Raw genomic sequence first — 57,354 nt, 5'->3', positions numbered from 1 at the left:
GGCGCCCATCGCGCGGGCATCAAAACTCGCGCAGCTTGGCATATGGAGATATGGAGCGGTGGCGAGCTTACTCGGGCAAGGGCAGCATTACGGTCACAAGGAACGTTCCGTCCTTGAAATCCTGAACGAGGGCGCCTCCATACTTCTGAGCGATCAGTCGCATTGACTTAGACCCAAAGCCATGGCTCTCCTTGTCAGGCTTGGTCGTAACCGGCAGTCCGTCTTCAAAGCTCGGTCTGCCGTTGCAGTAATTCTCTTCGTGAATGCTGACCATGTGGCTGTGACGCTTCACAACAAGCGAGATGCTCTTTCGGTCGGGGTCTCGAAGCGCGGAGGTTGCCTCCACAGCGTTATCAAGGATGTTGCCAAAGAGCGCGTACAGGTCGCGTGATGCAACAAAATCGAGGGCCTTCCCATCGACAATTGCTGAGAGCGTAATGCCCGCGCGCTCGCATGCCAGCCCTTTCTCGGTCAGAACCGTGTCAATCGTCTCGTTGCCGGTGTCATAAATGGAGTCGTAAATGGCGACCTCGTTTGCCAAGTCGTCTAGAGCGTCGCCGTCTACCGCTGCACGGCCGTTTGCTAAGGTACGGATTTGATGGCGCAGATCGTGACACTTGATGTTGATGGCGTCGATGTTCTCGCGCGAAAGCTCAAGCTGGCGCTCGCGCTCTGAAAGCAGCTGCTCGACGGCAGCGTGCTCAAGGCGTTCGCGCTCTTGGCAGAGCACGTAGTACTCCGTAATCAGCACGAACACGCAAATGAGAATGTGGATGCCGCGTAGGAGGATTGCGTAAAGAGGCTCAACGCCCGTTTCGGAGGCCCCCTTTATCACCAGATCGAACCCAATGATGGCAAGCGACACAAGGATGTAGATGAGAAGGACCCTCCGATTTTCCGTCGCGTCTAGTGCGCGTCGGTCAATCTTTCGAATCAGCAGCAGGTAGCAGGGCACATACACGAGCGCGCAGAAAAAAGCGGTGATGAGCGCGCGCATGAGCATCGACGTTTCGAATGGATCATGGTGCAAAAATCCCGCGATTATCGTCGTCGCAAAAAGTTGGACCGAAGAGCTGAGGTTCTGCATCGCGTAGGCCATGGTGGCGCAGAAAAGTGCGGTCCACACGCCTGTCCTGAAGAGCGTGACGATAAGCAGCGCTAGCATCGCGACAACAAGCGAAAAGCAAATAAATTGTGCAAGCAGTTGGCTCATCCCGTTGAAGGCCATGACCAGCATGCACTCGCTTGAGGTAATTGCAATCATGATGAGAAGATAAGCGGCGACCCCAGCAAGGGCCGTGCTGCCCCAGCGGCTCGAGCGAATTCCCAGCAGCATGGCCAAGGGGATGGCAAGCTGCATCGCAATGCCAACCGGCCATGGGTCCATGAGATAAGCCTGAAGCATCAGCGTCCCCCAATGTAGCGCGTGATTGCCTCGACGACTTCGCGCCTTCGAGTTCTTGAAATAACCAAATGAACGCCCGAGGTCGTTACCAGCTCGGTCCCCAATACGCGGTCAATATGCTCCATGTTTACCAGCACGCTCTTTGATATCCGAAGCAGAGTGCCGCCCTTGGTTGATTCTTCAAGCTCGCGCAGCGTTCCTCGCGCCTCGAGAGTTTGCTGATCATCTAGGTGAAAAAGAAGATTGTGCTTGTTTACCTCGACATATTCCAGCGTTTGGACGGTGACGACGTGCGTGCCCTCGCGCGTTCTAACGGCAATTCGGCCGGCGGTGCATTCGCGGATGCGCCGCATCGCCCGGTCCATTCGAAGCGCGAAATCGTGATAGCTTACCGGCTTGATGATGAAATCAAGGGCGTCGACCTCGTAGCCGCGTACCGCCAGCTGGGCTAGGTTGGTTACAAAGATTATGGGTGTGACGGCGTCTCTGCTCCGTAGCTCCTTTGCCGCCTCCATCCCGTTGATGCCTGGCAGCTGTATGTCGAGAAGCGCGAGGTCATAGGCGTCTAGCGATCGTGGAAGGTCGAATGCCGTTGCAAGACGAGTCGACGTAACCCAGATCTTTCGCTCTTCTCCATAGCGCTGCAAATACTCGACAAGCGTCTGTGCTGCGTCGTCTTCGTCCTCAACGATGAGCACCCTCAGCGTCTCGCTCAATCGTCCTCCCTCAATCTCCCTTCTGCAATTCTAGGGGACTGACGCCCCTTCTGAGCTGGGCGGGCATGAACGTTCTCCGCTCGGTCCGCTTAAAGGCGGTTCCTGCACTTTACGACTGAGAAAGGCGACTTCTTGCCACGATTGGGCTCGATTGAGCCGTCTATGGAACCCTAAAGCAAACGGAAAACGGCGTGGAGGGGAGCGGTTTGCCGCAGAGGCGCGCGAACCCACATCGGAAGGAGAGGCAATGAGCAAGAACGTATCCAGGCGCAACTTTCTTCAGGGGGCGGCCTTGGCGGGAGCGGCAATTTCTCTGGCTGGCTGCTCGTCTGAGGGCTCCTCGACGAGCGATGCCACCGCGGCTCCGGCGGCAGACAAGTACCCTATCGACCCTGATGGCGACGACGTCGAGGCAAAGTGGTCGAGCGAGGAGACCCGCGACGGCTGGACCCGCTACACCCAGGACGGCGGCGCCACGATCGGAGTGATGGACACTTCGAAGATCATTCAGGTGGACGGCTATGCGTTCAAGGACCTTAACGGCAATGGGAAGCTGGACCTGTGGGAGGACTGGCGCCAGAGCGCCGACGACCGCTCCTCTGCGCTTGCCGACGAGCTCAGCGAGGACGAGGCTCTCGCGCTTATGGTGCACGGATCGATCTTCTCGACAGGCGCGCTCACCGACGAGATTACCGGGGGAGGAACGGTTGTCGAGGGCAATCCCAATCCCACGACGCAGGACGTTATCGACGCTGGCATTCGTACCATGCTGAACTTTGGCGCGGTCGCTTCCGCAAGCTCGCTTGCCCGATGGAACAACAGCCTGCAAGAGGCCTGCGAGCAGAAGACCTACGGCATTCCGTTTAACATCTCCAACAACCCCAAGGACTACGGCTTCCCCAGTACGCTCGGCCTGGCGGCAAGCTTTGACCCCGACCTCGTGAAGCGGGTCTCTCAGCAGGAGTCGCGCTGCTACCGCGCCGAGGGTGTCGCCACCTTGCTGGGCACGCAGATGGACCTTGCCACGGAGCCGCGCTGGCGCCGCATCACCGGCACCTTTGGCGAGGATCCTGCCCTCTCTCGCGACCTTACCAACGCCTATGCGTCTGGTCTGCAGTCGACCTACGACGACGATGGCAACGACCAGGGCTGGGGCTCCGAGTCGGTCATCAACATGCTCAAGCACTTCCCGGGCGACGGCGCTGGCGAATCCGGTCGTGAGGCGCACAGCGCCATCGGCAAGTACTGCGTCTATCCTGGCGACAACATGGAGGCGCACCTGATTCCGTTTGTGGACGGTGGGCTGCACCTTGATTCCCAGACTGGCCAGACGGCCTCGTACATGGATTCCTACTCCATTGCTTATTCTGACGACGAGAAGTACGGCGAGCTCGTGGGCACGGCATTCTCCAAGTGGAAGAATGACATCCTGCGCGAGAAGTGCGAGTACGACGGACTGATCTGCTCTGACTGGGGCGTTACAGAGGACCTTGGCACGGCTATGGTCTGCACTCCTTGGGGCATGGAGACGGCTACGAAGCCCGAGCGCTACGAGAAGATTCTGGCTGCCGGAATCGATCAGATTGGTGGCGGCCTTGACCTTGTTGACCTTAAGGCTGGCTATGACCTCTATGCAGCCGAAGTGGGGGAGGACGCTGCGCTTGAGCAGGTTCGCTCCTCCGCGCGACGCGTGATTCGCACTCTGTACTATATCGGTCTCGGCGAGTGCCCGTATGCCGACTCTACGGCTGCAGGCGGCGTTGTCGAGGGCGACGAGGTCACCTCGCTTGTGAGCGAGGCGATCGACAAGTCCATCGTGATGCTCAAGAACGCCGGCAATGTGATTAAAGAAAGCGACGGGAGCAAGCTCAAGGTCTACATCCCGATGTCCTACACGCCGGGTTCGGCATACGCCGCTGCGACCGAGGGGCTTCCCGTGACCGAGGCGGCGGCATCTGAGCTCTTTGACATCGTGACCGACACGCAGGGCGATCCCGCAGGCCCAGCTGGCACAGACGGCAATCCCACCTATGACGGGACCGAGATCACGCGCGCCACCTCCGACGAGACCGCCGACTGCGATTGCGCGTTCGTGTTCATCAAGAACCCTACGCCGGGGCTGGGCTATGACCAGGAGACTTCCGCATATGTGCCCATCTCCCTTCAGTACGGCGAGTACGTTGCTGACGGGGATAACGTGCGCAAGGAGTCTATTGCCGGCGACATCGTGGACGGCGTGAAGGAAAACCGCAGCTACTACGGGCAGTCTGCCGTGGCTAGCAATCTTTCCGACCTTGAGCTCGTCCAGAGCGTTCGCGAGCAGATGGGCGACAAGCCGGTAGTCGTTTGCATCAACGCCGACCGTCCAATGGTGTTCTCCGAGCTTGAGCCGTATTGCGACGCAATTCTCATGGGTTTTGATGCTTCTGGCGATGACTTCCTGAACATTCTTGCAGGAAAGACCGAGCCCACCGGTCTTCTTCCGCTGCAGATGCCTGCCGACATGGATACCGTCGAGGCGAACGACGAGGACGTTCCTCGCGACCTTGAGTGCTACACGGATTCCGAGGGCAACACCTACGACTTCGCGTTCGGCATGAACTGGTCGGGCGTGATTGACGACGACCGCACCTCTACCTACAAGGTCTCGCCGCTGACAAAGTCGGAGTACGTCGATCTCTAGGGGCTTTGCCAGTCGTTCGGGTGCGTCGTTTGGCGTCCGAGCGGCGCTCTTCAGTACTCCGGAGGGGAGCCCGTCGCCTTTCTCTCGGCGGCGGGCTCCCTTTTCCGCGTCGATGCCAGCGTCCCACGCAAAGCCATTTCATCCCCACACGATAGAGCGCCGCCAAGTTGCGCGACTTTTGCAGCATCAGAACTCGCACAACTTGGCGATCGGAGCATCAAAAGTCGTACAACCTGGCAGAAACGGCGTCAAAACTCGCGCAAGTTGGCACGGTCGAGCATCAGAAGTCGCGCAACTTGGCAGCAGGGGCGCGGCGCCCATCGCGCGGGCATCGGAACTCGCGCAACCTGTCGGGCAGGGGCGTGGCGCCCATCGCGCGGGCATCAGAACTCGCGCAACCTGTCGGGCAGGGGGCAGGCGCTCAGCCGGCGCACCGCGCGGGTCGTCCGCTCACGCTCCCACGGAGCCCCCACCTCGCGCGGGTATACTGTCTCTCTACGCAACTATTTGCCGGAGGGACCATGGAATCGCTTTACACAAAGTATCGCCCTAAGACCTTCGATGAGGTCGTCGGACAGCAGCATGTGGTCGAGACCCTCAAGAGAGCCGTTCTTGAAGGAAGGGTTAGCCACGCGTACCTCTTCTGTGGTCCTCGCGGAACCGGCAAGACGACCATGGCGCGGATCTTGGCCAAGGCTCTCATGTGCGACAACGGTCCCAACCAGCTGCCCGATGGCACGTGCGAGGAGTGCCAGCTTATTGCCGCGGGCGAGCACCCCGACGTGCTCGAGCTTGATGCGGCGTCGCGGACCGGCGTCGAGAACGTGCGAGAGGAAATCATCTCGCGCGTAAACTACGCCCCCGTGCGCGGCAACTACAAGGTCTATATCATCGACGAGGTGCACATGCTCTCGCAGGCGGCATTCAATGCCCTGCTCAAGACCCTTGAAGAGCCGCCCGAGCATGTGGTCTTTATCATGTGCACCACCGATCCGCAAAAGATTCTGGCTACGATTCTTTCGCGCGTGCAGCGCTTTGACTTCCACGCCATTGGAAATGACGAAATGCTCGCGCATCTTGCCTATGTCTGCCAGCAAGAGGGGTTCTCGTACGAGAAGGACGCGCTCGAGCTCGTGGTTCGCCACGCTCGCGGAGGCATGCGCGACGCGCTGACCTCTCTCGAGCAGCTCTCCGTTTTCGGCGACGGCAACATCACTCTGTCTGCGGCGCAGGACCTCTTTGGAGAGGCCAATGGCGCCGTGCTAGGAGATTTCTCGCACGCAATTGCAGCGCGCGATGTCCCGACGCTCTTTTCGCAGGTAGACGATTTGTCCAACAACGGGCGAGATTTGCTCCAATTTACTCGGGAGCTTGCGGCCCATGTGCGCGATATGTACGTCTGCTTGATTGGAGGTCCTGCTGCGCTGAGCACGAGAACCGCAGATGAGGTCCAGCAGATCTCGAGCGAGGCGGCAGAGTTCGGATCCCCTGACCGCCTTGCTCGCGTGCTCACCATATTGGGCGATGCGTCTGCTGAAATGCGCACCGCCCCTAACCAGCGCCTCGTTCTTGAGATTGCGCTCACCAGGATGGCGCGCCCGCAGTCTGACCTGACGCTCGAGGCGCTTGCCGAAAGGGTCGACGCCCTCGAGCGCCAGGTTGCGTCGCTTTCGGTGCCCGGTCGCGCGACGGCGCCTGCTTCCGTGTCTGGGGACGTCGTTGCCCCAGCTGCCGCACCGACCGCTGTTGAGAAGCCCGCCCCCAAGGCGTCGCAGAGTCCGATGCCACAGAGTCCGACGCCGAAGCCGGCTCAAGCGCCAAAGGCCCCGGCGGCCCATGTCGAGAAGCCCGCGGCGGAGCCCGCGCCCGCCAGATCAGCCGCCCCCGCGCCACAACCCACTGCTCGCACCGCTTCCCAGCAGGTCTCGCAGCAGCCTGTGCCGGCTCCCATGCAGGCATCAAAGCCTCAGCCATCCCGAGCATCTGCGGCCGTCTCGCCAGAAGACGCGGCCTCTCTCCAGCGCAAGTGGAAGCAAGTTGTTCAGACGCTTACTACCAAGAGTGCCGCCCGAGCTGCGACGCTAAGCTTCTCGAGCATCGTTTCCGATGACGGTCAGACGCTCATCGTCGAGCTTCCGCAGGGGTCGACGTACTCACTTAAGATGCTCCGGCGCAAGGATTTGAAGAGCTTCATTGCGCCCGTTGTAGAGTCGATTTTTGGTCCGCGCGAGGTTGTCTATCGCGAGGCGGGGACTTCTGAGAAGCCCGCCCGCGCTGCCGCGCCTGCTTCGACCTCGGCTCCTGTTTCGGCTCCGGCACCGCAGCCGGCCCCGGCCCCGCAGCCCGCCCCGGCACCGCAGCCCGCTCCTCAACCCGCGTCTGCTCCGGCCCCGCAGCCCGCTCATCAACCTGCCGCAGCTCAAAGCACGTATCAGACGCCGTGGGATGCTCCTGCGGTTGCCGAGCCGCCCGCCCCATCCGAGCAGGTGCCCTATGACGACGCGGCCGCCACGCCCTTCGACGAAGACGAGGAGCCCATCCCGTCGCCCACGCCCGCGACGACGTCTCAGCCGGAGCCTCAAGGCGCGCCCCAACCAGCGCCCGCTTCCGCCCCGCCATCGCAACCGGAAGCGCAACAACCGGTTCAAGCCCAAGCCAAGACGATTGACCCCTCGGAGCTTCCGCCAGAGTTTGCTGACGTCGTCGCCATGTTGACCGAGGCGTTTGGTGAGGTCACGGTGAAGCCTGACGGCTCGAACGATGACCAGTCGCCAAAGTAGGGTACAAAGAAAGCCGTTTGTATGATTTTCGCTCATGCCATACGGCTTGCAGGAACGAATGATCCGCAGCTCAAACCACAGACCAGGAGGATTGAATGTCCAAAGGAAAAGGCGGCTACAACATGGGCGGCATGAACCGCAACCAGATGATGGCTCAGGCGCGAAAGATGCAGGAGCAGCTTGTTGCGGCACAGGAGAAGGCCGCAGCGACAGAGTTCAGCGCATCGGCCGGTGGCGGCATGGTCAAGGTCACTGCCACGGGCGACTTGCGGCTCACGTCGGTCACCATTGACCCTCAGGCGCTTGACCCTGACGACGTCGACATGCTGCAGGACATGATAGTCGCTGCTGTAAATGACGTTCTTGAGCAGGCAGAGTCAAGCTCTGAGCAGGCCATGAGCTCGCTGGCCGGTGGCCTTAACATCCCAGGGCTCTTCTAGTGGATCAGCAAACAAATGACGGACACGCGCTGCAGCGGCTTCTGGACGAGCTGGGGCGTCTTCCGGGAATCGGCCCAAAGTCTGCGCAGCGAATCGCTTATTACCTGCTTGAATCTGACGCCGAGACGGCTCGCCGCCTTGCCCACGCTATCCTCGACCTTAAAGAGCAGGTCCACTTTTGCCCCATCTGCTTTAACTACGCCACTCGGGATACCTGCGATATCTGCTCGGACCCCTCGCGCGACAAGACTACCATTTGCGTCGTCTCAGAGCCGCGCGACGTCTCGGCAATCGAGCGGACGGGCAGCTATCACGGGCTCTATCACGTGCTGGGCGGAGTGATCTCTCCAATGGACAAGATTGGTCCAGAGCAGCTTCACGTGCGCGAGCTTCTTTCGCGCCTCGCTTCTGGCGAGGTGCAAGAAGTGATCCTTGCAACCAACCCGGACGTGGAAGGCGAGACAACTGCTACGTACCTCTCGAGAACTATCCGGCCGCTGGGGGTTCGCGTGTCTCGCCTTGCGAGCGGCTTGCCCGTTGGCGGAGACCTTGAGTATGCAGACGAGGTAACGCTTGGTCGCGCAATTGAGGCGCGGCGTGAGGTCTAAAATTGTCTGCGTTTAGCAACGCAAGGGGGACTTTCCGATGAGAAACGCAAACGACGACAGCAGCGAAAGGCGGAGCCGAGCCCGTATGTCTCGTGCGGCAGGCGGTCGACACGCGGCGTCGCACGCCGCCCCGCAGGGCGGTGCTCAGCAACCTCGTCAGGCGCACGTCAGGGCGGATAGCGCCCGAACTGCCGCGGGCAGCGGCGCTTCGAGTCACTATGTCCCCATGGATATGGAAGAGGAAGCCCCGCGGGCGTCTTCTGCACCCATGGAATCGCTCGGTACGCTCTCCTCTGGGCAAGGCGCCCGTGTGACGACGCGCGAGAACGCTGCCGAGGCTGCCGATATCGCCCGTGACCGCGCGGCAAAGCGCGCCCACGACCGCCGCCTTCGCGGCGACAACCGTCCTCGCTATTCTCGTCAGCATCAGCAGCGCATTTCCAACAGAACCGTCGCCATCGTCATTGGGGCGATAGCTGTGCTGGCCCTTGTGCTCCTGATCGTCTCCTGCGTTTCCTCGAGCGCCGCGGACCAAGCGGCGCAGCAGCAGGCTGAAGAGCAGCAGGCCCAGCAGACTGAGCAGCAGCAGTCGCAGTCCACAAGCTCGACCGACACCTCCGTCAGCTACCAGGACGTGAGCTTCTCAATCCAGCAGCAGGAAGACGGGACCTATGGCGTGGTGGCCAATGACGGGACAAGCTCCGACACGCTGGTCTTCACCGTGTCTGGCACCCCCGTCACGCTGATCATGTACAACTCCGTCATCATCGTTCCCGAAAACTTGAGCGACGGCACTTGGGACGTGATCGCCTACACGCTGGGTGGAGATTCCGACGCGACGCGCGTGGTCGACTCTTCTGGCAATGCCGTTACGGGCACGGGCACCTTAACCGAGGCGACGCTCGACGGATCGGTGGTGCACGTGACAGACTCCGATGGCAATACGACAGACGTCTCTCTGGAGTAGGGGCATTGGCGAGAAGAACGTCACGGAAGTGGCCAAAAAATAATTTCCGTAACTTTGAAATTAGTACTAGACGTGGACCCAATCTTCTGTGTAGAATAGCTCACGCGCTGATGCGCACGGGGTATTAGCTCAGCTGGTTAGAGCGCCGGCCTGTCACGTCGGAGGTCGCGGGTTCAAGTCCCGCATATCCCGCCATTTTGAACGCATGGAAGCCCCGGTGTCATACCGGGGCTTCTTCTTTACCGACGCCTGCCGCCGTGGTTTTCCGCGCCAACCTCAATTAACAGACTGGCTTAATTTGTTCTGCTTCTTGCAAATTGCGATAGTCTTTATAGCCTATTTATCTGTGCTGGGGTACCATGACAGCATAAGCCGTGTGAATCGCTGGAGTTAAAGAGCCGATGCAAGAGAAGACTGCGCAAAAAAAGAAACGTCTTGCTGTCTTCGATTATGACGGCACCTCTATTGACGGCCAGTCCGGGCTGCTCTTCTCCCTCTACCTATGGCACAGGGGACTGGTGAGCGTGCCGCGCGCTGCCGCGCTTGTCTGGTGGGGCGTGCGCTACAAGCTGCACCTTCCTCAGCGTCAGGACGAGGCCCGCGAAATCATTTTTGCCTCGCTCAGCGGCCTGGATGCCGAGGACGTCGACAAGATCATGCACGAGTTCCACAATGAGGTTTTGCTGCCGCGCTACCGCCCTCAAGCCGTGGCAGAGGTAAAGCGCCGCCACGAGGAGGGCTGCGTCACGTTGCTTGTTTCGGCAACGTTTGAGCCGATAACCGCCGATGCCGCTGAAGCGCTTGGCGTTGACGCGCACATTGCGACAGACATGGAGAAGGACGCAAACAACCGCTACACGGGTCGCGTTCGCGGGCCCGTTGTGCAGGGCTATGCAAAGGTGGCCGTTGTTCGTCGTTGGGCGGACGAGCATTTTGGCAGAGGCAATTGGGTTCTTTCCTATGCGTATGGAGATCACCATACCGACGAGGAGCTTCTTGCCTCTGCGGGGCGCGCCTATGCAGTCTGCCCCGGCCCTACGCTTCGGAAAGAGGCGCATGAGAGAGGTTGGGACATATTAGATTGGGAGTAACGAGCGCTGGCTTATAGCATGTTGGTAGGCCGCTGCCGTGAGTTGAGAAGGGATGGCAATGGAGATCTCGAGGAAGACAGACTACGCCCTCCGCATGATCTCGGCACTTGTCCGTAGCGGAGACGGTGTTGTGTCAGTTCGCAGCGCAGCCGAGGAGAATGGCATTCCCTACTCGTTTGCGCGCTCTATACAGCACGACCTTGCGCAGAACGGCATCGTTGAGAGCGTGCGCGGGGCCCACGGCGGCATGCGCTTGGCCGTCGACCCCAAGACGACCTCGCTTTTGCAGATTGTAGAGGCCGTGCAAGGCCCCGTTATCATTGCCACCTGCGATTATGCCGGTCCTGACGGCAGCGCCTGCCCTTTTAAGCCGCAATGTCGCTTCAATCCCGTCTGGTGCAACGCGGAACGGATGCTGCACGAATACTTCTCCTCTGTCACGCTCTACCAGATTGTGGTCGATGGCCTTATGCCGCGAATGACCGGTGGCTTTGAGCTTGTGAACTCGCGCGAAGTGCAGGCACAGGAAGTGGCCTCGGCCAAGGACGACGAGGCGCCGGTCGATGATGCCCAGGCTGTGTGACGGCAGCGTTGGAATCTGACGCCGAGAATGTCTTTGGAAAGCCTCAGCAGGACGAGCGGAACTTGGCTGCGTTTCGAGAGCGGGTCCTTGAGCAGGGGCGTGCCCTCTATCGAGATCTTCCGTGGCGTCGCACGCGCGACCCCTATGCCATTTGGATCTCGGAAGTCATGCTCCAACAGACGCAGGTCTCCCGTGTAGATGGTCGCTGGCAGCGTTGGCTTGACCGCTTTCCGACGGTGGATGCGCTGGCGGCGGCGGATTCCGCCGACGTTCTTGAGGAGTGGCAGGGGCTTGGATACAACAGGCGCGCATTGGCGCTTTCTCGCGCCGCGCGCGCCGTGTCTGCCTCAGGCGGCCAGATGCCCGTTGAGGAGCCGGCGCTTCGCGCGCTTCCGGGCATTGGGGCAGCGACGGCGGCCGGAATCAGGGCGTTCGCCTACGACCTGCCAGGCGTCTATCTGGAGACAAACGTGCGGACCGTCTTTCTACACGAGCTTTATCCCGCCGCCGAGGGCGTTCCCGATGCCGAGCTCGTCCCGCTGGTGCGAAAGACCTGTCCCAAGGACGCCAGTAACCCTCAAGACGATCCGCGCAGCTGGTACTATGCGCTTCTCGATTATGGGGCACATCTCAAGGCAACGGTGCCCAACCCTTCGAGGCGCTCGCGCTCCCACGCGAGGCAGTCTCGTTTCGAGGGCTCTCACAGGCAAAAGCGCGCTGAGCTGGTGCGCGTTCTGCTCGCTCACCGCTCCGAACCAGCCGGTGGGGCTTCGTTCGATGTGCTTCTGGAGGAGCTCTGCAACGAAGAACTCGCAGCGGGTAGAAATCCACTTACGGCGTCAGAAGTTGCCGACTTGCTGGCCGAGCTTTCCGCGGAGGGTTTTTGCTACAAAGCCGGCAACATTTGGCGTGTGTGATGCTAGTATCTTCCTGGGTCGGTTTTTCCGACTGAAGAAGACATGTCCGTCCTGTATTCCCCGCAAGGGGAGGAGAGAGGAGCAGTCATGGCAGTTGATTTTGAGAATTCCCAGACCAAGAAGAATCTCGAGGCGGCTTTTGCTGGCGAGTCCCAGGCTTGCCGCAAGTACGCTTACTATTCCAGCAAGGCCAAGAAGGAGGGCTATGACCAGATCTCCGGCATCTTCGCCGAGACCTCTGGCAACGAGTCCGAGCATGCAAAGCTTTGGTTCAAGTACCTGCATGATGGCGATATCCCTGATACGCTGACCAACCTGAAGGATGCCGCCGCCGGCGAGCACGGTGAGTGGACCGACATGTATCCCACCTTCGCCGCTACGGCAAAGGAGGAGGGCTTTACCGAGATTGCCGCCAAGTTCCAGATGGTCGGCAACATCGAGAAGGCCCACGAGGAGCGCTACAACAAGCTCGCCGAGCGCGTTGAGAAGGGCGAGGTCTTTGCTCGTGAGGGCGTCAAGGTCTGGAAGTGCCGCAACTGCGGTCACCTGCACGTTGGTCCCGAGGCCCCGAAGGTCTGCCCGGTCTGTGGCCACCCGCAGAGCTACTTCGAGGAGCAGGCAATCAACTACTAATTGCGGCTAGCTCGACAGATCGTTTAGCCAAGGCGCCCGTCCCCATGGTGGGGCGGGCGCCTTTTAATTGCCCTGCAGGCCAGGATTACGCTTGGTGCTAACTAAAGTTATCGGTAAAACAGATAACAAGTGTTTGAAACTGTGAATAGCAATTTAGCTGGTAAACAGTGCAATTTGCTGTAGTATGCATTCAGCGACTCCGATAGAAGGAGAGGAAGATATCGGTGAAACAGATGACCTAGCCCGGATCGATGGCCAACCGACCATGCGTTCCGGGCGCCTCCAGATTCGAACCAGCACGCGGTACGTCCGCCCATCCAAAAGGAGAACATCATGGCCTTTGAACTCGACCCCAGCTTTGCCAAAGACACCGAGAAGCACTTTGAGACCCTGCAGGTTCATGCCGGCTGGTCGCCCGACCCCGTCACGGGGTCTTCCTCGCTTCCCATCTACGCCTCTGCGGCATTCCAGTTTGACGACGCCGCTGACGGGGCCGCAAAGTTTGCGCTCTCGAAGCCGGGAAACGTCTACGGTCGATTGACCAACACCACGACTGACGCGGTTGCCGCTCGCGTGGCTGCAATCGAGGGCGGCACTGGCGCCGTTGCTGTCGCATCCGGTCACGCGGCAGAGATTCTCGCCATCACCAACATCGTGGGCGCGGGCGATCACGTCGTCGCGTCTGATTCGCTCTACGGTGGAACGTGGAACATCCTGCTGCACACTCTGGCGGACCTCGGCGTCGAGACCACCTTCGTCGAGAACAACGATATCGACGCGTTCGTGGCCGCAACCAAGCCCAACACCAAGCTCTGGTACGTCGAGACCATCGGAAACCCGCTGGTAGACGTTGCCGACGTTCCTGCCATCGTGGCTGCCGCCAACTCGCTCAAAGAGCCCGTCCCCGTGTTTGTGGACAACACTTTCGCGACGCCGTATCTGTATCGCCCCTCCGAGGACGGGGCAGCCGTGGTGATCGAGTCTCTCACCAAATGGATTGGCGGCCATGGGGCAACGCTCGGCGGTGCTGTGGTTGATACGGGCAAGTTCGATTGGAAGAAAACGTCGGGCAAGTACCCTACGCTGACCGAGCCCGACCCCTCCTACCATGGCATAGTCTTTGCCGACGCAGCGCCTGCCGCGCCCTTCTCGACGCGCGTTCTTGCCAACAAGCTCCGCGACTTTGGCCCTACCCTGTCGCCGTATGCGGCTCAGCTCATAGGGCTTGGCATCGAGGACCTCTCGCTGCGTGTCCAGCGCCACTCAGATAACGCGCTTGCCGTTGCAAAGTTCCTCGAGTCCCACCCGAAGGTTGCGTGGGTGCGCTACTCCGGTCTTGAGAACGACCCCAGTCACGAGGTCGCCTCTCGCATCTTGCGCCACGGCTTTGGCGGCGTTGTCGTATTTGGGGTCAAGGGCGGTCGCGAGGCAGGGCTGTCCGTGGTGAACAACGTGAAGCTCTTCACGCATCTGGCAAACGTCGGCGACGCAAAGTCGCTCATCATCCACCCTGCCTCGACCACGCACTCGCAACTTTCGCCCGAGCAGCTTAAGGCGGCCCACCTCTCCGAAGACCTCATCCGCCTGTCTGTGGGCATTGAGAGCGTCGACGACATCATCGCCGACCTCGACCAGGCGCTCAGCCGCGTCTAGAGCCAGCCGCTCATCGTTTTGTCCTCCGCGCCCCGCGGTCTGCTGCGCCATCACGCGCTCTAGGTCGCGGGGCTCATTTCGTGACCGTTGGGGAGCCGTCGCGTATGCCGTCCTATCAGCGCGAATGCTCTGCTTTGCCGCTCGCATATTACTATTTGAATAGTTAAATTATCTCGATTAGAATATTCCCCATGTGATTCCCGCAAGGGGCGGGAGAAGCTATTCCCGCAGCGGGCAGGACAAGGAAAGGGGAGAGAGGAATGGCAAACTTCGAAATCGGCGTACGGGAAGTAAGCCCGCACAAGGTCCAGAGGCTTGCGGAGTCCTACTACAAGGGCGGATTCTTCTGCGACGAGGCGGTCATGAGTGCCATTCGCGACTCGTTCGGGCTGGACGTTCCCGAGTACGTGATCGCGATGGTCTCCGGCATGTCCGTCGGCGTCGGCAAGTCCGGCTGCATGTGCGGTGCCGCCAATGGAGGAGTAGCCGTCCTGGGGCTGCTCTACGGTCGCACCGAGCAGAACGGGCCCTCTGACCCCAAGGTCCAGCACTGCATGAGTCTGACCCATGAGCTGCACGACTGGTTCAAGGACGCCAACGGCAAGCACGCCCTGTGCTGCCGCGTCCTCACTCGTGAGTTCAACATGGGGCAGGGCGAGCACAAGGAGCAGTGCATCTGGTTCACCGGCCTATGCGCCTGGAAGGTAGCCACGATCATCTGCCGCGAGGAGGGTATCGCCAACCTGGACGCGGGGACCGAGGGCGGAGGCAAGCCCCTGCCTCGTCGTGCCATTCGCGACGTCGAGCCGCTCAGGAGGAAGGAAACCGTTGCTTAAGCGAGTCCCCCTTTCCATCGCCGGGGTCATGCTCGGCTTTGCCGGGCTTGGCAATCTCCTCCAGAGCTATGGGGAGCCCTTGCACGTTGCGTGCGGCGCTATCTCCGCTCTGCTCGGCGTGCTGCTTATTGCTCACCTCATTTCTGATTCCGGCTCTCTGAGGCGCGACATGGCAAATCCCCTGCTCGCGAGCATCTCGGGAACCTTCCCCATGGCGCTCACGCTGCTTGCGGGATACGTTCGACCGCTGTCCGTCGCCTTTGGGGCGGCGCTGTGGTGGATTGGCTTTGCCCTGCACATCTGCCTGATCGTGTGGTTTACTGCCACCTACGTCGCGCGCTTTGATCTGAAGAAGGTCTTCCCCAGCTGGTACATCGTGTACGTGGGAATAGTTGCTGCGTCGCTGTGCGCTCCGTCCTTTGGGCAGCAGCTTATAGGCGCCATTTGCTTCTGGTTCGGTCTTATCTGTTTCGTGCCGCTCACGGTGGTCATCGTGGCGCGCTATACAAAGGTTGGGGAGCCGCCTGCGCCTGCCCGCCCCGTCTTCTGCATCATGACCGCGCCCGCCAGCCTGTGCGTGGCTGGCTACGTGCAGTCGGTCTCGCCGGCATCGGCTGCGCTGCTCGTCGTGCTTGAGGCAGTGGCAACGATCTTCTACGTCGTCGTGCTGGTGAGGCTGCCGAGCCTGCTCTCCAGGAAGGACTTCTCGCCGGCATACGCAGCCTACACCTTCCCGTTTGCGATCACGGCAATCGCGCTGAAGCAGACGATGGGTCTTCTCGCGAAGCTTGGCTACTCCGTGCCTTGGCTTGGCCCTATCGTGGTGATTGAGACCGTCATCGCGACGGTGCTGGCGCTCTACGCGCTTGTGCGCTTTCTCATGCACATCTTTGCTCGCAAGCCAAGGCAGTAATGCTTACGTGTGGGGCTGGGGTCCGGGCGGACACCGGCCCTACTTCGTCTTGCGTTGCTTCGTGTATCGGTCTGGCTGCCCGGCGCTGGGGCAGATGTCCGCCATGGGGCAGCCGGCGCACTTTGGGGCGCGTGCCGTGCAGGTGTCGCGCCCAAAATGAATCCATTGCTCGTTTACAGACCCCCACAGCTCATGCGGCAAGATCTTGAGAAGGTCCTGCTCGGCAGCAAGCGGCGTCGGCGCCTTGGTCAGCCCGAAGCGCGTCGCCAATCGGTAGACGTGCGTGTCGACGGCGATGCCATCTACCACGCCATAGGCCTTGTTGAGCACGATGTTGGCCGTCTTTCTTCCTACGCCAGGAAGCTTTGTGAGCTCTTCCATCGTGCGGGGCACTTCTCCGCCAAAATCGGACACGATTATCTGTGACGCTTCCACGCAGTGCTGTGCCTTGGCGCGCCAGAACCCAATGGTGCGAATTACCTCTCCGACCTCGTCGGGGTCTGTGCCAGCCATCGACTGCGCGTCGGGCCAGCGGCGAAACAGCTCGGGGGTCACGCGATTGACGGCGGCATCGGTTGTCTGGGCCGAGAGCATGACGCATATGACAAGTTCGAACGGATTCGAGAACGAAAGCGCGCTTTGGGCATCGGGATACAGCTCACCCATGCGCCGGCATATCTCAACGGCCCTCTCGCGCTTTGCTCGTTGTGATTCTCGTGCCATCGCACAACCTTTCTGCCTGCAATTCATTCAACAATTTCAACAGAAAAGCCTCAACCTGTACGTGCCTTCCCCGCTCGCCGATTGTTAGGCTCTGTGGAATATAATTGAAGAACGAGTGACGTTGTTGCGTTATTTTAGCTTCGTTACGAGTGGGGAAGCGGATTCGGGTGCGGGTTCGTAAGAAGGAGCGGGCATGCAAACTCAGACTCATGACAGTTCTCTCTATCTGAGCAATGATGATCTCTTCCTTATGGCCAAGGGAGAGTGGCGTCTCAGCTATAACAAGATGGGCGCTCACCGTGCAGTGAACGACAACGGAGAAGATGGCTATCACTTTGCCGTCTGGGCTCCTGACGTGCGCAGCGTTCGCGTTGTGGGCGAGTTCAACAATTGGAACGAAGACGCTAATTACCTGAACCCCACCTCCTCTGGAGGGGTATGGGAAGGCTTCATTCCAAACGTCCCGACGGGCTCGCTCTACAAGTTTGTGATTGAGACGAATGACGGCAAGTTCCTCTACAAGGCCGATCCGTACGGCTTCTACGCCGAGCAGGCTCCGGGAACCGCCTCTCGCACCATCGAGCAGAGCACCTACAAGTGGGATGACGGCGCATGGATGAAGAAGCGCGCCGCCACGGACAAGCTCAAGTGCCCCTTGAACATCTTTGAGGTCCACCTAGGCAGCTGGAAGCGCCATGGCGACGAGCCCCAAGGCGACCCCCGCCCCGATGGCACCTATCCTGGACCGGGCGATCCGTTCCCCGCCCAGCGCGGCACCTTCTACACCTATGACGACCTCGCGGTCGAGCTCGTCGACTATGTCAAGGAGATGGGCTACTCCCATATTGAGGTCATGCCCGTCATGGAGCACCCCTTCGACGGCTCGTGGGGCTACCAGGTTACCGGCTACTATGCCCCCACCTCCCGCTACGGCAACCCTGACCAGTTCAGGCACTTTATTGACGCCTGCCACCAGGCGGGGATTGGCGTGATTCTCGACTGGGTGCCGGGCGGCTTCTGTGCTGACGAGCAGGGGCTTTCCACCTTCAATGGAACCATGCTCTACGAGAAGGAGGTCCACCCCAACTGGGGCACGCACAAGTTTGACTTCTCGCGCGGCGAGGTTCGCAGCTTCTTGGTCTCCAATCTCCTCTACTGGATCGATGAGTTCCATGCCGATGGCATCCGCATGGACGGCGTGACTTCGATGCTCTACCTCAACTTCGGCGTCGACGATCCCAGCCAGAAGAAGTTCAACTCCCGCGGCACCGAGGAGGATGACAGCTCCATCGCGTTCATTCGTGAGTGCAACACCGTCGTCGGCAAGCAGCACCCCGACGTGATGATGATCGCCGAGGAGTCCACGGCATGGCCGCTCGTCACCTATCCGCCCGAGGACGGCGGGCTGGGCTTCAACTTCAAGTGGGATATGGGCTGGATGAACGACACGCTGCACTACATGCAGACCGACTTCCCGTTCCGCCCGGGCAACCATCGCCTGATCACGTTCTCGACGATGTACCAGTTCAACGAGAACTTCGTCCTGCCGCTCTCCCACGACGAGGTCGTCAACGGCAAGTGCTCGCTGATCACGCGCATGCCGGGAGACTGGTGGCGCCAGTTCGCCGGCATGAGGGCGCTCGCCTTCTACCAGATGACACACGCCGGCGGCAAGCTCAACTTCATGGGAAACGAGATCGCCCAGTTCATTGAGTGGCGCTACTACGAGGGCATCCAATACTTCCTCACTGAGGAGTACGAGACGCACCGCAACCAGCAGAAGTTCATCGCCGCGCTCAACAAGTTCTACAACGAGCACCCCGCCCTTTGGCAGCGCTCCTACGAGAGCGACGGCTTCGAGTGGATTGATGCCGACAATGCCGAGCAGTCCATCGTTTCGTTCGTCCGCAAGGGCGACGACCCCGCCGACGACCTGGTCATCCTCATCAACTTTGACGTCAACGCGCACGAGGACTTCCGCCTCGGCATGCCTGAGCCTGGTGTCTACGAGGAGCTCTTCAACTCCGACGCAGAGGTCTATGGCGGGTCCGGAGTGCTCAACACAGGCAAGTACGCGACCGAGAAGGTCGGCTGGAACGGCTGCGCGCAGTCCATCGTGATTCGCGTGCCGCCGCTAGCGGGTGCCGTGTTCAAGAAGACCGCCGAGCTTCCCAAGCCCAAGACCAAGAGCGCCGCTGCTGCGGGAAGGAAGCCTGCCGCCAAGAAGGCGACTACGGCTTCAAAGAAGGCACCCGCATCTGCCAAGAAGACCACCGCTGCGGCAAAGAAGCCCGCGGCAAAGAAGCCTGCGACTAAGGCGGCGGCCAAGTCGACTGCCACCAAAGTCGCTGCGTCAAAGACGACGGCCAAGAAGCCCTCAGTAAGGAGCGCTGCAAAGAAGACATCAAATAAAACCAAGGAATAGGGCGTTGTCCGCCGGGTGTGGGAGATAGAAAAATTACCTTTGGGTGGCCCAATCGCAACCCATCTATCGCCCGCACTCGTTCATACTATATGGCGGGAACGTTCCCACAGGACAACCATTGGAGTCACATGGCAAACAAGAGCATTTTCAAGGACGAGAAGGACTTCGAAGAGCAGTACCGCGAGGCCTGCAACGCAGACCTTGCCAAGACCTTCGAGGAGTGCACCGAGCTCGAGCGCTATCAGGTGCTAGCTACGCTCATCGCTAAGAAGTCCCGCAACGTTGGCATCGACACTCATAAGAACGGGGAGAAGAAGGTTTATTACTTCTCGCTCGAGTTCCTGCTTGGTCCGCTGCTTGACAACTATTTGATGAACCTCGGCGTTCGCGACGTGGTTGCCAAGGGCGTCAAGGACATGGGTGATTCGATCGAAGAGATTTGCCGTCAGGAAGTTGACCCGGGCCTCGGCAACGGCGGCCTTGGTCGTCTTGCAGCGTGCTTCCTTGACTCCATGGCACATGAGGGCATTAATGGCTACGGCAACGGCATGCGTTATCACTACGGGCTGTTCCGCCAGGCCATTGAGGGCGGCCGTCAGGTTGAGAAAACCGACAACTGGCTGGCCAACGGATTCCCCTGGGAGGCTCGCCGCGATGCCGCTGCCGTGACCGTGCAGTTTGGTGGCCATGTCGAGCGCCACGAGGACGAGACCGGTCGCTATTGGTTCACGCAGGAGGGCGGCGAGCTTGTCCGCGCCGTCCCGTACGACGTGCCCATTGTTGGCTACGGCGGAAAGAAGGTCAACCGTCTTCGCCTTTGGAGCGCCGAGCCTTACGAGGAGAACTTTGACCTCGACGCGTTCAACGCTGGCGACTATGCCCGCGCAAACAAGTTCCGCTCTGACGTCGAGGCCATTTCCACGATTCTGTACCCCAACGACTCTGGCGAGCATGGCCGCATCCTGCGCCTGAAGCAGGAGTACCTCTTTGTCTCCGCCGGTCTGCAGACGATTCTGCGCAGCTACGAGCGCGAGTACGGCCCCGACTGGGAGCACCTGGCCGACCACGTGTGCATCCACACCAACGATACGCACCCCGCGATGTGCGGCCCTGAGCTCATGCGCCTGCTGGTCGACGAGCGTGGCGTTGACTTTGACCTCGCATTCAAGATCTGCCGCAACACCATCTCCTACACCAACCACACGGTCATGCCGGAGGCTCTGGAGAAGTGGCCAATCAACACGTTCCGCAGCCTCATGCCGCGACTCTACATGTTCATTGAAGAGATTGACCGCCGCTATCGCGAGAGCTTCCCCCAGAAGGGCGACAACTGGGCAGACGCCCTCTCCCGCACGGCCATCCTCTGGGACGGCCAGGTGCGCATGGCCAACCTTTCCGTGATTTTCTCGCACTCCGTCAATGGCGTCTCCGCCCTTCACACGGGCATCCTCGAGAGGACCACGCTCAAGGACTTCTATGTCCTCTATCCCGAGCGCTTCAACAACAAGACCAACGGCGTGTCGCATCGCCGCTTCCTGTGCGAGGCCAACCCGCCCTATGCCAAGCTCATCACCGGCGCCATCGGCGACGGCTGGATGGACGACGCCTTCGAGCTCGAGAAGCTCGTTCCCTATGAGAAGGACCAGGGCTTTCTCGACGAGATGGAGAAGGCCAAGCGCTGGGACAAGGAGCGCCTTGCCGCCTACGTCAAGCAGACCACGGGCGTCGAGCTTGACACTTCCACGGTCTTCGACGTGCAGGTCAAGCGCTTCCATGCCTACAAGCGCCAGCTGCTGAACGTTCTCAAGATCCTGGACGTCTACAATCGCATCCTCACCGACCCGCACTACGATCCTCGCCCAACCTCCTTCATCTTCTCGGGCAAGGCTGCTCAGAGCTACACCTTCGCCAAGGAGGTCATCCGCCTGATCAACTCTGTGGCCGACGTGATCAACAACGACCCGCGTGCCAACGACAAGATCAAGGTTGCCTTCGTGCCCAATTTTGCAGTCTCCAGCGCACAGCTGATCTACCCTGCGGCCGAAATCTCCGAGCAGATCTCCACGGCAGGCACCGAGGCCTCTGGCACCTCAAACATGAAGCTCATGATGAACGCGGCCATCACGCTTGGCACCTACGATGGCGCCAACGTCGAGATTGCCAAGCTCGTGGGCGATGAGAACATCAAGATCTTCGGCCTGCGCACCGAGGAGGTTGACGAGCTGCACGCAACTGGTCGCTACTATGCTTGGGACCTTTACAACTCCGATCGCGATCGCCTCGGCCGCGTGGTCGACATGCTCTCCGATGGCACGCTCGCTCGCCTGTCGGGCAACTTCGAGAGCATCCATGACTACCTCCTGGTAAACAATGACCCCGACTTGGTTCTGCGCGACTTCCACTCCTATGTGCAGGCGTGGGACGAGCTCACCGCCGCGTATGAGGACCGCACTGCTTGGAACAAGGCGGCGCTTCACAATACCGCCAAGGCCGGATACTTCTCTAGTGACCGAACAATTAGGGAATACGCGCGTGACATCTGGCATATTGATGCGTAGGTAGTACTCCCGCGCCAGCTTTCGGCTGGCGCAGGATTGGCATTAGGTATCAGAAGGTTTGGTCGTATCGATGAAGGGATTGGGGGACCTATGAGCAAGAAGGAATGCATTGCTATGCTTCTTGCAGGCGGGCAGGGTAGCCGACTCGGCGCCCTTACCAGCAACGTTGCTAAACCCGCCGTGTCGTTTGGCGGCAAGTTCCGCATCATCGACTTCGCGCTTTCTAACTGCGCGAATTCGGGCGTCTCGACCGTCGGCGTTCTGACGCAGTACCGTCCGTATCTGCTGCACTCCTACATCGGAACCGGCGAGGCGTGGAACCTCGACGAGCGCGATGGCGGAGTCTCCATTCTGCCGCCTTACGCAACCCAGACGGGAGGCGCTTGGTACGAGGGCACGGCTGACGCCGTCACGCAGAACATCGGCTACATCGAGCAGAACGACCCTGAGTACGTGCTGATCCTCTCGGGCGACCAGCTCTACCGCATGGACTATGGCAAGATGCTCGAGAACCACAAGCGTCACAACGCAGACCTCACGATTGCCGTCATGCCCGTCGCTTGGGAAGAGGCCTCGCGCTTCGGCATCATCACGCAGGACGAGGACGAGCGCATCCTCAAGTTCACCGAGAAGCCCAAGAAGCCCGATTCGAACCTCGCTTCCATGGGCATCTACATCTTCAACGCCGACCTTCTCATCAAGTCGCTGAAGGAAGATGCCGTCGACCAGACGTCCGAGCACGACTTTGGCAAGAACATCATCCCGAAGCTGCTCGCAGAGGGCAAGCGCCTGTACACCTACGAGTTCAACGGATTCTGGCGCGATGTCGGTACCATCTCCAGCTATCACGAGACCAGCATGGACTTGCTGGGACGCGACCCCGAGTTTGACATCTACAGCAAGGACTTCCCGATCATGTCCAACGCCTCCACCCGTCCGCCTGCCTACATCGGTCGCGACGGCGACGTTGATGACTGCCTTGTCGGCAACGGCTGCCGCGTGTTCGGGCGCGCGCGCCACTCGATTCTCTCGACCGACGCCTACGTCGGCGAGCGTGCCACCGTCGAGGACTCCGTCCTGCTGCCTGGCGCTGTCGTCAAGGAGGGCGCGCATGTCGTGCGTGCCATTCTGGGAGAAAACTCAGTCGTCGAGGAGAACGTCAACCTCGGCAGCGTCGACACCACGAAGGACACCGCCGTCATTGGCAACGACGTGGTTGTCGGGAAGGGGGAGTAAGCGATGGAGAAGGTCATCGGCCTTATTACCTGCAACTATTCGGCCAAGTCGCCGAGCCCGCTTGTCGAGAATCGCCCGGTTGCGTCCCTGCCGTACCTCGGTCGTTACCGCCTTGTCGACTTCGCGCTCTCCAACATGGTCAATGCGGGCATTCGCACCGTCGGCATGGTCATGCCGTACAACTACCGTTCGCTGATTGACCACGTTGGCTCCGGCAAGGACTGGGACCTCGACCGCAAGAACGGCGGCCTGTTCATCCTGCCCGGCTCCGCCTTCGGCACCTCTCGTACGGGCGCGCGCTTCCTTCTGCGCGACCTCGTGCACAACAAGGCGTACTTCACCAGAAGCACCGCAAACTACGTGGTCTTCTCGACTGCCAACTTTGTCTACAACATCGACCTCAACGCGCTGATAAACGCGCACGTCGCTTCTGGTGCTGACATTACGGTGCTCACCAAGCAGGCCTCTGACAACGACGAGGACGTCTCCTGCTTCGAGCTGGATAACGGCCGCGTGACGGGCATGCACCACGGCGCCTCGTTTGGCGACACCATGTTCCTCGACTGCTTTGTCATCAGCCGCCAGCTGCTGCTTGACATGTTCGACTGGTACGCCGCCACCGACTACCTCGACATCTTCGAGGCCATGGGTGCCGACTTTGGTCGCGTTAACGTCCAGTCCTACAACTTCAACGGCTACGCGATGCCGATCTTCAATAAGAAGAGCTACTACCGCTCCAACATGGACCTGCTCGACCCGCGCATCAACGACGAGCTGTTCCCCGAGGGCCGCTTCATCAAGACCAAGGCCCACGACACCTCGCCCGCCAAGTACGAGAGCGGCTCCCGCGTCACCAACTCGCTGGTCTCCGCCGGCTGCCGCATCTACGGCTCCGTTGCCGACTCCGTGCTTGGCCGTAACGTCATCGTCGAGAGCGGCGCGACCATCCGTGGCTCCATCATCATGCAGGACTGCGTGATCAAGAGCGGCGCTCGCGTTGAGAACGCGATTGTGGACAGGAACAATACGGTCTCCGCTGGTACCGAGCTCAGGGGCACCCCCGAGGACGTGCTCATCAAGGGCAAGGGCGAGTAGGAGAAACAACATGCCAGAAAGCGCTCACAGAAGAAAGCTGCGTATACTGTTCGCCTCTTCCGAGGCTGTGCCTTTTGCCAAGACCGGCGGCCTTGGCGATGTTGCCGGCTCGCTGCCGCGCGCGCTTAAGCATGCTGGGGCAAAGGTTGCGGTTATCCTGCCCAAGTACGGTACGATTCCCGAGCAGTACCGCAGCCAGATGAAGCATGTCGCAGACTTCTACGTTCCGCTCTCGTGGCGCAACGTCTACTGCGGCATCGAGAAGCTCGAGCTTCAGGGCCTGGACTTCTACTTCGTCGACAACGAGCAGTACTTCAAGCGCGACGGGCTCTATGGCTATGGCGATGACGGAGAGCGCTTCGCGTTCTTCTCGAAGGCAATCCTCGAAGCGATAGTCAAAGTCCCTGAGCTGGCGTGCGACGTCTTGCATTGCAACGACTGGCAGACCGCGCTGTGCCCCGTGTTTCTGAACGAGTTCTACCGCGGCGCTCCGCAGTGCGCGGACATCAAGACGGTCATGACCGTGCATAACATCAAGTTCCAGGGGCAGTTCGGGGACAACATGCTCTCCGACGTCCTGGGTCTTGCCGACATTCCTGCCGCGCGCGACCAGCTTCATGGCGATGGAAACTCCATCAACTTCATGAAGGGCGGCCTGTGCTATGCGGACGCCCTCACCACCGTGAGCCCGAGCTACGCCTACGAGCTGCAGATGCCGTACTACGGCGAGGGCCTCGACGGAATTTTCCGCCGCCGCTCCAACAACCTCACCGGCATCCTCAACGGCATCGACACCACCATCTGGAACCCCAAGACCGATGCGCTGATTGTGGCGAACTACTCCTCTGACGACCTTTCCAATAAGGCTGAGTGCAAGCGAGCCTTGCAGGAGGAGCTGGGGCTTCGCCAGGATCCCACTCGCCCGCTCGTGGTGATGGTTGGCCGTCTGACCAACCAGAAGGGTCTTGGCCTGGTGCGCTATGCCATGGACGGCATCATGAAGCGCGGCGTTCAGGTGGCCATTTTGGGCACCGGCGACGCCGACCAGGAAGAGGCATTCCGCTACTTCGACTCTCGCTATGGCGACATGATGTGCGCGAAGATCATGTTTGATTCCGATCTCTCGCATCGCATGTATGCCGGTGGCGACATCCTGCTGATGCCCTCTGAGTTCGAGCCGTGCGGCCTGTCTCAGATGATTGCCATGCGTTACGGCACGCTTCCGCTGGTTCGTGAGACCGGCGGTCTGCGCGACTCCGTCATCCCCTACAACAAGTTTACGGGCGAGGGTACGGGCTTCCGCTTCTCTAACATGAACGCGGACGAAATGGCCGATACCCTGCTTGGCGCTTGCGAGATCTTCTGGACCGATCCCGATCTGTGGAAGAGCCTTCAAGTTCAGGCCATGGGGACTGACTTCAGCTGGAAGAAGGCCGCCAACCAGTATATGGACGTCTATCACGGTCTTCATCCTGAGGTCATCCGCTATAACAAGCGTCGCGATTAGTCCATCAGCTCTTAGCGTTTTGTCCTCACAAGCGGCGCCGCCATTCTCGGGCGGCGCCGCTTTTTTCTTGGGGTGCGAGCTCCCTGGGAAAGGCGCGGTCTCCCGCCGGAAAAGGGTCACGTGGGATGGTTGCGGCAATAAGAGGTGGCTAGTGCCGATTCAATCTTTCGGGGTGGGACCCTTTGCATATTTATATGCGCCCAGGAGCCTTGCGGGGATATGTTGTTAGGTCGCCAACAGAAAACAGCTACACTTGACCTTTAGTATTTGTCGCCTACCGCTGGCAGCGTTTGTCGCCGGTGAACCTAATAAGAGAAGAGGCCCGCCTCGTGAAGGCCAGACACGTTACCTCAGAGAAGTCATATCGCGATCCGTTCGGTGCCATTGAGCTGGGAAAATCCGTCACCATTGGCATTGACGTGTGGGACGACGACGTCGTTTTCTGCACTTTGCGCGTATGGACCGACGCGCACGGAGAGCGCCTGATTGATATGCGCGGCGTCAAGGAAGACGGTGTGACGCACTACTCTACGACCTTTACTCCCGAGGAGACGGGAGTCGTGTGGTACAGCTTTGACATCGAGGCTTCCGATGGCGCCGTCTGGCGCTATGGGGCGCAGCAGGGATGGACAACCGGCGAGGGCGCCTTTGCCTACGGAGACCCTCCCTCGTTCCAAATCACGGTGTATCGCCAGCGTAAAGTAAAGCCTAACTGGTATCGGAACGGCATTGTCTACCAGGTATTTCCCGATCGCTTTGCCCGTGGCAAAGACTGGAGGGAGCGTTCGGAGAAGGCGCTTTCCAAGCCGCGCGGCGGAGGTCCGGAGCGCATGCTCATTGATGACTGGAACACCCCGCCCACCTATGTCCGCAACGACAAGGGCGAGATTCTGCGCTGGGACTTCTACGGCGGCACGCTCGAAGGCATACGAGAGAAGCTCCCGTACCTGAAGGACCTTGGCATTACGGTCATCTATCTCAACCCAATCTTCGAGGCCGCAAGCAATCACCGCTATGACACCGGAGACTACCAGATGGTCGACCCCATGCTCGGCGACACCGAGAGCCTCAGGAGGCTCTGCGTCGATGCCGCCGAGATGGGTATCTCGGTGATTCTGGACGGCGTTTTCAATCACACCGGGTGCGACTCGCGCTACTTCAACAAGTTTGGGACCTATTCCGATACGGGAGCTTGGCAAAGCCCAGACTCTCCGTATCGCTCCTGGTACTCGATTCATGATGACGGGAGCTACGAGAGCTGGTGGGGCGTGCCAGACCTGCCCGCCGTCAATGAGGACGATCCTTCTTATCACGAGTTCATCTGCGGACACGACGGCGTTGTCCGAACGTGGATGAGAAGCGGAGTGGCCGGCTGGCGCCTTGACGTGGCTGACGAGCTTCCTGACGGCTTCATCGCTGACATCAAGAAGGCGGTTCTCGACGAGCGTCCCGACGGCCTTTTGCTGGGCGAGGTTTGGGAAGACGCAAGCAACAAGACTGCATACGGCAAGCTCCGCCAGTACTTTGAAGGCGACGAGCTCGACGGGACTATGAACTATCCCCTGCGCACTGCGCTGATCGCCTTCATGCGCAACGAGATCAAAGCGCCCGAGCTCGCGCGGCGGCTTGAACAGATTCGCGAGAACTATCCTCGTGACGCGTTCTACTCTGAGCTCAACCTGCTTGGCAGCCATGACCGCGAGCGCCTGTTCACGATGCTGGGCGGAGCGCCCGACCCTAGCACCTTAAGCGGGGACCAAGCTCAGCGCTATCGCCTGGACGAGGGGCAGCGCTCCCTTGCCAAGAGCCGCCTGTGGACCATCGCGCTTCTGCAGATGACGCTTCCAGGCGTTCCGTGTGTCTATTACGGCGACGAGCAGGGCATGGAGGGCTTCCGTGACCCCTACAACCGTGGCGCTTTCCCCTGGGATGGCGGCGACAAGGACTGCTTCACCATCTATCGCAACGCAATCGCCCTTAGAAAAACGCTGCCCGTGCTGACGGACGGGGAGTTTGAGCCTTTCTCTGTGGGGGATGACGTCTTCGGCTTCTGGCGTCGTAGCGATGGCGACAGCGTTTGCGTCCTTGTGAACGGCAGCCTCTCCGACGCCCATACCGTCCAGGTTCCAACCGTGACGGGGGCAGAGGTCTCCGACGTCGTCTCGGGTGCGGAGCCAAAGGTTGAGCATGGTCGCGCCGAGGTCTTCCTTTGGCCGCTCGGGACCTCTGTGCTTCACTTTCATGCGCATGAGCGCCTGCAGAAGCCTCTTGAGCGCGGCATGGGCGTGCTCTGCCACATCACATCGGTTCCCAATGACGGGAAGCCCGGCACGCTCGGAACGCCGGCAAAGCGCTTCGTAGACTGGTTGGCAAAGTGCGGTCAGCACTATTGGCAGGTGCTTCCGGTAAATCCGACTGACGAATTTGGCTCCCCCTATGCCGGTCTTGCTGCATTCGCTGGCAACCCGCTCTTGCTTGAGTACAGCCCCGAGGAAGTTCTGGACAGGCTCCAGGGCATCGAGGAGAACACCGAGTTCATTGAGTTCTGTGAGGTCAATGATTATTGGCTGACTCCATATGCGACGTTCTGCTCCATCAAGTCGATGCTGGGGGACGGTCCCTGGCAGTCGTGGCCGGCTCGCTACCGCAGCTACACTTCGGAGCTCGCGTCTGACCCCGAGCTTGTCTCGGGCGTCGAGGAGACGCGCATCTTGCAGTTCGAGTTTCAGCGCGAGTGGAACGAGCTGCGCCAATACGCAAACTCAAAGGGCGTCAAGATCATCGGCGACATCCCGATGTTTGTCTCTTCAGACTCCGCTGACGTCTGGAGCGAACCTGACATCTTTGTGCTGGACGAGAACGGTCGCGCAGCTCGCCAGGCGGGCGCTCCCGCAGACAACTTCTCTCCCGAGGGACAGCTGTGGGGCAACCCAACGTACAACTGGGATGCGCTGCGCTCTGATGGCTTTGACTGGTGGCTGCGCCGTCTTCAGCGCACCTTCAAGCTTTATGACTACGTGCGCCTTGACCACTTCATTGGCTTCTCGTCGTACTTCACGATTGACGAGGGCAAGCGCGCAACCGAGGGAAGCTACGCCTTTGGTCCGGGCTCCGAGCTCTTTGAGAAGGCATACGAGCTCTTTGGGCCGCTGCCGCTGATTGCAGAGGATTTGGGCGTCATTACTCCGGCTGTCCGCGCCCTGATCGCACAGACTGGCATTCCGAGCATGAGCGTCGTCCAGTTTGCCGACCAGGACGTTCGCAACGAGTACACGCCCGTCTCGAACGCCGTCTGCTATACCGGTACGCACGATACCCAGACGCTCGTCGGCTGGTGCGAAAAGAGCTTTACTGGCGGCAACGAAGCCGAGGCCTGCACCCTAGCAAAGGAAATTGAGCAGCGGGTCGCCGCGGTCAAAAACGACGTAGTGATTATGCCGCTGCAGGACGTGTTGCTTCTGGACGACAAGTCCCGCATGAACGTTCCGGGCGTTGCCGAGGGCAATTGGACGTGGAAGGCAAGCCGAGAGGACGTCGAGGCCGCTACGAGCTACCTCCGCAGGCTCGCGCAGGAGTCCAACCGCGCTTAGCGGCCAGCCGTGCTCAGAAAAACTTCTTGCGGGTTGAAGGGGGCACCTCCGAGAGTCGGGATGCCCCCTTCGCGATGTTAGGCCCGATTGCGATTCTTCCAATCTGCGTGGCGCCACGTCGCTGCGGCTCGGGCATGCGTCGGCTTCGGTCTGCCGACCTCCAACCTCTTGGAAAGCCGCCGCATTTCAAAGGCCGTCTTTCTCGTGGATAATGGGATGGCTTGGAGCGGCTTTGGGATAGTTGGGCTGGGAGAGTACATGGAGCTGTTGGGTGCTTGTTCGGGAGATCTATACGACTATGTTGCGATTCGCGCCCCGCGATCGGCCGGCGTGCTCCGCGCGCATCTCGAGCTCTCTTCCGGAAAGCCCATCCCCACGATCGTGTGCTCTACTGGCGGCTCAGGACGCGAAGATCTGCTCGTCTCGTCAATCGACCGGGATGCCCTTGCCGGGTGGGTCGTAGCTGTTCCACACTTTGACGTCGACGGCGTCGCCGTGATTACTGCGGACAGCCAAATTCGCGTTCCTCTTGTCGAGCGAGACCTTCGGCGCGAGACGCACCGCTACGAGCGCAGGGACCCCACGCTTATCTTGGCCATGCGCCATGCCGAGGATCGTATGGCTAGCGGGAGAACGACGATCGAGGTCACGCAGGTCGTCCCCGCTTCTGGCGCAGATGTGTGGCGCGTGCGCGTTGACTATAGGAGCCTCGACGCAGCCGACTCGCTCGAAGGCACGCCCGCGCTTCGCGTGCTGGGAAGCGATGGCAGCCAAAAGCCTGGGGTGCCTATCGTGCTCGATGACGCGCTTGGGGCAGACGATGACGGCATCCCCGTGCGTCACGTTACCTTCTCGATTCGCGTCCGCCCGGAAGAGGCGGAGAGCGTCGTTATTGCTGCAGACCTTGATCGCGGGGAATCGCCGGCGCGCACAGACCCAACCGCTCTTGGCAGGGCGATCGCCCCCAGTGCCGCGGCCGGCGTCATGGCCCTTGGCCATGCCGCAGCCAAGCTTCGGAGCTCCTTTGCGGTCAGCACGGTCGATGCCGAGAACGACAATGGCTACGAGCTCTGGTTTGACCGCCATCGCTTTACCTGGGCAGACGCTGAACGCCAGCGCTCGCTGTGCGTGGCGCATCCTCAGGAAGTCTTGCCCGTGTCGGTCGTGCTACCGGTGGGGTCCGGCCAGAGCGACGAGGCCGCCAAGGCGGCGGCGACCATCTCTGCCCAGTCCTATCCCGTGCGCGAGCTGCTTGTCGTTGGGGCGGCCTACGATTGCGCGGCGGCAACATCTTCGGGAGGAAGGCGAGCGCGGCACCTCATGGTGACGGGCGATGCTGCCACGCTGGTCAATGCCGCTCTTTCGGCGCTCGACGAAAGCTCGACCCACGTCCTTCTCGTGAGCCCAAAAGACAGGCTCGAGCCAAGCGCGCTCTGGTGCTTGGCGCGGGTGGCCCAAAAGACGGGCTGCGATATTGCCTATTGTGATGGGGACGCCATGTCGAACGGGCATCTTTCCGCTCCTCAGATGCGGCCCTTTGCCAACCTCGGCAAGTTGCGCTCCATGGACTACCTTGGCAGCCCGGTCCTCATTTCGCGCAGTCTTCCTTCCCGCGTGGGCTGGCTTAGCGATGCCTCCTGCGAGCGCTGGCCATTCTCCACCCTGCTCTACGATCTTGAGCTGCGTGCTTTTGAGAGCCATGCGAGCTTTGCACAGACTCCGCACGTTCTCTCGCATCGCTGCGGCGACGAGTCCGGCATCCACGAGGGGTGCCGAGCCGCGCTTCAGGCGCATCTTGCCCGTTGCGGCGTGAGCGCAAGCGTTGAGGATGGTCCTCGCCCACGCAGCTTCCTCATCCGCTACGAGCTGCCGGATCCCGCACCGCGCGTGAGCATCATTCTTCCTAATCGCGATCACGCCAATTCTCTTGAGGCCTGCGTACGCTCTCTGCTTGCAAATACCGACTATAAAAATTTTGAAATCGCGATTATCGACTGCGGGAGCGCTGAGCCTGCTACGCACGAGCTCTGCCGTCGCCTTTCCGCTGATTCTCGTGTGCGCGTGATTGGACGGTCCCCAGAAGGAGGGGAGACGCAAGGCGGCCAGCCAGCATTGAACTATTCCGCCAGCATCAATTATGGGGTCGCCCGAACCACAGGCGAGCTTTTGCTGTTTTTGGATAACGACGTGCGGGCCGTCGATGCGGCCTGGCTTGGCGAGATGGTGGGCCAGCTCAACCGTCCCGAGGTGGCCATCGTGGGTGCAAAGCTGCTTGGCGAGGATGGGCTCGTGCGGCATGCGGGCGTTGTCGCCGACGGCTCTGGCCGCAACATGCTTCTGAACCGCAATATCATGGGGACCGCACCCGGCTACCTGTTGAGCGCGGCGCTTCCGTCGGATTTCAACATGGTGACGGGCGTCTGCCAGCTTGTACGCCGTGAGGTATTTCAGAAGCTTGGGGGCTATGACGAGCGTCTTGCGGTAGGCTACAACGACAGTGACTTTTGTCTCCGTGCTCGCGAGGCGGGCTATAGCGTGACGCTTGCGCCCCGCGCATGCCTTGTGCATCGCGGGCTTTCCTCGTGCGACGAGGGCGAGTGCAACGCCGATGCTCGCGCGCGTCTGTTTGGCGAGCAGGGCTACATCAGAGGTCGCCACGCCTCGTTCTTCGCAAGGGGCGACGACGCCTTTAGCCTCGAGCTTGACCGCTGGAGCGAGCATTGCCGGCTGCCCTGGTAGACAGGCAAAGGTCGCTCTGACTGATTACCCAATCAAGGAGTCTGCCTTTCATGTTCGTCAACCGCGTCTCTCGTAAGCTGCTCTCTGACTCCGAGCTTGCTCCGCTGCTGCGCAAGCTCGATTCTGGGGAGGATGCGTCGCTTGCCGTTGGGCAAAGCGCGCGACCGCTGGTGCTGGCGGCAATCTGGGCACGCGACCCTCGCCCCTGCTTGCTTGTCGTGTCTGGCGAGGAAGCCGCCGACCGTACTTCTCGCGCCCTTGCGGCATGGCTCGGCCAAGACGTTGTGTGCCGCTATCCCGCGCGTAAGGACTATCCCTGGTCTGACAAGGCGCCTGACGACGCGGTGATTGGCGCTCGTTGCCGCGCTGCGGCTCGTCTTTCGGCTGGCGAGAAGTGCGTGGTGGTAGCCTCCGCGCCCGCGCTCCTGCGCCGCGTCCCGCCCGCCGGATCGGGCTACTTCGTATCGAGCACCTTTTCTGTTGGCGACGAGCTGCCCTTCTCGGACGTCCCGGCTCTGCTCGTGGGAATGGGATACACCGATGCCGGGGACGCCGGAGACGTGGACTCTCCCGGAATGTTTCACGTGCATGGCGACACGGTCGACGTCTTCCCAGCTCAGGCCACCTCTCCGGTGCGCATCGAGTTCTTTGGCGACGAGATCGACCGCGTGCGCCGCATGGTTCCCTCCACGGGCCAGACCATCGGCGAGCTTGATTCCGTCGAGGTCGTGCCCTGCCGCGAGATGGCGCTGACAGACGAGACCGTCGCCCATGCCGAGCGCGCGCTGGCAAATCGCGCGCATGACAACGCAAAGGTGGCCGCGGACCTCGAGCTGATTGAGGCCCGCTCTGCCGACCCCACGCTTGAGCGCTACCTTCCTGCGCTCTATGGGTCGACGGGCAGCCTGGTCGATCACGTCTCGAAGGATGCGCTGGTTGTCCTTGCCGAGCCGCGCGCCCTCTTTGACGACTGCCAGCGCGCCTATGACGAGATAGAAGCGTCGGCCAACGGCGCCCATGTGAGGCTGGATGGGCTCTTCTCGAGCCCGCGCGAGCTCGACTTTGGCAAGCAGCAGCGCCTGACGCTTTCCTCCATCCTTCGCGCCGGAGGCATCGTCGACGCCGAGCTCAAAGTGCGCCAGCCCAACATTGCCGGCGCCGACTCTAAGCTTATCGGCGCAATCAGGCAGCTGGTGAACGACGGTGACAGCGTTGTCTTCGCAGCGCCCGACCGCTCTGCTCGCGAGTCTCTTGAGCTGCGTCTTACCGACGAGCACATTCCCTTCTCGGAGTCTTTGGGCTCAGCCGCAGAGAACTCGGTGCCTGTGACGTCGCCTGACGCCAACGAAAAGCCCAAGCCCATCCCGCGCGGCAGCGTGACCTTTATCGACGCGCCTGTTCCAGCCGGCATCGTGGTCCCGTCCGCCGGTCTTGCCGTACTGTCGATTTCCGACCTGACGCCGCGTACGGCCCGCCAGCGCCGGCGCGCCCGTCGCGTTGACCCTACGACGGTCACGTTTCCGTTCAAGCCAGGGGACTACGTAGTTCATGCTACGCACGGCATCGCGCTCTTCTCGCAAATCGTGCGCCAAGAGGTGGCTGGTCGCGAGCGTGATTATTTTCTGCTCGAGTATGCGGCGGGAGACAAGCTCTTTGTGCCGCTCGAGCAGGTTGACCGCATCACGCGCTACGTTGGCCCGGACGGCTCGTCCCCGCGGCTCACGCGCCTGAACACGGCGGATTGGTCGAGGGCAACGGGCAAGGCGCGGAGGTCCGCAAAGAAGCTGGCATTCGACCTCGTGGACCTCTACACGCGCCGCGCTTCAGTGACGGGATTTGCGTTCTCTCCTGACACTCCTGCGCAGCTCGAGATGGAGGCGAGCTTCCCCTACAAGCTGACGGCCGACCAGGAGTCTGCCATCGCCGACATCAAGGCCGACATGGAGTCCCGAAAGCCCATGGACCGGCTGCTCTGCGGCGACGTGGGCTTCGGCAAGACCGAGGTTGCCCTGCGCGCGGCGTTCAAGTGCTGCCAGGACAACAAGCAGGTCATGGTGCTTTGCCCCACCACGATTCTCGCCGAGCAGCACTTTGAGACGTTCTTTGAGCGCTTCTCGCCTTTTGATTTGCGCGTTGCCGTGCTCTCGCGCTTCGTGACGCCCGCTCAGCAGCGCAAGGCCCTCGCTGGCTTTGCTGACGGCAGCGTCAACGTGCTCATTGGCACTCACCGTCTGCTCTCGGCCGACGTCAACCCCCATGACCTGGGCTTGGTGATCATCGACGAGGAGCAGCGCTTTGGCGTGCAGCACAAGGAGCAGCTCAAGAACATGCGCGAGCAGGTGGACGTGCTCACGCTCTCCGCAACGCCCATCCCGCGCACGATGCAGATGGCCGTCTCCGGGGTGCGCGACATGAGCCTGATCATGACGCCGCCGCCGGGCCGCCTTCCGGTGAAGGTGCACGTGGGGGAGTGGGACCCCGACCTGGTGTCCGCCGCCATCAGGCAGGAGCTCGCACGCAAGGGGCAGGTATATTACGTCTCCAACCGCGTGACCACAATCGACGACGCGGTGGCTCGAGTGATGGAGGCCGCGCCGGAGGCCCGCGTGGGCGTGGCGCACGGGAAGATGAGCGCGCGCGAGGTAGAGGACGTAATGCTCGCCTTCCAAGAGCACGAGATAGACGTGCTCGTGGCCACCACAATCATCGAGAGCGGCATCGACAACCCGCACACGAACACGCTGATCATCGAGGACTCGCAGCGCCTAGGCTTGGCGCAGCTCTACCAGCTGAAGGGGCGCGTTGGTCGCGGGCGCATCCAGGCCTATGCATACTTCATGTTCCCGGCCGACCAGCCTCTGACCCCCGAGGCAACCGACCGCCTGACTGCCATCAACGAATACCAAGACCTTGGCAGCGGCATGCGCATCGCCATGCGCGACCTTGAGATTCGCGGCGCGGGCTCGCTGATGGGCGCCGAGCAGCACGGCAACCTCTCCAACGTGGGCTTCGACCTCTTCACGCAGATGCTTGGCGAGGCCGTAGCCGAGGCCCGCGGCGAGACCAAGGAGGTCGAGCAGCCTGAGGTCACCATCAACCTACCGGCCGACTTCTACCTTGCCGAAGAGTACCTGCCTGAGGTCGACCGTCGCGTGCTCGCATACCGGCAGCTTGCGGCAGCGACCGAGCTTTCCGATGTGGACGAGGTGCAGCACGACCTCGAGGAGCGCTACGGGGCCCTGCCGCTTGCCGGCCGCAACCTCTTTGACCGTGCCCGGGTGCGCATCCGCGCCCAGCGCCTGGGCTGCACGTCCGTCTCGCTTTCGAATGGGAGGCTCATCTACCAGGGTCTCGACGTGTCGCGCGCTACTGCGTCCAAGCTCAAGGAGCATGGCGCTCTGGTCTACCCCAAGACGCACAAGGTTGCCTACCCCTTCCACGTCAAGCAAGAGGAGGTCATGCCCGCCGCGCTTGGCGTTCTGGAAGAGATTGGCGGCGACGACGAGAGCGACGAGTAGCCAAGGTCCCGCGGCGTCGAACATCTTTATGACAAGTTTCGCGCAGGGGATTCCCTTAGGCGCAAGCGTGCGTAACATCACAGCAGAGGCGACCTGCGCCCGAGCGTAAAGAGGAGACAGGCAGTATGACCCAGAACGACGACAGCGAGAAGGAAGCCCTCCCCGCGCAAGATCGAGGCCAGGGCAATGCGTCCGCGTTTTATCACCTTGTTGGCACGGTGCGCCGTTTGCGCGAGCCGGGCGGCTGCCCTTGGGACCGCGAGCAAACGCACGCCTCGCTGGTGCGCTACATGATTGAAGAGGCCTACGAGGCCGCCGACGCCATGGCCGCCACGGCAAGCGCGGACGCGTCGAGCTCCTCCGCCGCTGAGGCGCACGTGCAGGAGGAGCTGGGAGACGTGCTCTATCAGGTTGTCCTTAATGCCCAGATAGCCTCCGAAGAGGGGAGCTTCGCCATCGACGACGTGTGCCGCGGCATCGACGAGAAGCTCGTCCGCCGCCATCCCCACGTCTTTTCTGACGTGAGCGCCGACACTCCCGAGCAGGTCGAGGACATCTGGGCAAGGGTGAAGCGCGAGGAGCGTGAGGCTTCCGCGGGGCCTGCGGAGGAGGCCGAGCCACCCGAGCAGCCTGGCCTTCTCGACTCTGTGCCAAGGTCGATGCCGGCGCTTATGCAGTGCCAAAAGATTTCTTCTCGTGCGGCGCGCGCGGGATTTGACTGGGATGACGTATCGGGCGTGTGGGACAAGGTCGCCGAGGAGCGCGCGGAGTTTGAAGCCGAGAAGCCCGGCACGCCCGAGCGCGAGATGGAGTTTGGAGACCTGCTCTTCTCGCTGGTGAACGTCGCTCGCATGGAGGGCATCGACGCTGAGCGCGCCCTAGATCGAAGCAACAAGAAGTTCCGCGCGCGATGGTTGCGCATGGAGCGCCAGGCACGCGAGCAGGGCGTCTCTCTCGAGAGCCTTTCGACAGCCGAGCTCAACGAATGGTGGGTCCGTGCTAAGCAAGAGGAGAAGCTCCGCCCAGAGAAAATCGACGGGTGGCGTCTGGTATAACTAATCCTAACCCGCGGCGCAGTCCGATCGCGCCGATAGGCAAACGAGCAAGAATCGAAGCAGCATGGGCACTCTCTCATCCACAACATCGTTCGGAACGAGGCGCACTCGTGCGACGCAGGCTAGCGTCGCAAGCGATGCCGCGGGCAACGGCGCAATCGCCATGCGTCGCAGCTCAACGCTTCGACCGACCTCGCGAACGTCGCTCGCTACGTCGCGTGCGAGCGGGTCTGGTCGCTCTGAGAGGGCGTCCCGGAGAGCGTCAACAAGTCGCAGCTCTTCGACGGCGACTGACCGCGCGTCGGCGCGCTCAAGGCGTGACAGCTCGTCCAATGCAAGAAAGGGCAAGAAGGACGACGTGACGAAGGCGGGCAGCGCTGGCCGCGCTGGCGTCAGCTGGGCGAGCAACTTTTTTAGCGCCCATCGCAAGCTCGTCATTACGCTCGTCGTCATCTTTGCCTCCTTTGTGATGCTGTACGGTCCTGCGTGCGACTACTATGAAGCATGGCGCGAGGGTCTTGACCTGCAGGCCACCTATGACGCGTCTGTCCAGAGCAACGAGCAGCTCACGGAAGATGTCAACACGCTCACAACCACCGAGGGCATCGAGGACCTTGCTCGCAAGCGCGGCTATGTGGAGGATGGCGAGACGGGCGTGGTTGTCGAAGGCCTTGAGGAAGACGACCAGACTACCGAGGTCGTAGGCTCGGGCGATGTCGTCTCCGCCGAAGTCCCCTGGTACATTTCGGCGCTTGACTTCATCTTTGGATATGAGGGGCAGAGCTAATGCATCGCGTTGCGGTCATTGATATCGGAACAGTCACTTGTCGCCTTGCCATCGCCGATGTCGAGGGCACGCAGGTCATCCGCCTGGGCAAGCAGTCGACCATCTGCAACCTTGGACAAGACGTTGACAAGACGGGGCGCCTTGCGCAGGAGGCCATGGAGCGCGTGTTTGCCTGCGTGAAGGGCTATGTGGACGAAGCAAAAAAGTCCGGTGCCCAGGCTGCTTGCTGCACGCTCACCAGCGCCGCTCGTGATGCGGAGAACTCTCCAGAGCTGGGTGCCGCGCTGGCCTCGCTGGGCCTTGACCCCATCGTGATCCCGGGGGAGATTGAGGGGTCGCTCACGTTTTTGGGCGTCTCTCGCGACTTTCCCGGCAAGCGAATCCTTGTTGCTGACAACGGCGGAGGTTCTACCGAGCTGGCCGTGGGATCCTTCAACAAGGATGGGCTGGCCCTTTCGTGGGTCTACTCCGCAAACGTTGGCTGCCGCCGCCTGACTGAGCGCTTTCTCTCTCGTCAGGACCCGCCTTCGGCAGACGATTTGGCTCGCGCTCACGACTGCGCCGGCAAGCTCTTCTCCGAGGCGCTTGAAAAGGCGGGCGAAAAGCTCGGCAAGCCAGAGAAGCTCGTCGTGACGGGCGGCACGGTCACCACGCTCGTGGCAGTCGACGCGGAGCTCGACCCCTATGATCCCGCCTACGTGCACCTCCACGAGCTTTCGAGAGCCGACGTGCAGGCACTTGAGAAGAAGCTGGCGACCTTGGACGTTAAGAGCCGCGCGGCGCTTCCGGGCATCCAGCCCAAGAGGGCGCCTGTCATCTTGGGCGGGGCGGTCGCAATTGACGAGCTTATGAAGCAGACCGGATTTGATACGCTTACGGTGAGCGAAAGCGACTTGCTGTTCGGGCTTTCGATTGTTGCTGCCGCAGCGCTTGCTGGCACGCAGTCGCCAATCGTCTGGAAGCCGACCATGAGGCCTTTGGCGTAGTCTTGGACCTTGGCCCGGCTGGACGTGCTAGGGTGCCGAATGGCTTTGTGCAACACTACGGGGGCGTGGCGGAATTGGCATACGCAGGAGACTTAAAATCTCTCGCCGAAAGGATTGTGGGTTCGAGTCCCACCGCCCCTACCACCTTCTCCTCATCACATCTTTTCTGATTTGTGCGTACAGATCAGGGGGCGGGGGCTTCCCGCGCGTATTGTTGGCGCGCGGAGGCTACACTATCACCCGTGAAAGAATCGCACGTCAGGGGGTTTGAATGCCTGATAAAACTAATGGTGCTGCCGTGAATGGCGAGAAGGGCGGCTCGCTCGTTCTTGCCATCGACACGTCCACGGACATGCTCGCCTGCGCCGTTGCGCGCGTTGGGCTTGGCGAAGGCGCGCCGGGCGTCGAGGTGCTGGCCTCGCGTGACCATCTCTGCCGCCGCAAGGCCAACGTCGAGCTCGTCTCGTGCGCGCTCGAGGCGCTCGATGAGCGCGGCCTTTCCATGGACGACCTCGATGCCGTGCTCGTAGGGCGCGGTCCCGGGTCGTTTACGGGCGTGCGAATTGGCATCGCAACGGCAAAGGGCATAGCCTGCGGCCTCTCTAAGCCGCTCTATGGCGTGTCTGTTATGGATGCCACGGCGTGGACTGCCTGGTCTGCAGGCGTGCGCGGACTTCTCGCCGTGGCGGACGACGCCATGCGCAAGGAGGTCTATCCCGGCATCTATCAGCTGGATAGCGACGGCGCCCATCGCCGCTTTCCGGCGGAGACCGTCCTTAAGGCGGACGACTGCGTGTCCACATGGGCCAATCGCCCCGACAAGGACCAGCTCACGCTTACCGGAAATGGGCTTTTCAAGTATCGCGACCGCTTTGAGGCAGCGGGCTTCTCTCGCTTTACCGACGAATCGACGTGGTATCCGACAGGCGAGGGGCTTCTCCTTGCCGCCGCGTCGCCCGAGCTGAGGCCGTCTTTGGGCGATGGCGACCCCGCGCTGGTTTTGCCCATCTACACGCGCCTTTCTGACGCCGAGGAGAACGAGCGCCGCCGCTTGGGGCTTGCTGCTCCGGCAAGCGTTGCCGTGACGGGCGTGGACGACGCGCTTGCGGGTCGTCACCTGCAGCTTCGGCCCATGTCCGTAAACGACCTCTCCGCAGTAGCCGCCCTTGAGGCGGTCACTTACGAGGGGACGGCGCATACTCCCTGGTCAGAGAAGCTTTTCTACGAGGAGCTCTCGCAGCCCGGCCGCAGCTGGTGGGTTGCCCACGACCTGGGCCACATTATTGGCTTTGCGGGCGGGCTGCTTGCCGGAGGCGACTTTGAGGTAGAGGAGGTCGTGGTCGACGCCGCGCGCCGTCGCCAGGGCATTGGCGCGCGCTTGGTGTCGCGCCTTGCCTATGACGCGCAGATGCTGGGCGCCCAGACCATCTCGCTTGAGGTGGACGAGAAAAACGACCCCGCTCGCGGTCTTTATGCCCATCTGGGCTTTGCTGAGGTTGGGCGCCGTCCCGGATACTACGGAGCGGGTGCCGAGGCTCACGACGCGCTGATTCTGCGCGCTGAGCTGCCGCTTTCCGTCGACGCAGAGCACGTGGGCGAACGCGTTGAGCCACACGCCTCCATCCGCCCGTGGCCGATTGCCGTGGGGGAGCGCTCGGCCAAGACCAAGGCCGCGCTTGAGGCGGCGGGCGACCTGGTGCTTGCCATCGAGTCCTCCTGCGACGAGACCGCTATGGCCGTGGTCGACTCGCATGGAACCGTGTGCTCGAGCGTGGTGGCCACCTCGGTCGACTTCCACGCGCGCTTTGGCGGCGTCGTTCCCGAGATTGCGAGCCGCAAGCACGTCGAGGCCATTGTCGGTGTGTACGAAGAGGCGCTTGCGCAGGCCGGCGCGCACTTCGGCTGCGACACGCTTGCCGCCTCCGACCTGTCTGCCGTCGGCGTCACCGCAGGTCCGGGGCTTGTTGGCGCGCTTGTGGTGGGCGTGGCGTTCGCCAAGGGGCTTTGCTCGGCAACGGGTCTTCCGCTTATCGCGGTGCACCATCTTGAGGGGCACCTGCTTGCGAACCTCTTCGAGACGCCCGACCTCGAGCCGCCCTTCGTGGCAAGCCTTGTCTCAGGAGGCAACACGATGCTGGTGCACGTGCGGGGCTGGGGCGACTACGAGGTGCTTGGCTCGACGATTGACGATGCCGTAGGCGAGGCCTTCGACAAGGTTGCCAAGGCGCTGGGCCTGGGGTATCCAGGCGGTCCCGTGATCAGCAAGCTTGCCGCCAAGGGCAATCCCAAAGCCATCCACTTCCCGCGTGCCATGATGCACTCCGGCGACTATTCCTTCTCGCTCTCTGGCCTCAAGACCGCCGTGATCACCTACATCGAGGGCGAGAACCGCGCCGGCAGACCCATCGACCTGCCCGACCTTGCGGCGTCCTTCGAGGCCGCGGTCATCGACGTGCAGGTGGCCAAGGCCGTGCGCGCGGTGGAGGAGACGGGAGTCTCCGACTTCTGCGTTGGCGGCGGCGTAGCGGCGAACCCGCAGCTCCGCGAGGCGTACAAGCGCGAGTTCGGCAAACGTGGCGTGCGCGTGACCGTGCCGCCCATGCGCGCTTGCGGTGACAACGCCGCGATGATCTCGGTCGCGGCGCTGCGCTCGTATCGCGCTGGCAACTTCGCGCCGCTCACGCTCGATGCGCAGCCCAACGCCCCGCTGGGAACCTGGTCGACAACCGACGCGCCCGTTCCGCCTCGCTGGGAGGTCTAGCTGACTGGCGCTTGATGGCAGTCGAGGACGGTCCGATGGCCGACCTGGGCGCATCTGGCTCGCGCCATGACCTGTGAAACGGCTACGATAGACGCATTACAGCTGGTTCGCAGGCGATAGGAGCCACCATGCAGGACGGATTTGTGAAAGTTGCCGCCAAGACGCCGGAGGTTCGCGTCGCGGATGTCACCTATAACGTCGAGTCGTGCCTCGAATGCATTCGCGAGGCAGCCAACGACGGCGCTAAGGTGATCTTGCTGCCCGAGCTCTGCATCACGGGCTATACCTGCGAGGACCTCTTCTGGCAGAACACGCTGCTTGATGCCGCGGAGAAGGGTCTTGCTCGCGTTGCTGCGCAAACCGCACACGTCAACGCGCTGATCGTGCTTGGGCTGCCCTTCCGCGCGGGCGCAAAGCTCTATAACGTCGCGGCCGTGCTGTGCGCCGGTCGCGTGCTGGGGCTGGTCCCAAAGCGCAACATCCCCACCTACAACGAGTTCTATGAGGGCAGGCACTTCTCCGTGGGTCCTGACTCTCCCGTGATGGTAAGCGTTGCGGGCGAGCGCAACGTGCCCTTCGGCACCGACCAGCTGTTCTGCTGCCGCCAAGTTCCCGACCTCTCGGTGGCCGTTGAGATTTGCGAGGACCTTTGGGTTCCCAACCCTCCCTCGGTGAGCCACGCGCTCGCCGGCGCCACGCTGATTTGCAACCCCTCTGCCTCAAACGCCATCGTCGGCAAGGCCGACTATCGTCGCGACCTCGTTGTTGGTCAGTCAGCGCGCCTAGTCTGCGGCTACCTCTACGCGAGCGCCGGCTGGGGCGAATCCACGCAGGATGTCGTCTATTCCGGTCACGATATGGTTGCCGAGAATGGCGTGCTTCTCGCCGAGGGGGCACCCTTTGGGGATGGCTCGGCAACGAGCGAGCTTGACATGCAGCTCATTGCTGCAGAGCGCCGTCGCATGTCCAGCTTCCAGACCGCCGCCGCTCCCGAAGAGGCGGGGTATCTGACCACGGAGTTCTCGCTTTCCATGAGCGAGACCAAGCTTACGCGCTATGTTGACCCGCACCCCTTTGTGCCCAGCTCCGCCGAAAAGCGCTCCGAGCGCTGCGAGGACGTCTTTGCCATCCAGGCGCACGGCCTGGCAAAGCGCCTTGAGCACACCCACTCGCGCTGCGCCGTCGTGGGCGTGTCTGGCGGCCTTGACTCTACGCTTGCGCTTCTAGTGACTGCGCGAGCGTTTGACCTGCTCGACCTCGACCATTCCGGCATCATCGCCGTGACGATGCCCGGCTTTGGAACAACTGGCCGCACGCACGGAAACGCCACGACGCTGGCCGACGTCATCGGCGCCGACCTGCGCGAGGTCAACATCTCTGACGCCGTGCGCCAGCACTTCTCCGACATCGGCCACGACGAGGCCGACCACGACGTCACCTACGAGAACAGCCAGGCTCGTGAGCGCACGCAGATCTTGATGGACATCGCCAACCAAGAGGGCGGCATGGTCATCGGTACGGGCGACCTCTCCGAGCTGGCGCTGGGATGGGCCACCTACAACGGCGACCACATGTCGATGTACGGGGTCAACGCGAGCGTGCCCAAGACGCTGGTGCGCCACCTTGTGCGATACGTGGCCGACACCTGCGAAAACGAGGAAGAAAGCTCCATATTGCTGGACATCCTGGACACCCCCGTCTCTCCGGAGCTTCTGCCCGCGACGGGCGACGGCACCATCTCGCAGCGTACCGAGGACCTTGTTGGCCCCTACGAGCTGCACGACTTCTTCCTGTACCAGGTGCTTCGCCGCGGATTCTCTCCGCGCAAGGTCTATCGGCTGGCGCGCTATGCGCTTGGCTCCGAGTACGATGACGCAACGATCCTCAAGTGGGAGAAGACCTTCTACCGGCGCTTCTTTGCCCAGCAGTTCAAGCGCAGCTGCCTTCCCGACGGTCCCAAGGTTGGCTCGGCCGCGGTCTCTCCTCGCGGAGATCTGCGCATGCCGTCCGACGCCTGCTCCACGCTTTGGCTCGAGGAGCTCAAGGGGCTGTAGCCTGCCGAATGCGCGCTGGGCCGCCAGCCGGCGCCGTACCCTGTGCAAAAAAGCGGCCGCCCGTGGGCTGTCCCCGCGGGCGGCCGCTGCATATGCGGCTGTGCAGAGCCGGCCAACTTCTAGGGCCCCTAGTTGCTCTGAGCCTCAAATTCGATGTTGCCGGTTGCGACGTCCATTGACTTTACGATAGCCAGCGACTCAACGTCATAGCCGGCCTCGCGCAGGCGCTTGCCGCCGGGCTGGAAGCCCTTCTCGATGGCCACGCCAATGCCCACTACAGTTGCCTTTGCCTGCTTGCAGATCTCGATCAGTCCATCAAGCGCGCAGCCGTTGGCGAGGAAGTCGTCAATAAGAAGCACGTTCTCGCCCGGCTTCAGGAAGCGCTTGGCCACAATCACGGTGTTGTCGTTGCCGTGCGTGTAGCTGTGCACCTTGGCCACGTACTGCTCGCCATCGAGGTTGATCGACTGCGACTTGCGCGCAAAGACAACCGGGACATTGTTGAAGTGCGGGGCGGTGGCGCAGGCGATGCCAATGCCCGAGGCCTCGATGGTCAAGATCTTGTCGACGGGAACTCCCTTGAAGCGACGCGCCCACTCAGCGCCCATGCGGTTGTACAGATCAACGTCGCACTGATGATTGAGGAAGCTGTCCACCTTAAGAACGTTTCCCTCGCGGACAATGCCCTCCTGACGGATTCTCTCCTCAAGCTCGCGCATCGATACCCCGTTTCTTTGACGGACTGCCATGTGAACCCATTGTAAGCTTAATGTTCCCAGCATATGGCGATGAGGGCAAGCGCCCCCCTGAAAGCTGTCTTTGGGGATAAAGCGCTCGATGGCAGAAAATCTAAGTCCATTTCGGAAGATTTTTTCTTTCTATGTGCATCAAGTTCGAATCCTTGGGTAGAAAAATGAGCGTTGGACAGGAGGCGGGGGCTCACAGAGCTCCAAAGCCGGTAACTCAGGTGCCGTGGGCACCCCAAAAGGAGGTTCCTAACTATGACTCTTCAACCGCTGGGTGATCGTGTTCTCGTCAAGCCCGCTCCCAAGGAGGAGAAGACCTCTTCTGGTCTCTACATCTCCTCTGGCGCACAGGAGAAGCCGCAGCGCGGCGAGGTTATCGCCGTCGGCGCTGGCAAGCTGAACGACAAGGGCGAGCGCATTCCCATGGACGTCAAGGCTGGCGACCAGGTCTTCTATGGCAAGTTTGGTGGCAACGAGGTCAAGATTGACGGCGAGGACTTCCTGCTCCTCCGTGCTGATGACATCTACGCCATCATTAACGACTAACTTTTTCGCAGCAATCACTCAATAAGGAGAAACAGAAAAAATGGCTAAGGACATTGTTTTCGGCACCGATGCGCGTGCCAAGCTCGCCAAGGGCGTGAACACCCTCGCTGACGCAGTCACCACCACCATGGGCCCCAAGGGTCGCTATGTTGCCCTTCAGCGCTCCTATGGCGCTCCCACGATCACCAACGACGGCGTCTCTGTCGCCAAGGAGATCGAGCTCAAGGACCCCATCGAGAACATGGGCGCCCAGCTGGTGAAGGAGGTCGCCACCAAGACCAACGACACCGTGGGTGACGGCACCACCACTGCAACTCTGCTTGCTCAGGTCATTGTCAACGAGGGCCTTCGCAACGTCGCCGCTGGCGCTAACCCGATTGCCATCCGTCGCGGCATCGACAAGGCCGTCGACGCCGTGGTCGACGAGATGAAGAAGTCCGCTGTCGAGATTTCCACCAAGGAGCAGATTGCCTCTGTCGGCACCATCTCCGCTGGCGACCCCGAGATTGGCAATAAGATTGCTGACGCCATGGAGGTTGTGGGCAAGGACGGCGTCATCACCGTCGAGGAGTCCCAGACCTTCGGCATCGACATCGACACCGTCGAGGGCATGCAGTTTGACAAGGGCTACATCTCCCCGTACTTCGCGACCAACAACGACACCATGACGGCCGAGCTGAAGGACCCCTACATCCTGATGACCGACCAGAAGATCTCGAACATCCAGGACATCCTGCCGATTCTCGAGGCCGTCTCCAAGCAGGGCGCGCCGCTGCTGATTGTTGCTGAGGACGTCGACGGCGAGGCTCTGGCAACGCTGATCCTCAACAAGCTTCGCGGCACGCTGAACGTCTGCGCCGTCAAGGCTCCTGGCTATGGCGACCGTCGCAAGCGCATGCTCGAGGACATCGCAGTCCTGACCGGCGGCCAGGTTGCCATGAAGGAGCTCGGCATCCAGCTTTCCGACGTTACCGCCGAGATGCTCGGCCGCGCCAAGAGCGTCAAGATCACCAAGGACGACACCACCATCGTGGGCGGCGCCGGCTCCAAGGACGCCATCGACGAGCGCATCGCTCAGATCAGGGGCGAGATTGAGAACACCACCTCTGACTTCGACCGCGAGAAGCTCCAGGAGCGCCTTGCCAAGCTCTCCGGCGGCGTGGCTGTCATCAAGGTTGGCGCTGCTACCGAGGTTGAGCTCAAGGAGATCAAGCACCGCATCGAGGACGCCCTGCAGGCCACCCGCGCGGCTGTCGAGGAGGGCATTGTCGCTGGCGGTGGCGTCGCCTTCGTCGAGGCCTCCAAGGCGCTCGACTCGGTCGACTGCGCTGACGCTGACGAGCAGATTGGCGTCGACATCATCCGCAAGGCCCTCGAGGCTCCTGTGAAGACCATCGCTAACAACGCTGGCTATGAGGGCTCCGTCGTGGTCGAGAAGATCAAGGGCCTGCCCGCTGGTCAGGGCCTTGACTCCGCAACCGGCAAGTATGGCGACATGATTGAGATGGGCGTGCTCGACCCGGTCAAGGTTACCCGCACCACGCTCCAGAACGCCGCTTCCGTCGCGTCGCTGATCCTTATCACCGAGGCCACCGTCTCCGATGAGCCCAAGGACACCACGATCGAGGAGGCCATCTCCAGGGCTGCCGCTCAGGGCGGCCAGGGTGGCGGCATGTACTAATCGCCTGTCCCTCTAGCGACTCTTAAGCCCGGCTCCTCAATGGAGCCGGGCTTTTTCTTTCCCTTGTAGGCTGGCCTTGAGGAGGCTATGCTAGCGAGCGATTGTCGTGGTTCGAGGAGGGCGAATGCGGCGGGGAGAGCGCGCATTGACAAGGAGGGGTTTTCTATCGCTGGGAGCTGGCGCAGGCGTCTCGCTGCTTGCGGGCTGCTCGACTGGGGAGCAGGGATCCCAACAGGAGGACTCCGGGCAGTCCGACTCCGGAGACGACGCGCAGCAAGATGTGCCGCAAGCGTCACAGCCCAGTGAAGAGGAGCTCGCCCAGCAGCGCGTGGACGAGATTGTCTCTGGCCTTACCCTCGAGCAGAGAGTCGCGCAGCTCTTCTTCGTGCGTCCGGAATCGCTCATGGGCGTCAGCCCCGTCACCGTCGCGGCCGACACGAGCAAAGAGGCCTACTCGCGCTATCCGGTCGGAGGCATCATCTATTTCGCGCAGAACCTCCAGAACCCCGACCAGACTAGGGCCCTGCTCGCAAACACTACAACGTACGTTACCGACGCGTGCGGGCTTCCCCCGTTTCTCTCCGTTGACGAGGAGGGCGGCACAGTCGCCCGGGTGGCGCACAACAGCTCCTTCGGCGTTCAAGACGTGGGCAACATGTGCGACGTCGGGGCGACCGGAGACGCGCAAAATGCCTACACAGCCTGCAACTACATTGGCTCCTACCTCGTTGACCTCGGCTTCAACACGGATTTTGCCCCCGACTGCGACGTCTGCTACAACCCCTCCGCCACGGTGATGGCCAAGCGCTCGTTTGGCTCCGACCCAGAGCTTGTGGCTTCGATGGTCGAGCAGGCCGTCAGAGGCTTTGCCGATGCGGGCATCTTTTGCACGGCCAAGCACTTCCCGGGCATTGGCGCTGCCACCGGCGACTTCGAGACAGAGCCCATCTCTCTTGATAAGACGGTCGATGAGCTGGCAGAGGCCGAGCTTGTCCCCTTCAAGGCCGCCATCGATGCCGGAGCCGCTATGGTCATGGTCGGTCACCTTGGCTGTCCCGGCGTGTCGGGTGACGACACGCCCGCGTCGATCTGCTCGGACGTGGTCCAGGGCATCCTCCGCGACCGGCTTGGCTTTACGGGTGTCGCGATCACCGACTCGTGCGGTATGGGTGCCATCACGAGCTTTGGCGATGCTGGGGAGATTGCGGTGAGGGCCATCCAGGCGGGAGAAGACATGGTGCTGGGTCCCGCAGATTTCACGCAGGCATACAATGCCGTGCTTGACGCGGTCTCCGCCGGCACGATAACCGATGATCGCATTGACGAGTCGATCCGCAGAATCGTAGCTGCGAAGTTGCCGCTCGTTGGCTAGAGTCTTGGGCAGCTTCGGCCTGCGCTACTGCTGGGAAAGATACAATGTATTAGTTGTGCCATCGGTAGGAGAGGCGGATTTTACAGTGGCCGAAAAGAAGCGCGATCTTCTCGACGATCTTATTGATATTCAGGACGACTGGCAGGCGGTCTCAAACCCGCTTTCCGGCATTGCGGACTCGCTTGCCGAGGACCCCGCAAAGCGCAAGGTCTTCGACCCCGCAAGCTATAAGGAAAAGCCTTGGGCCAACGCTAGCCGCTGCTTGCGCTGCAACTCCGATCGAGACGACGCCTGCCGCCGCTGCCTAGACGTCTGCCCTACTCACGCCATCTCGATTCACAAGAAGGCGGTGAACATCTCGGAGGACGACTGCCGCAAGTGCGGGCTTTGCCAGGCGGTCTGCCCCACCGAGACGTTCAACACGCGTCGCCATATGGCAAAGCAGCTCTACGACAACATTGCGCGCGTGGCCTCGTCCTACGAGGACTGCTACATCACGTGCACGCGCGCTTTGAAGCGCATACCCAAGCCAAACGAGATTTGCCTTCCTTGCGTGGGCATGATTTCTCGCGATCTGTGGTTCTCGATTCTCGTTGACTACACAAACGTGAGCGTCTACCTGCCTTTGGGCATCTGCGATCGGTGCCGTACCACCACTGGTGAGCAGACCTATTCCGACGCGATTGCAACGGCGGAGGAGTGGGCAAAGGGTGCCGTCGGCCTTGAGGTTGACGAGAAGGATCTTACGCACGAGTTCACGCGAGAGTACAAGCGCAGCCAGTTTGTGAGCTCGGCCATCCATGCGACTGAGACCGTGGTTACGCGCAAGAGCCGCACGCTGGCTGGCGCGCAGGCCGTTGCCAAGAAGGTTTCTGACCACGCAAAGCGGCTTGACAACTTGCAGCGCGAGCTCGAGAACGCTGTGGGCGCAAAGAGCACGAGCAATCGTCAGCGCCTGCTGACGCAGAACCGCAAGCTCATGATGGGCGGGCTTCAGCATGATGCCGAGCTCGCGAAGGATATCCGGCTCGAGGTGCCTGTCTGCGATCCTGACCTTTGCACCGCGTGCGGCGACTGCGTCAAGGCGTGCGTCACTCACGCTATCGACCTCGACGACTCCGGACGCATTCACGTGCAGCATCCTTACTGCGTCAACTGCGGCGCTTGCGCCATTATCTGCCCCGAGAACGCCCTTACCATGACGAAGGTCGACGCTACCGAGCTCGTTGTAGTCGACAAGAATGCCGAGGAGGTTGCTCGCCAGAAAGCCAAGGCCAAAAAAGAGGCCAAGGAACTTATGGAGAAGGGCAAAAAGCAGCTTAGCAAGACGGCGGACTCCCTTGAGAAGCTCGCTGACGACAAGGACTAAGGAGAACCAGTGTCACTTTCCATCGGTATCGTCGGATTGCCCAACGTAGGCAAGTCCACGCTGTTCACGGCCCTGACGCGCAAGGGTGGCCTTGCGGCGAACTATCCCTTCGCGACGATTGACCCCAACGTGGGCGTTGTGGATGTTCCCGACGAGCGACTTCAGAAGCTTGCCGATATCGTGCATCCCGCCCGCATCGTGCCCGCTAACGTTGAGTTTGTCGACATCGCTGGCCTTGTGAAGGGCGCAAACGAAGGCGAGGGGCTTGGCAACCAGTTCCTGGCCAACATTCGCAACTGCGACGCCATCTGCGAGGTCGTGCGCTACTTCAAGGATCCCAACGTGATGCGCGAAACTGGTCGTACCGGCGCCTTTGTGGATCCCGAGGCTGATGCCGACACAATCATGACTGAGCTCATCCTTGCTGACCTAGGCTCGCTTGACCGCTCCATCCCCAAGCTTGAGAAAGAGGCCAAGCGCGACAAGGAGAACCAGCCGCGCCTCGACATTGCCAAGCGCCTGCAGGCATGGCTCAATGACGGCAAGCGCGCCGCGACCATGGACATGACCGACGACGAGCGCGCTGCGGCCCACGACCTGTTCCTCCTTACGATGAAGCCCATTCTCTACGTTGCCAACTGTGATGAAGACCAGCTTCATGATGACCTTGTCATCGATGGAGAAAAGGCCATTCCCATCTGTGCCGAGGTCGAGGCGGAGCTTGCCGAGCTTGAGCCTGAAGAGGCGGCGGAGTACCTGGAGTCCATGGGACTTGAGCACTCTGGTCTCGAAACGCTTGCTCAGGCGGCATATCATACCCTCGGCCTACAGAGCTTCTTCACCGCTGGTCCCAAGGAGGTCCGTGCCTGGACGGTTCGCATTGGCGCCAAGGCACCCGAGGCGGCGGGCGTCATCCACTCTGACTTTGAGAAAGGCTTTATCAAGGCAGAGACCATCAGCTACGAGGACTATGTGACGCTGGGCGGCGAGCAAGGTGCTCGCGACGCTGGCCGCTTGCGCATGGAAGGCAAAGACTACGTGGTCCAGGACGGCGACGTAATGGTCTTCCGCTTCAACGTGTAGCTGCAAGTCCTTGCTGCCGCTCTAGTGCAGTCTTTTGCCGCCCCGGTCCGGTTATTTCTGGTCCGAGGCGGCATTGCTTTGTCCTGTTTGGCACGTCTGGCCTTGGTTGGCCGCGCATTAATAAACACCAAGCGGTGTCACGCTATCCGCCAACTGGGGAAACGTCGATGACACCCGGAGTCGTGTTTATTAATCCTATCGGCAGCCGTCCGCCCTCATGGGCGGCCCTGCCGCCCGCCCAGCCCCCGCGCCAAAAGGCGCGGGGGCTGGCTCTTGGCGGGGGCGTCCCGGCCCTTGCGGAGAATCTTCGGTTGTAGGTCTTTTTGTCCGGACGGGTCGAGTACGAACGGGCTAACATTTCGTAGAGCCGCAGGTAGAGAAATGGCGCCTGCGAGGTGATACTTGGCAGGCCTGCCATAAAAGACCTACAACCGAAGATTCTCTGCAGAGGGGCCAAGCCCCAGCACGCTACAGCTCTATTTTCGCCATCTCTCGAGCTTTTTTAATGAACGCCAGCAACGCAGGGTTGTCTACATTTGCATGCCAGTAGAAGCAGAGTCGCATTGTTGAGTCTTTCCCGGTAAGGGGAACAGTTGTTAGGTACTGTCTGTCCATATTTCCTGCTGATGCGGTTGCAAGCGTTATTCCGTTAGCGTCTCTCAGCAAGATTGGCGTCATTTCGATTTGCTCCATGTTGCCAATCTGCGCATTAGCTCGCTCCGCGAATTCGTAGCATTTCTGCATCTCGAGTAGGTGATTTCGATACGCCGGAGTTAGGAAGACTGTATATCCGCTCTTGAACACCTCAGAAAAGCTGATAGATCCCCTCTTTGCTAGCGGGTTATTGACGTTCAGAACCGCGTTTATTGAATCGTCGGCAAAGGGCAGGCACTCGACACCTTCCGGGGTCGACGTAAGCTCTGGCATTAGCGCAATATCGCTTTCTCCCTCCAGCATCTGCCTATACCCTGCCAATGGCAGACACGGCACAATTGAAACGCTGCAGTCCGGATGTTGCTCAAGAAACGCGTCTATCAGCTGGTCGGCATAAGAAGCAGTCCAATAGTACGGGACTGACACCTTGACGCTTCCGATTAGACTCTTGCCTAGCTTGTCTAGTTGCTCACAGGTCTGGTCGTATTGTTTCACCACGCGGCGAAAGCCGTCGATTGCCACCTTGCCCGTTGCGGTTAGCCGAACTCCGTGGGTCGAACGGTCAAACAGATAGACACCCAGCTCACGCTCTACATCACGAACGTGTCGGCTAATTATTGACTGCGACGCAAAGCAACACTCAGCAGCACGAGAAAAACTCAGCGTGTCAGCTACGACTATGCATTCTCTTAAATATTCAATTCGCATCGTCAAGAGCCCTTCCTGGTCTGCTATTCATAAGCGCGATCAAGGGTGGTCGGTCATCCGAAAGAGGGGGGGCAAAGAAATAAAGCATCTATTTCCTATAAGAAAGGCGGTTCTTCAAGAAGAGTATAACAGGCGGCAAAAAAGAGCGGTTCAACTGCGCTATCCCGCTATATACACTGAAATAAACGGAGTCGTGGCCACGCTCATATTGCATAACCTCCCAAAGCGACGTCCGCAAAGGAGGCAACTTGTTGGCAGTCGCAACAGTCTGCCAGATTGGAGCGTGTACATGTTTGAACCAGATGGCAATATTAACAGCGGCGCGCTGATGCTCATGCCCTTCTTCCCCTATATGTCCGAGAATCCCAAGGGTAAGTACATGGGTGCTTTTTACACTGGACCACGCGACGAGCTCCTTGCCGCGCGCAACACTGCGTGGTTAGGCTATGCTTTGTGCGCCTCGCCGGTTTACGACGTCTGGGGTCCTGATCTCTGCGACCTTCTCAACCGTGTCTGCGTAAACCGCGATTTTAAGCGTCTGAAGATTGGCGGCTCTCGCCATGCGCTCTTCTGCAACGACAGGGGTCAGCTCCTGGCCGATGGCGTGCTCATGCGCCTTGATGAGAATCTCTACCGAAGCTACTGGTTGGCACCTGTCCTGTCTTTCTACGTCGAGGTCATGGCTCCCAAGTGGGGCTTGGATGTCCACGGAAAGTGGATTACCAATGACTTCTTCATTCAGATAGATGGCCCCAAGTCGTTGCAGATAATGGAGAAAGCCGCACATAAGGACTTGCACCACCTCAAGTTCGCCCAGCACGATCACATTGAGATTGCTGGTCAGCCCGTTACCATTCACCGGCTTGGCATGAGCGGTTGCCTGGCTTACGAGATGCACGGCGACATGAAGTATGTTGAAGATGTTTACGGCGCCATCTACGAGGCTGGCAAGGAGTTCGGAATACGTAAACTCTCTTGGCCTAACTACACTTTGAACCATACGCAGGGTGGCTATCCCAACCAGTGGATTCACTTCAGGTATCCGTTGGGGGAGAGCGGTGAGGAGCTAAAGAAGTACTGGGAATCTATTCCCGAGACCAAGTGGGGCGCTGGGCTCATTTCGTCGTTCCCAGCTACGGGAAGTGCGGCTGATGTTCCAGATGCAGCCTATGTAACCCCATTTGACGTGGGCTGGGACTATCTCATCAATTGGGACCACGACTTCGTCGGCAAGGACGCCCTTGCGGAAATTGCTAAGAATCCGCCGCGCAAGCCCGTAACCCTCGAGTGGAATGCCGAGGATGTGGGTAAAGTCTTCGCGCAGCAGCTTACTAATTCTGCGGTTGACCCCAGGGATGACATCTCCAACGTTGGCGACAATGGTGCCAACTTCAAGATCCACAAGGTCATGAAGGACGGCAAGCTCGTTGGCATTGCTTCGGGCAGAATCGTTGACTTCTATCACCATCAGGAGATTTCTCTTTGCTGGCTAGATTCCACGCTTGCTGAGCTGGGTACCGAGGTCACGGTAATTTGGGGCACTACGCCCGGCTTGCAGTCCGAAATCCGAGCCAAGGTTGCGCCGTTCCCGTATTACAACGAGGAAATGCGTAACGAGACCTTCGATGTCGAGAAGATTCCCCACCCCAATTTCGATTAATCATCCTTGGCGAAGCAGGAGAGGCTGGGCTTTGTCAGATCGCCGCGCATTAATAAACACCAAGCGGCGTCACGCTATCCGCCAACTGGGGAAACGTCGATGACATCCGGAGCCGTGTTTATTAATCCTAACGGCAAGCCGCCCGCCCTCATGGGCGGCCCTGCCGCCCGCCCAGCCCCGCGCCAAAAGGCGCGGGGCTGGCTCTTGGCGGGGGCGTCCCGGTCCCTGCGGAGAATCTTCGGTTGTAGGTCTTTTTGTCCGGACGGGTCGAGTACGAACGGACTAACTTTTCGTAGAGCCGCAGGTAGAGAAATGGCACCTGCGAGGTGATACTTGGCAGGTCTGCCACAAAAGACCTACAACCGAAGATTCTCTGCAGAGGGGCCAAACCTCCTCGCGTCATCTAGCAGTTTCTGCTCCCCCTTGTCGCCTTGAGCTAGAAAAGCAACGTATTGAATTCCATCTCAATCCTTCAAGTGGCACGAAATGAAAGGGTCTCGGATTCCTAAAGGAATCCGAGACCCCTATGTTTTCCCGTGCGCCTTGTGGCGATGTCGTTACTGCGAGTCGGCGTAGTCGGTGCCTAGTATGACTACTACATCCGTCTCGGTGGAGTAGGCCCCGTCGTTCTCGATGGGCTCGGCGCTAACCCCCAGCGTCTCTGCCACGCCTTGAGCCTCTTGCTGAGCCGTAGTCGAATTGGAGCTGTTATACACGACGATAGTGCTCTCGTGCGAGGATGAGCTCGAATTGCCGGTCGAGCATGAATAGCCCACCTTTGTGAGCACAGAGGATGCGTTCTTTGCAAGGCCGGACGTCGTTGTGCCATTTAGCACGAGCACGGTCCCGCTGTATACGGGCTCGCTCGACGTGGAGTCCGTTGAATCTGAGGACGAGTCGTCAGAAGTGGTGCCGCTCGTCGCAGTTCCGGCAATCCCCTCCGTTTCGTCGCTCTGACCTTCTTCGTAGGGATCCTCCCCGTTGTCCGTGCGCTCCATCATTGTTTGCCAAGCGTCATCATCGACAACCTCGTACCAAACTCCGTTGATGTACTCGGATGTTGTCGGGCAACGTGCGGAATAGATGTCATTGTCGGTGTCGAGGTCTTTGAATTGGTTGACGAGCGAGAGGAGTTCGGTGGCGTCGAGGTCGGTGGTAACACTATCTGCAAGCTGCGAGATAAGCGTCGGCCAGCTCGTGGCGTCGCTTTGCAGAATTTTCTTAATAATGGCGGTGATAACCATTCGCTGGTTCGCGGCGCGATAGTAGTCACCGGCGCCGTATTCGTCATAGGCGTGACGGGTGCGTACGAGCTCCAGAGCCTGTTCGCCGTTGAGCGTTTGCGTGCCAGCTGGCAAATCGATACCCGCGTATTCCATGTCCGATACGGCGACGGGCAATGTGACCTCGATGCCGCCAAGAGTGTCGACGATGGACGTGAACTGCTCAAAGTCAATCTCCGCATAATGCGAGATGTCCACGCCCGCAAACTCCGAGACGACTTGTGTCATGTACGCCGCGCCTCCGTACGAGTACGCAGCGTTAATTTTTTGCGTTCCGTAATCTCCCATGTCGACCATCGTGTCACGCGGAATGGATATCAGCGTTACCGTTTGTCCCTTGGGGTCGATTCGTGCAAGGATGATTGAGTCGGCACGGTAATTTGAAGTGTCAGACCCCCAGCTCTCTTCGCGCTCATCGCTCTTATCGACACCAAGAAGAAGCATATAGAAGGGATCCTCTGAGTCTACGGAGACAAGCTGGTCTCGCAGATCTTGGGTCACATCTCCTGAAAGCTTGCCATTGAGAACGTTGACATACCATGCGAGCGCGGCACCGCAAACGCCTACAAGCACAAGAAGCGTGATCAGTATGCCTTTGAGCACGGGGTGGCGCTTCTTTGAGCGACGGCGCGAGTAGTGTGCTGCCCCTTCGGCGCGCGTTCCGGCTGTGTTTGAATATGTGGCGGAACGCAGGTGGTTGTGCGAGCCTGAGCGTGACCTGGCATTATTGCGGTCGGCCCTCGGCGCATCGTCTTCATCGACGCTTGAGTTGGGAAGATCGTCGAAGCTGTCATCGTAGTCTGCGAAGCCCTCATTGCCATCAGGGCTGCTCGATCGCGAAGACCGCGACTGCTGAACCAGAGGCGTGCTGGCAAAGTGAGCAGGCTTTTCCTCTTCGAAGTCATCGCCGTTGGGGTGACGCTCGTCATACCCCTCGACGCGTTGACTCACCAGCGGCGTGCTTGCGGCATGCGCTGGCAGCTGATCATCATAGTGGTCTTCGTTTGCACTGTAGTGACTACGTGAAAGTTCGCGCTGCTCTGCACTGGTCATCTTCCGGTGCTTTTTTCTTTCGGCCAAAAGCCCCCCTAGCGCCGATTGCATATCAGTCTGTAAAGCATCAGAAGGCTTTACGAGTATTTGTCGGATGTTACAGCATGGGCGTGTATAAGGCATGAAGAGCGGTTTCGTGCTAACGGACGGCTCCATTGCGTCGGTGACAGGGGGTATGATGGCGTCGAACGCTTGAAAAACATGCCGGTATTGCCGGAGAAACGGAGACCATATGGCACAGGCAAGGCCTAAGCAGTTCGTAGCCGTCTTTGACTTTGGCGCTCAGTATGGGCAGCTCATTGCCCGCCGTGTGCGCGATTTGCACGTGTACTCCGAGATTGTCCCTTGCGACATTACCGCCGAAGAGCTCCGGGCCATGAACCCCTCTGCCATCATCCTTTCAGGTGGCCCCGCCTCCGTCTACGCCGACAACGCGCCCGATATGGACGCACGCGTCTTTGACCTTGGACTTCCCATTTTGGGCTTCTGCTACGGCGAACAGATCATGGCCGCCAAGCTGGGCGGGCACGTCGGCCATACCGACAAGGGCGAGTACGGTCCTGCCAAGCTTGCGCGCCATGGCGAGTCTGTCCTGCTCGACGGGACGCCAGAGGTCGGCCAGACCGTCTGGATGAGCCACCGCGACGCCGTTGACCAGGTGCCCGAGGGCTTTGTCGTGACGGCCAGCACCGAGAATTGCCCGATTGCGGCCTACGAGAATGCCGACCGCCGCCTGTTTGCCACCCAGTTCCATCCCGAGGTGCGCCACACCGAGTACGGCACCAAGATCCTGGAGAACTTCCTGTTTGGTGTCTGCGGCTTTGAGCCCAACTGGACCATGGACAACTTGGCGCAGCAGATGATCCAGCAGATTCGCGAGAAGGTCGGCTCCGACCGCGTGATTCTGGGCCTTTCCGGCGGCGTCGACTCCTCTGTGGTTGCGGCGCTGCTCAGCAAGGCCATCGGCAAGCAGGTCACCTGCGTGTTTGTGAACCACGGCCTGTTGCGCAAGGGCGAGCCCGAGCAGGTGGAGGAGGTCTTCACCAAGCAGTTTGACGTCGACTTCGTGCACGTGCACGCCGAGGAGCGCTATGCCAAGCTGCTCGCTGGCGTTACCGACCCCGAGCAGAAGCGCCGCATCATCGGCACTCAGTTTTGGAAGGAGTTCTTCGCTGTCGCGCAGGAGCTCCACGGCGTGAAGTACCTGGCTCAGGGCACCATCTACCCCGATATCATCGAGTCCGGCGCGCGCAAGACCGGCGGCAAGGCATCCACGATCAAGAGCCACCACAACCTGATCCCGTTCCCCGAGGGCGTGCACTTCGACCTGATTGAGCCGCTCGACCACTTCTTCAAGGACGAGGTCCGCGAGCTGGGCACGACGCTCGGTCTGCCGTCCTCGATGGTCTGGCGCCAGCCGTTCCCCGGTCCCGGTCTTGCCATCCGCATCATCGGCGAGGTCACGCCCGACAAGCTCGCCACGCTGAAGGAGGCCGACGCCATCGTTCGCGAGGAGCTCGACGCTTACAACCAGCGCCTCTTTGAGGAGACTGGCGAGCGCAACTCCGAGCACAGCTGCTGGCAGTACTTCGCCGTCCTGCCGTCCATCCGCTCGGTGGGCGTCATGGGAGACGAGCGCACCTACGGCCGCCTGATCGTGGTGCGTGCGGTAGAGTCCAGCGACGCAATGACCGCCGACTGGGCGAAGCTGCCCTACGACGTGATGGGCAAGATCTCCAGCCGCATCGTCGACGAGGTCCCCGGCGTCAACCGCGTCGCCTACGACGTCACGCCCAAGCCGCCCGCGACGATCGAGTGGGAGTAGGCGAGCCAGCCTCAACCCCCCGAGAGACGTCTACAACCCCTGCAGGCAGACGAAGGGCTCCGTCGGTTCTCGACGGAGCCCTCTGCAGTACTTTTTTGCTGGGTGTTTGTCTGGA

General features: G+C 60.7%; 38 protein-coding genes, 2 tRNA genes and 1 pseudogene. 34 read left to right on the top strand and 7 right to left on the bottom strand.

The features are described from left to right. Positions 1–67: 67 nt before the first annotated feature. Both ACOYJL_RS08990 and ACOYJL_RS08985 read right to left on the bottom strand, forming a co-directional pair. The gene (locus tag ACOYJL_RS08990) at positions 68–1,405 is read right to left on the bottom strand and encodes an ATP-binding protein (protein WP_433569891.1); all 1,338 of its coding nucleotides are present in this window, start codon (positions 1,403–1,405) and stop codon (positions 68–70) included. After that, the gene (locus tag ACOYJL_RS08985; RefSeq protein WP_433569890.1) at positions 1,405–2,121 is read right to left on the bottom strand and encodes a LytR/AlgR family response regulator transcription factor; all 717 of its coding nucleotides are present in this window, start codon (positions 2,119–2,121) and stop codon (positions 1,405–1,407) included. The genes ACOYJL_RS08990 and ACOYJL_RS08985 overlap by 1 nt, the downstream gene beginning before the upstream one ends. 247 nt (positions 2,122–2,368) lie before the next feature. Between ACOYJL_RS08985 and ACOYJL_RS08980 the strand changes: the two genes are divergently transcribed. The 13 genes from ACOYJL_RS08980 (at position 2,369) to ACOYJL_RS08920 (ending at position 16,225) form a co-directional block, all read left to right on the top strand. Then, positions 2,369–4,804 (top strand): glycoside hydrolase family 3 N-terminal domain-containing protein, encoded by a 2,436-nt coding sequence (locus tag ACOYJL_RS08980; protein ID WP_433569889.1) that lies wholly within the window; start codon positions 2,369–2,371, stop codon positions 4,802–4,804. A gap of 521 nt (positions 4,805–5,325) precedes the next feature. Continuing rightward, a complete protein-coding gene (dnaX, locus tag ACOYJL_RS08975) occupies positions 5,326–7,584 on the top strand; it encodes a DNA polymerase III subunit gamma/tau (protein ID WP_433569888.1) in 2,259 nt (752 codons plus the stop codon). Positions 7,585–7,679: 95 nt separating this feature from the next. Then, positions 7,680–8,024: a YbaB/EbfC family nucleoid-associated protein gene (locus ACOYJL_RS08970; protein ID WP_433569887.1), complete on the top strand. Its 345-nt coding sequence runs from the start codon at positions 7,680–7,682 to the stop codon at positions 8,022–8,024. Continuing rightward, positions 8,024–8,632 carry a recombination mediator RecR gene (recR, locus tag ACOYJL_RS08965; RefSeq protein WP_433569886.1) on the top strand — a complete coding sequence of 203 codons (609 nt, stop codon included), beginning with the start codon at positions 8,024–8,026 and terminating at the stop codon, positions 8,630–8,632. The genes ACOYJL_RS08970 and recR overlap by 1 nt, the downstream gene beginning before the upstream one ends. 310 nt (positions 8,633–8,942) lie before the next feature. After that, complete coding sequence (locus tag ACOYJL_RS08960; RefSeq protein ID WP_433569885.1) at positions 8,943–9,599, top strand: hypothetical protein; 657 nt, start codon at positions 8,943–8,945, stop codon at positions 9,597–9,599. 118 nt (positions 9,600–9,717) lie between these two features. Further along, positions 9,718–9,794, top strand: a tRNA-Asp gene (locus ACOYJL_RS08955). Positions 9,795–10,000: 206 nt separating this feature from the next. Then, positions 10,001–10,690: an HAD family hydrolase gene (locus ACOYJL_RS08950; protein WP_433569884.1), complete on the top strand. Its 690-nt coding sequence runs from the start codon at positions 10,001–10,003 to the stop codon at positions 10,688–10,690. 58 nt (positions 10,691–10,748) lie between these two features. Then, positions 10,749–11,273, top strand: coding sequence for an RrF2 family transcriptional regulator (locus ACOYJL_RS08945; RefSeq protein WP_433569883.1), 525 nt, complete (start codon positions 10,749–10,751; stop codon positions 11,271–11,273). After that, a complete protein-coding gene (locus ACOYJL_RS08940) occupies positions 11,270–12,190 on the top strand; it encodes an adenine glycosylase (protein WP_433569882.1) in 921 nt (306 codons plus the stop codon). Before ACOYJL_RS08945 ends, ACOYJL_RS08940 begins: the two co-directional genes overlap by 4 nt. Before the next feature lie 87 nt (positions 12,191–12,277). Continuing rightward, the gene (gene rbr / locus ACOYJL_RS08935) at positions 12,278–12,823 is read left to right on the top strand and encodes a rubrerythrin (protein WP_433569881.1); all 546 of its coding nucleotides are present in this window, start codon (positions 12,278–12,280) and stop codon (positions 12,821–12,823) included. Positions 12,824–13,156: 333 nt separating this feature from the next. Continuing rightward, positions 13,157–14,476, top strand: coding sequence for an O-acetylhomoserine aminocarboxypropyltransferase/cysteine synthase family protein (locus ACOYJL_RS08930; RefSeq protein ID WP_433569880.1), 1,320 nt, complete (start codon positions 13,157–13,159; stop codon positions 14,474–14,476). 260 nt (positions 14,477–14,736) lie between these two features. Next, complete coding sequence (locus ACOYJL_RS08925) at positions 14,737–15,312, top strand: C-GCAxxG-C-C family protein (protein ID WP_433569879.1); 576 nt, start codon at positions 14,737–14,739, stop codon at positions 15,310–15,312. Next, complete coding sequence (locus ACOYJL_RS08920) at positions 15,305–16,225, top strand: TDT family transporter (RefSeq protein WP_433569878.1); 921 nt, start codon at positions 15,305–15,307, stop codon at positions 16,223–16,225. The genes ACOYJL_RS08925 and ACOYJL_RS08920 overlap by 8 nt, the downstream gene beginning before the upstream one ends. A gap of 39 nt (positions 16,226–16,264) precedes the next feature. Here the strand turns inward: ACOYJL_RS08920 and nth are convergent, their stop codons facing one another. Next, a complete protein-coding gene (nth, locus tag ACOYJL_RS08915) occupies positions 16,265–16,948 on the bottom strand; it encodes an endonuclease III (protein ID WP_433569877.1) in 684 nt (227 codons plus the stop codon). A gap of 193 nt (positions 16,949–17,141) precedes the next feature. Here nth and glgB point away from each other — a divergent pair, with 193 nt between their 5' ends. The 14 genes from glgB to ACOYJL_RS08845 all read left to right on the top strand — a co-directional run bounded on the left by glgB (position 17,142) and on the right by ACOYJL_RS08845 (position 43,259). Beyond that, positions 17,142–19,373, top strand: coding sequence for a 1,4-alpha-glucan branching protein GlgB (glgB, locus tag ACOYJL_RS08910; protein ID WP_433569876.1), 2,232 nt, complete (start codon positions 17,142–17,144; stop codon positions 19,371–19,373). A gap of 128 nt (positions 19,374–19,501) precedes the next feature. Then, positions 19,502–21,931 carry a glycogen/starch/alpha-glucan phosphorylase gene (locus ACOYJL_RS08905; RefSeq protein WP_433569875.1) on the top strand — a complete coding sequence of 810 codons (2,430 nt, stop codon included), beginning with the start codon at positions 19,502–19,504 and terminating at the stop codon, positions 21,929–21,931. 90 nt (positions 21,932–22,021) lie between these two features. Continuing rightward, a complete protein-coding gene (locus ACOYJL_RS08900) occupies positions 22,022–23,167 on the top strand; it encodes a glucose-1-phosphate adenylyltransferase (RefSeq protein WP_433569874.1) in 1,146 nt (381 codons plus the stop codon). Between the two features lie 3 nt (positions 23,168–23,170). Then, entirely contained in the window at positions 23,171–24,262 is a 1,092-nt protein-coding gene (gene glgD, locus ACOYJL_RS08895) for a glucose-1-phosphate adenylyltransferase subunit GlgD (protein WP_433569873.1), read from the top strand. A 10-nt stretch (positions 24,263–24,272) separates the two neighbouring features. Continuing rightward, on the top strand, positions 24,273–25,769 hold the full coding sequence (glgA, locus tag ACOYJL_RS08890; protein ID WP_433569872.1) for a glycogen synthase GlgA: 1,497 nt from the start codon (positions 24,273–24,275) through the stop codon (positions 25,767–25,769). Positions 25,770–26,098: 329 nt separating this feature from the next. Then, entirely contained in the window at positions 26,099–29,359 is a 3,261-nt protein-coding gene (locus tag ACOYJL_RS08885; RefSeq protein WP_433569871.1) for a 4-alpha-glucanotransferase, read from the top strand. A 258-nt stretch (positions 29,360–29,617) separates the two neighbouring features. After that, the gene (locus tag ACOYJL_RS08880) at positions 29,618–32,098 is read left to right on the top strand and encodes a glycosyltransferase family 2 protein (protein ID WP_433569870.1); all 2,481 of its coding nucleotides are present in this window, start codon (positions 29,618–29,620) and stop codon (positions 32,096–32,098) included. Between the two features lie 50 nt (positions 32,099–32,148). Beyond that, positions 32,149–35,616: a transcription-repair coupling factor gene (gene mfd, locus ACOYJL_RS08875; protein ID WP_433569869.1), complete on the top strand. Its 3,468-nt coding sequence runs from the start codon at positions 32,149–32,151 to the stop codon at positions 35,614–35,616. A 125-nt stretch (positions 35,617–35,741) separates the two neighbouring features. After that, the gene (mazG, locus tag ACOYJL_RS08870; protein WP_433569868.1) at positions 35,742–36,671 is read left to right on the top strand and encodes a nucleoside triphosphate pyrophosphohydrolase; all 930 of its coding nucleotides are present in this window, start codon (positions 35,742–35,744) and stop codon (positions 36,669–36,671) included. A gap of 64 nt (positions 36,672–36,735) precedes the next feature. After that, on the top strand, positions 36,736–37,458 hold the full coding sequence (locus ACOYJL_RS08865; RefSeq protein WP_433569867.1) for a septum formation initiator family protein: 723 nt from the start codon (positions 36,736–36,738) through the stop codon (positions 37,456–37,458). Then, positions 37,458–38,444, top strand: coding sequence for a phosphatase (locus ACOYJL_RS08860; RefSeq protein WP_433569866.1), 987 nt, complete (start codon positions 37,458–37,460; stop codon positions 38,442–38,444). The genes ACOYJL_RS08865 and ACOYJL_RS08860 overlap by 1 nt, the downstream gene beginning before the upstream one ends. A 59-nt stretch (positions 38,445–38,503) precedes the next feature. Further along, positions 38,504–38,588 (top strand) — tRNA-Leu (locus ACOYJL_RS08855). A 127-nt stretch (positions 38,589–38,715) separates the two neighbouring features. Continuing rightward, positions 38,716–41,205, top strand: coding sequence for a tRNA (adenosine(37)-N6)-threonylcarbamoyltransferase complex transferase subunit TsaD (gene tsaD / locus ACOYJL_RS08850; RefSeq protein WP_433569865.1), 2,490 nt, complete (start codon positions 38,716–38,718; stop codon positions 41,203–41,205). 128 nt (positions 41,206–41,333) lie between these two features. After that, positions 41,334–43,259 (top strand): NAD(+) synthase, encoded by a 1,926-nt coding sequence (locus ACOYJL_RS08845; RefSeq protein WP_433569864.1) that lies wholly within the window; start codon positions 41,334–41,336, stop codon positions 43,257–43,259. Positions 43,260–43,387: 128 nt separating this feature from the next. Here ACOYJL_RS08845 and ACOYJL_RS08840 read toward each other — a convergent pair whose 3' ends face one another. After that, complete coding sequence (locus tag ACOYJL_RS08840; protein WP_433569893.1) at positions 43,388–43,978, bottom strand: xanthine phosphoribosyltransferase; 591 nt, start codon at positions 43,976–43,978, stop codon at positions 43,388–43,390. Between the two features lie 282 nt (positions 43,979–44,260). On the opposite strand from ACOYJL_RS08840, the gene groES reads away from it, so the two are divergent. The 5 genes from groES to ychF all read left to right on the top strand — a co-directional run bounded on the left by groES (position 44,261) and on the right by ychF (position 50,056). Then, positions 44,261–44,551: a co-chaperone GroES gene (gene groES / locus ACOYJL_RS08835; protein WP_433569863.1), complete on the top strand. Its 291-nt coding sequence runs from the start codon at positions 44,261–44,263 to the stop codon at positions 44,549–44,551. A 40-nt stretch (positions 44,552–44,591) separates the two neighbouring features. Continuing rightward, positions 44,592–46,232 carry a chaperonin GroEL gene (gene groL, locus ACOYJL_RS08830; RefSeq protein WP_433569862.1) on the top strand — a complete coding sequence of 547 codons (1,641 nt, stop codon included), beginning with the start codon at positions 44,592–44,594 and terminating at the stop codon, positions 46,230–46,232. Between the two features lie 145 nt (positions 46,233–46,377). After that, positions 46,378–47,604, top strand: a complete 1,227-nt coding sequence (locus ACOYJL_RS08825) for a glycoside hydrolase family 3 protein (protein ID WP_433569861.1) — start codon at positions 46,378–46,380, stop codon at positions 47,602–47,604. Positions 47,605–47,689: 85 nt separating this feature from the next. After that, positions 47,690–48,973 carry a 4Fe-4S dicluster domain-containing protein gene (locus ACOYJL_RS08820; protein WP_433569860.1) on the top strand — a complete coding sequence of 428 codons (1,284 nt, stop codon included), beginning with the start codon at positions 47,690–47,692 and terminating at the stop codon, positions 48,971–48,973. A gap of 9 nt (positions 48,974–48,982) precedes the next feature. Next, positions 48,983–50,056: a redox-regulated ATPase YchF gene (gene ychF, locus ACOYJL_RS08815; protein WP_433569859.1), complete on the top strand. Its 1,074-nt coding sequence runs from the start codon at positions 48,983–48,985 to the stop codon at positions 50,054–50,056. Positions 50,057–50,524: 468 nt separating this feature from the next. On the opposite strand, the gene ACOYJL_RS08810 is transcribed toward ychF, so the two are convergent. Both ACOYJL_RS08810 and ACOYJL_RS08805 read right to left on the bottom strand, forming a co-directional pair. Next, positions 50,525–51,232: a substrate-binding domain-containing protein gene (locus ACOYJL_RS08810; protein WP_433569892.1), complete on the bottom strand. Its 708-nt coding sequence runs from the start codon at positions 51,230–51,232 to the stop codon at positions 50,525–50,527. A 12-nt stretch (positions 51,233–51,244) separates the two neighbouring features. Beyond that, positions 51,245–51,418, bottom strand: a pseudogene (locus tag ACOYJL_RS08805) (helix-turn-helix domain-containing protein); the annotation flags it as partial. A gap of 289 nt (positions 51,419–51,707) precedes the next feature. Here ACOYJL_RS08805 and ACOYJL_RS08800 point away from each other — a divergent pair. Continuing rightward, complete coding sequence (locus tag ACOYJL_RS08800; protein ID WP_433569858.1) at positions 51,708–53,078, top strand: hypothetical protein; 1,371 nt, start codon at positions 51,708–51,710, stop codon at positions 53,076–53,078. 557 nt (positions 53,079–53,635) lie between these two features. Here the strand turns inward: ACOYJL_RS08800 and ACOYJL_RS08795 are convergent. Beyond that, on the bottom strand, positions 53,636–55,414 hold the full coding sequence (locus ACOYJL_RS08795; RefSeq protein ID WP_433569857.1) for an LCP family protein: 1,779 nt from the start codon (positions 55,412–55,414) through the stop codon (positions 53,636–53,638). Positions 55,415–55,646: 232 nt separating this feature from the next. Between ACOYJL_RS08795 and guaA the strand changes: the two genes are divergently transcribed. Beyond that, positions 55,647–57,239, top strand: coding sequence for a glutamine-hydrolyzing GMP synthase (gene guaA, locus ACOYJL_RS08790; protein WP_433569856.1), 1,593 nt, complete (start codon positions 55,647–55,649; stop codon positions 57,237–57,239). The last annotated feature ends 115 nt before the right edge of the window (positions 57,240–57,354 follow it).

Source organism: Tractidigestivibacter sp., assembly GCF_050946515.1.
Classification (GTDB): domain Bacteria; phylum Actinomycetota; class Coriobacteriia; order Coriobacteriales; family Atopobiaceae; genus Tractidigestivibacter.
This window is presented reverse-complemented; position numbering and strand designations above follow the sequence as displayed.

Excerpts from the sequence above, each read along its gene's own strand:
- ACOYJL_RS08990 (WP_433569891.1), bottom strand. The coding sequence starts at position 1,405 with ATGCTTCAGGCTTATCTCATGGACCCATGGCCGGTTGGCATTGCGATG.
- ACOYJL_RS08980 (WP_433569889.1), top strand. The coding sequence starts at position 2,369 with ATGAGCAAGAACGTATCCAGGCGCAACTTTCTTCAGGGGGCGGCCTTG.
- dnaX (WP_433569888.1), top strand. The coding sequence starts at position 5,326 with ATGGAATCGCTTTACACAAAGTATCGCCCTAAGACCTTCGATGAGGTC.
- ACOYJL_RS08970 (WP_433569887.1), top strand. The coding sequence starts at position 7,680 with ATGTCCAAAGGAAAAGGCGGCTACAACATGGGCGGCATGAACCGCAAC.
- ACOYJL_RS08950 (WP_433569884.1), top strand. The coding sequence starts at position 10,001 with ATGCAAGAGAAGACTGCGCAAAAAAAGAAACGTCTTGCTGTCTTCGAT.
- ACOYJL_RS08945 (WP_433569883.1), top strand. The coding sequence starts at position 10,749 with ATGGAGATCTCGAGGAAGACAGACTACGCCCTCCGCATGATCTCGGCA.
- rbr (WP_433569881.1), top strand. The coding sequence starts at position 12,278 with ATGGCAGTTGATTTTGAGAATTCCCAGACCAAGAAGAATCTCGAGGCG.
- ACOYJL_RS08930 (WP_433569880.1), top strand. The coding sequence starts at position 13,157 with ATGGCCTTTGAACTCGACCCCAGCTTTGCCAAAGACACCGAGAAGCAC.
- ACOYJL_RS08925 (WP_433569879.1), top strand. The coding sequence starts at position 14,737 with ATGGCAAACTTCGAAATCGGCGTACGGGAAGTAAGCCCGCACAAGGTC.
- nth (WP_433569877.1), bottom strand. The coding sequence starts at position 16,948 with ATGGCACGAGAATCACAACGAGCAAAGCGCGAGAGGGCCGTTGAGATA.
- glgB (WP_433569876.1), top strand. The coding sequence starts at position 17,142 with ATGCAAACTCAGACTCATGACAGTTCTCTCTATCTGAGCAATGATGAT.
- ACOYJL_RS08905 (WP_433569875.1), top strand. The coding sequence starts at position 19,502 with ATGGCAAACAAGAGCATTTTCAAGGACGAGAAGGACTTCGAAGAGCAG.
- ACOYJL_RS08900 (WP_433569874.1), top strand. The coding sequence starts at position 22,022 with ATGAGCAAGAAGGAATGCATTGCTATGCTTCTTGCAGGCGGGCAGGGT.
- glgD (WP_433569873.1), top strand. The coding sequence starts at position 23,171 with ATGGAGAAGGTCATCGGCCTTATTACCTGCAACTATTCGGCCAAGTCG.
- glgA (WP_433569872.1), top strand. The coding sequence starts at position 24,273 with ATGCCAGAAAGCGCTCACAGAAGAAAGCTGCGTATACTGTTCGCCTCT.
- ACOYJL_RS08880 (WP_433569870.1), top strand. The coding sequence starts at position 29,618 with ATGGAGCTGTTGGGTGCTTGTTCGGGAGATCTATACGACTATGTTGCG.
- mfd (WP_433569869.1), top strand. The coding sequence starts at position 32,149 with ATGTTCGTCAACCGCGTCTCTCGTAAGCTGCTCTCTGACTCCGAGCTT.
- mazG (WP_433569868.1), top strand. The coding sequence starts at position 35,742 with ATGACCCAGAACGACGACAGCGAGAAGGAAGCCCTCCCCGCGCAAGAT.
- ACOYJL_RS08865 (WP_433569867.1), top strand. The coding sequence starts at position 36,736 with ATGGGCACTCTCTCATCCACAACATCGTTCGGAACGAGGCGCACTCGT.
- ACOYJL_RS08860 (WP_433569866.1), top strand. The coding sequence starts at position 37,458 with ATGCATCGCGTTGCGGTCATTGATATCGGAACAGTCACTTGTCGCCTT.
- tsaD (WP_433569865.1), top strand. The coding sequence starts at position 38,716 with ATGCCTGATAAAACTAATGGTGCTGCCGTGAATGGCGAGAAGGGCGGC.
- ACOYJL_RS08845 (WP_433569864.1), top strand. The coding sequence starts at position 41,334 with ATGCAGGACGGATTTGTGAAAGTTGCCGCCAAGACGCCGGAGGTTCGC.
- ACOYJL_RS08840 (WP_433569893.1), bottom strand. The coding sequence starts at position 43,978 with ATGCGCGAGCTTGAGGAGAGAATCCGTCAGGAGGGCATTGTCCGCGAG.
- groES (WP_433569863.1), top strand. The coding sequence starts at position 44,261 with ATGACTCTTCAACCGCTGGGTGATCGTGTTCTCGTCAAGCCCGCTCCC.
- groL (WP_433569862.1), top strand. The coding sequence starts at position 44,592 with ATGGCTAAGGACATTGTTTTCGGCACCGATGCGCGTGCCAAGCTCGCC.
- ACOYJL_RS08800 (WP_433569858.1), top strand. The coding sequence starts at position 51,708 with ATGTTTGAACCAGATGGCAATATTAACAGCGGCGCGCTGATGCTCATG.
- ACOYJL_RS08795 (WP_433569857.1), bottom strand. The coding sequence starts at position 55,414 with ATGACCAGTGCAGAGCAGCGCGAACTTTCACGTAGTCACTACAGTGCA.
- guaA (WP_433569856.1), top strand. The coding sequence starts at position 55,647 with ATGGCACAGGCAAGGCCTAAGCAGTTCGTAGCCGTCTTTGACTTTGGC.